At 47.0% G+C, this 57,334-nt stretch carries 59 protein-coding genes and 1 tRNA gene (1 of these 60 running past the window's edge); 29 read left to right on the top strand and 31 right to left on the bottom strand.

Annotated features, from left to right (window positions below):
* On the top strand, positions 1-649 hold the end of the coding sequence (gene glpK, locus GZ78_RS23870) for a glycerol kinase GlpK (RefSeq protein ID WP_034841904.1). 833 nt of this gene lie to the left of the window's left edge; 649 of the gene's 1,482 nt are visible here — the last part of the coding sequence; its start codon lies beyond the left edge, outside the window; its stop codon occupies positions 647-649.
* Here glpK and GZ78_RS23865 read toward each other — a convergent pair.
* Complete coding sequence (locus GZ78_RS23865; RefSeq protein WP_034841902.1) at positions 646-1,125, bottom strand: hypothetical protein; 480 nt, start codon at positions 1,123-1,125, stop codon at positions 646-648. The genes glpK and GZ78_RS23865 overlap by 4 nt on opposite strands.
* 74 nt (positions 1,126-1,199) lie before the next feature.
* Between GZ78_RS23865 and GZ78_RS30825 the strand changes: the two genes are divergently transcribed.
* The 3 genes from GZ78_RS30825 to GZ78_RS23855 all read left to right on the top strand — a co-directional run bounded on the left by GZ78_RS30825 (position 1,200) and on the right by GZ78_RS23855 (position 2,048).
* The gene (locus GZ78_RS30825) at positions 1,200-1,331 is read left to right on the top strand and encodes a YjbQ family protein (RefSeq protein ID WP_330217631.1); all 132 of its coding nucleotides are present in this window, start codon (positions 1,200-1,202) and stop codon (positions 1,329-1,331) included.
* A complete protein-coding gene (locus GZ78_RS30820; RefSeq protein ID WP_407919818.1) occupies positions 1,270-1,632 on the top strand; it encodes a secondary thiamine-phosphate synthase enzyme YjbQ in 363 nt (120 codons plus the stop codon). The genes GZ78_RS30825 and GZ78_RS30820 overlap by 62 nt, the downstream gene beginning before the upstream one ends.
* Before the next feature lie 170 nt (positions 1,633-1,802).
* Positions 1,803-2,048 (top strand): hypothetical protein, encoded by a 246-nt coding sequence (locus tag GZ78_RS23855; RefSeq protein WP_201772787.1) that lies wholly within the window; start codon positions 1,803-1,805, stop codon positions 2,046-2,048.
* Between the two features lie 36 nt (positions 2,049-2,084).
* On the opposite strand, the gene selD is transcribed toward GZ78_RS23855, so the two are convergent.
* The 6 genes from selD to GZ78_RS23825 form a co-directional block, all read right to left on the bottom strand.
* Complete coding sequence (selD, locus tag GZ78_RS23850) at positions 2,085-3,137, bottom strand: selenide, water dikinase SelD (protein WP_034841899.1); 1,053 nt, start codon at positions 3,135-3,137, stop codon at positions 2,085-2,087.
* Positions 3,138-3,270: 133 nt separating this feature from the next.
* A complete protein-coding gene (locus GZ78_RS30815) occupies positions 3,271-5,355 on the bottom strand; it encodes a S8 family serine peptidase (protein WP_051786496.1) in 2,085 nt (694 codons plus the stop codon).
* Positions 5,356-5,728: 373 nt separating this feature from the next.
* Positions 5,729-6,052, bottom strand: coding sequence for a hypothetical protein (locus tag GZ78_RS23840; protein ID WP_034841896.1), 324 nt, complete (start codon positions 6,050-6,052; stop codon positions 5,729-5,731).
* A 222-nt stretch (positions 6,053-6,274) separates the two neighbouring features.
* Positions 6,275-6,760 carry a hypothetical protein gene (locus tag GZ78_RS23835; RefSeq protein WP_034841894.1) on the bottom strand — a complete coding sequence of 162 codons (486 nt, stop codon included), beginning with the start codon at positions 6,758-6,760 and terminating at the stop codon, positions 6,275-6,277.
* A gap of 336 nt (positions 6,761-7,096) precedes the next feature.
* Positions 7,097-7,618, bottom strand: a complete 522-nt coding sequence (locus tag GZ78_RS27850) for a DUF2878 domain-containing protein (protein ID WP_051786495.1) — start codon at positions 7,616-7,618, stop codon at positions 7,097-7,099.
* Between the two features lie 24 nt (positions 7,619-7,642).
* Positions 7,643-9,040 carry an aminotransferase-like domain-containing protein gene (locus GZ78_RS23825; protein ID WP_034841891.1) on the bottom strand — a complete coding sequence of 466 codons (1,398 nt, stop codon included), beginning with the start codon at positions 9,038-9,040 and terminating at the stop codon, positions 7,643-7,645.
* A gap of 131 nt (positions 9,041-9,171) precedes the next feature.
* Here GZ78_RS23825 and GZ78_RS23820 point away from each other — a divergent pair, with 131 nt between their 5' ends.
* Both GZ78_RS23820 and GZ78_RS23815 read left to right on the top strand, forming a co-directional pair.
* A complete protein-coding gene (locus GZ78_RS23820; protein ID WP_034841889.1) occupies positions 9,172-9,909 on the top strand; it encodes an alanyl-tRNA editing protein in 738 nt (245 codons plus the stop codon).
* Positions 9,909-10,712, top strand: a complete 804-nt coding sequence (locus GZ78_RS23815; protein ID WP_034841886.1) for a PhzF family phenazine biosynthesis protein — start codon at positions 9,909-9,911, stop codon at positions 10,710-10,712. The genes GZ78_RS23820 and GZ78_RS23815 overlap by 1 nt, the downstream gene beginning before the upstream one ends.
* Before the next feature lie 170 nt (positions 10,713-10,882).
* On the opposite strand, the gene GZ78_RS23810 is transcribed toward GZ78_RS23815, so the two are convergent.
* Positions 10,883-12,550 (bottom strand): hypothetical protein, encoded by a 1,668-nt coding sequence (locus GZ78_RS23810; protein ID WP_152558917.1) that lies wholly within the window; start codon positions 12,548-12,550, stop codon positions 10,883-10,885.
* A gap of 681 nt (positions 12,551-13,231) precedes the next feature.
* Between GZ78_RS23810 and GZ78_RS23805 the strand changes: the two genes are divergently transcribed.
* Entirely contained in the window at positions 13,232-13,846 is a 615-nt protein-coding gene (locus GZ78_RS23805) for a LysE family translocator (RefSeq protein WP_034841882.1), read from the top strand.
* A 147-nt stretch (positions 13,847-13,993) separates the two neighbouring features.
* Here GZ78_RS23805 and GZ78_RS23800 read toward each other — a convergent pair whose 3' ends face one another.
* Positions 13,994-15,223 carry a GGDEF/EAL domain-containing response regulator gene (locus GZ78_RS23800; RefSeq protein WP_034841880.1) on the bottom strand — a complete coding sequence of 410 codons (1,230 nt, stop codon included), beginning with the start codon at positions 15,221-15,223 and terminating at the stop codon, positions 13,994-13,996.
* Between the two features lie 308 nt (positions 15,224-15,531).
* On the opposite strand from GZ78_RS23800, the gene GZ78_RS23795 reads away from it, so the two are divergent.
* Positions 15,532-16,470 (top strand): universal stress protein, encoded by a 939-nt coding sequence (locus GZ78_RS23795; RefSeq protein WP_152558916.1) that lies wholly within the window; start codon positions 15,532-15,534, stop codon positions 16,468-16,470.
* A 39-nt stretch (positions 16,471-16,509) separates the two neighbouring features.
* Here GZ78_RS23795 and GZ78_RS23790 read toward each other — a convergent pair whose 3' ends face one another.
* Positions 16,510-16,959, bottom strand: a complete 450-nt coding sequence (locus GZ78_RS23790; RefSeq protein ID WP_236631676.1) for a c-type cytochrome — start codon at positions 16,957-16,959, stop codon at positions 16,510-16,512.
* Positions 16,960-17,388: 429 nt separating this feature from the next.
* On the opposite strand from GZ78_RS23790, the gene GZ78_RS23785 reads away from it, so the two are divergent.
* Positions 17,389-17,465, top strand: a tRNA-Arg gene (locus GZ78_RS23785).
* A 51-nt stretch (positions 17,466-17,516) separates the two neighbouring features.
* Here GZ78_RS23785 and GZ78_RS23780 read toward each other — a convergent pair.
* Positions 17,517-17,780 (bottom strand): hypothetical protein, encoded by a 264-nt coding sequence (locus GZ78_RS23780; protein ID WP_034841875.1) that lies wholly within the window; start codon positions 17,778-17,780, stop codon positions 17,517-17,519.
* 165 nt (positions 17,781-17,945) lie between these two features.
* Here GZ78_RS23780 and GZ78_RS23775 point away from each other — a divergent pair, with 165 nt between their 5' ends.
* From GZ78_RS23775 to GZ78_RS23755, 5 genes are all read left to right on the top strand, one after another.
* The gene (locus tag GZ78_RS23775; RefSeq protein ID WP_051786494.1) at positions 17,946-18,521 is read left to right on the top strand and encodes a restriction endonuclease subunit S; all 576 of its coding nucleotides are present in this window, start codon (positions 17,946-17,948) and stop codon (positions 18,519-18,521) included.
* Between the two features lie 107 nt (positions 18,522-18,628).
* Entirely contained in the window at positions 18,629-18,922 is a 294-nt protein-coding gene (locus tag GZ78_RS23770; RefSeq protein ID WP_034841874.1) for a type II toxin-antitoxin system RelE/ParE family toxin, read from the top strand.
* A gap of 4 nt (positions 18,923-18,926) precedes the next feature.
* Positions 18,927-19,235 (top strand): HigA family addiction module antitoxin, encoded by a 309-nt coding sequence (locus GZ78_RS23765; RefSeq protein WP_034841873.1) that lies wholly within the window; start codon positions 18,927-18,929, stop codon positions 19,233-19,235.
* A 351-nt stretch (positions 19,236-19,586) separates the two neighbouring features.
* Entirely contained in the window at positions 19,587-20,498 is a 912-nt protein-coding gene (locus GZ78_RS23760; protein WP_152558915.1) for a hypothetical protein, read from the top strand.
* Positions 20,499-20,566: 68 nt separating this feature from the next.
* Positions 20,567-21,724 (top strand): hypothetical protein, encoded by a 1,158-nt coding sequence (locus tag GZ78_RS23755; protein WP_034841870.1) that lies wholly within the window; start codon positions 20,567-20,569, stop codon positions 21,722-21,724.
* 78 nt (positions 21,725-21,802) lie between these two features.
* Here the strand turns inward: GZ78_RS23755 and GZ78_RS23750 are convergent, their stop codons facing one another.
* Both GZ78_RS23750 and GZ78_RS23745 read right to left on the bottom strand, forming a co-directional pair.
* Positions 21,803-22,051 carry a hypothetical protein gene (locus GZ78_RS23750; protein ID WP_051786493.1) on the bottom strand — a complete coding sequence of 83 codons (249 nt, stop codon included), beginning with the start codon at positions 22,049-22,051 and terminating at the stop codon, positions 21,803-21,805.
* A 156-nt stretch (positions 22,052-22,207) separates the two neighbouring features.
* Positions 22,208-22,504, bottom strand: coding sequence for a hypothetical protein (locus tag GZ78_RS23745; protein ID WP_034841868.1), 297 nt, complete (start codon positions 22,502-22,504; stop codon positions 22,208-22,210).
* Positions 22,505-22,612: 108 nt separating this feature from the next.
* Here GZ78_RS23745 and GZ78_RS23740 point away from each other — a divergent pair, with 108 nt between their 5' ends.
* Positions 22,613-23,950 (top strand): IS1380 family transposase, encoded by a 1,338-nt coding sequence (locus GZ78_RS23740; protein WP_034841865.1) that lies wholly within the window; start codon positions 22,613-22,615, stop codon positions 23,948-23,950.
* A gap of 288 nt (positions 23,951-24,238) precedes the next feature.
* Here the strand turns inward: GZ78_RS23740 and gmtY are convergent, their stop codons facing one another.
* The 5 genes from gmtY to glnK form a co-directional block, all read right to left on the bottom strand.
* On the bottom strand, positions 24,239-25,705 hold the full coding sequence (gmtY, locus tag GZ78_RS23735) for a gamma-mobile-trio recombinase GmtY (protein ID WP_034841863.1): 1,467 nt from the start codon (positions 25,703-25,705) through the stop codon (positions 24,239-24,241).
* Positions 25,706-26,082: 377 nt separating this feature from the next.
* Positions 26,083-26,589, bottom strand: coding sequence for a helix-turn-helix domain-containing protein (locus tag GZ78_RS27845; RefSeq protein ID WP_051786492.1), 507 nt, complete (start codon positions 26,587-26,589; stop codon positions 26,083-26,085).
* Complete coding sequence (locus GZ78_RS23725) at positions 26,582-27,955, bottom strand: HipA domain-containing protein (protein WP_034841860.1); 1,374 nt, start codon at positions 27,953-27,955, stop codon at positions 26,582-26,584. Before GZ78_RS23725 ends, GZ78_RS27845 begins: the two co-directional genes overlap by 8 nt.
* A gap of 350 nt (positions 27,956-28,305) precedes the next feature.
* Positions 28,306-29,556 carry an ammonium transporter gene (locus GZ78_RS23720; RefSeq protein ID WP_034841858.1) on the bottom strand — a complete coding sequence of 417 codons (1,251 nt, stop codon included), beginning with the start codon at positions 29,554-29,556 and terminating at the stop codon, positions 28,306-28,308.
* 234 nt (positions 29,557-29,790) lie between these two features.
* Positions 29,791-30,129: a P-II family nitrogen regulator gene (gene glnK, locus GZ78_RS23715; RefSeq protein ID WP_034841855.1), complete on the bottom strand. Its 339-nt coding sequence runs from the start codon at positions 30,127-30,129 to the stop codon at positions 29,791-29,793.
* A 540-nt stretch (positions 30,130-30,669) separates the two neighbouring features.
* On the opposite strand from glnK, the gene GZ78_RS23710 reads away from it, so the two are divergent.
* From GZ78_RS23710 to GZ78_RS23665, 9 genes are all read left to right on the top strand, one after another.
* Complete coding sequence (locus GZ78_RS23710; RefSeq protein ID WP_034841853.1) at positions 30,670-30,933, top strand: accessory factor UbiK family protein; 264 nt, start codon at positions 30,670-30,672, stop codon at positions 30,931-30,933.
* 237 nt (positions 30,934-31,170) lie between these two features.
* Positions 31,171-31,374, top strand: a complete 204-nt coding sequence (locus tag GZ78_RS23705) for a hypothetical protein (protein ID WP_034841851.1) — start codon at positions 31,171-31,173, stop codon at positions 31,372-31,374.
* Entirely contained in the window at positions 31,375-31,857 is a 483-nt protein-coding gene (locus GZ78_RS23700; protein ID WP_034841850.1) for a cysteine hydrolase family protein, read from the top strand. It begins immediately after the preceding gene.
* 361 nt (positions 31,858-32,218) lie between these two features.
* Positions 32,219-32,620, top strand: coding sequence for a DUF2541 family protein (locus tag GZ78_RS23695; RefSeq protein ID WP_034841849.1), 402 nt, complete (start codon positions 32,219-32,221; stop codon positions 32,618-32,620).
* A gap of 116 nt (positions 32,621-32,736) precedes the next feature.
* A complete protein-coding gene (locus GZ78_RS23690) occupies positions 32,737-33,030 on the top strand; it encodes a hypothetical protein (RefSeq protein WP_034841848.1) in 294 nt (97 codons plus the stop codon).
* Positions 33,031-33,098: 68 nt separating this feature from the next.
* Complete coding sequence (locus GZ78_RS23680) at positions 33,099-33,797, top strand: hypothetical protein (protein WP_201772786.1); 699 nt, start codon at positions 33,099-33,101, stop codon at positions 33,795-33,797.
* A gap of 148 nt (positions 33,798-33,945) precedes the next feature.
* On the top strand, positions 33,946-35,457 hold the full coding sequence (locus GZ78_RS23675) for a YifB family Mg chelatase-like AAA ATPase (protein ID WP_034842112.1): 1,512 nt from the start codon (positions 33,946-33,948) through the stop codon (positions 35,455-35,457).
* Positions 35,458-35,590: 133 nt separating this feature from the next.
* Positions 35,591-36,121: a YbhB/YbcL family Raf kinase inhibitor-like protein gene (locus GZ78_RS23670; RefSeq protein ID WP_034841845.1), complete on the top strand. Its 531-nt coding sequence runs from the start codon at positions 35,591-35,593 to the stop codon at positions 36,119-36,121.
* A gap of 36 nt (positions 36,122-36,157) precedes the next feature.
* Complete coding sequence (locus GZ78_RS23665) at positions 36,158-36,937, top strand: helix-turn-helix transcriptional regulator (protein ID WP_034841842.1); 780 nt, start codon at positions 36,158-36,160, stop codon at positions 36,935-36,937.
* Positions 36,938-37,042: 105 nt separating this feature from the next.
* On the opposite strand, the gene GZ78_RS23660 is transcribed toward GZ78_RS23665, so the two are convergent.
* Genes GZ78_RS23660 through phnW form a run of 3 tightly spaced genes read right to left on the bottom strand, consistent with a single transcriptional unit; the run spans position 37,043 to position 40,316 of the window.
* Positions 37,043-37,753, bottom strand: coding sequence for a redoxin domain-containing protein (locus GZ78_RS23660; protein ID WP_081870014.1), 711 nt, complete (start codon positions 37,751-37,753; stop codon positions 37,043-37,045).
* Positions 37,754-37,810: 57 nt separating this feature from the next.
* Positions 37,811-39,172, bottom strand: coding sequence for an aspartate aminotransferase family protein (locus GZ78_RS23655; protein WP_034841840.1), 1,362 nt, complete (start codon positions 39,170-39,172; stop codon positions 37,811-37,813).
* A gap of 4 nt (positions 39,173-39,176) precedes the next feature.
* On the bottom strand, positions 39,177-40,316 hold the full coding sequence (gene phnW, locus GZ78_RS23650; RefSeq protein WP_201772785.1) for a 2-aminoethylphosphonate--pyruvate transaminase: 1,140 nt from the start codon (positions 40,314-40,316) through the stop codon (positions 39,177-39,179).
* A 378-nt stretch (positions 40,317-40,694) separates the two neighbouring features.
* Here phnW and GZ78_RS23645 point away from each other — a divergent pair, with 378 nt between their 5' ends.
* A complete protein-coding gene (locus GZ78_RS23645; protein WP_081870013.1) occupies positions 40,695-41,987 on the top strand; it encodes a glycerophosphodiester phosphodiesterase family protein in 1,293 nt (430 codons plus the stop codon).
* Between the two features lie 25 nt (positions 41,988-42,012).
* Here the strand turns inward: GZ78_RS23645 and GZ78_RS23640 are convergent, their stop codons facing one another.
* Positions 42,013-43,035 carry a hypothetical protein gene (locus GZ78_RS23640; protein ID WP_152558914.1) on the bottom strand — a complete coding sequence of 341 codons (1,023 nt, stop codon included), beginning with the start codon at positions 43,033-43,035 and terminating at the stop codon, positions 42,013-42,015.
* Positions 43,036-43,229: 194 nt separating this feature from the next.
* On the opposite strand from GZ78_RS23640, the gene rep reads away from it, so the two are divergent.
* Positions 43,230-45,242 (top strand): DNA helicase Rep, encoded by a 2,013-nt coding sequence (rep, locus tag GZ78_RS23635; RefSeq protein ID WP_034841835.1) that lies wholly within the window; start codon positions 43,230-43,232, stop codon positions 45,240-45,242.
* Positions 45,243-45,299: 57 nt separating this feature from the next.
* On the opposite strand, the gene GZ78_RS23630 is transcribed toward rep, so the two are convergent.
* Both GZ78_RS23630 and GZ78_RS23625 read right to left on the bottom strand, forming a co-directional pair.
* Positions 45,300-46,685 (bottom strand): hypothetical protein, encoded by a 1,386-nt coding sequence (locus GZ78_RS23630; protein WP_034841832.1) that lies wholly within the window; start codon positions 46,683-46,685, stop codon positions 45,300-45,302.
* A gap of 159 nt (positions 46,686-46,844) precedes the next feature.
* A complete protein-coding gene (locus GZ78_RS23625) occupies positions 46,845-47,462 on the bottom strand; it encodes a LysE/ArgO family amino acid transporter (protein ID WP_034841829.1) in 618 nt (205 codons plus the stop codon).
* Between the two features lie 271 nt (positions 47,463-47,733).
* Here GZ78_RS23625 and GZ78_RS23620 point away from each other — a divergent pair, with 271 nt between their 5' ends.
* On the top strand, positions 47,734-48,612 hold the full coding sequence (locus tag GZ78_RS23620) for a LysR family transcriptional regulator ArgP (protein ID WP_034841827.1): 879 nt from the start codon (positions 47,734-47,736) through the stop codon (positions 48,610-48,612).
* A gap of 437 nt (positions 48,613-49,049) precedes the next feature.
* Here GZ78_RS23620 and GZ78_RS23615 read toward each other — a convergent pair whose 3' ends face one another.
* From GZ78_RS23615 to GZ78_RS23585, 7 genes are all read right to left on the bottom strand, one after another.
* Positions 49,050-49,622, bottom strand: coding sequence for a 5-formyltetrahydrofolate cyclo-ligase (locus GZ78_RS23615; protein WP_034842102.1), 573 nt, complete (start codon positions 49,620-49,622; stop codon positions 49,050-49,052).
* Between the two features lie 174 nt (positions 49,623-49,796).
* Positions 49,797-50,423 carry a single-stranded DNA-binding protein gene (gene ssb, locus GZ78_RS23610; RefSeq protein ID WP_034841824.1) on the bottom strand — a complete coding sequence of 209 codons (627 nt, stop codon included), beginning with the start codon at positions 50,421-50,423 and terminating at the stop codon, positions 49,797-49,799.
* A 105-nt stretch (positions 50,424-50,528) separates the two neighbouring features.
* Positions 50,529-51,869 (bottom strand): MFS transporter, encoded by a 1,341-nt coding sequence (locus tag GZ78_RS23605; protein WP_034841821.1) that lies wholly within the window; start codon positions 51,867-51,869, stop codon positions 50,529-50,531.
* Between the two features lie 109 nt (positions 51,870-51,978).
* Positions 51,979-53,307 (bottom strand): hypothetical protein, encoded by a 1,329-nt coding sequence (locus GZ78_RS23600; RefSeq protein WP_034841819.1) that lies wholly within the window; start codon positions 53,305-53,307, stop codon positions 51,979-51,981.
* A complete protein-coding gene (locus tag GZ78_RS23595) occupies positions 53,289-53,603 on the bottom strand; it encodes a hypothetical protein (RefSeq protein ID WP_034841817.1) in 315 nt (104 codons plus the stop codon). The genes GZ78_RS23600 and GZ78_RS23595 overlap by 19 nt, the downstream gene beginning before the upstream one ends.
* Before the next feature lie 388 nt (positions 53,604-53,991).
* The gene (locus GZ78_RS23590; protein WP_034841814.1) at positions 53,992-55,173 is read right to left on the bottom strand and encodes a hypothetical protein; all 1,182 of its coding nucleotides are present in this window, start codon (positions 55,171-55,173) and stop codon (positions 53,992-53,994) included.
* Positions 55,174-55,194: 21 nt separating this feature from the next.
* Positions 55,195-55,404, bottom strand: coding sequence for a hypothetical protein (locus tag GZ78_RS23585; RefSeq protein ID WP_034841813.1), 210 nt, complete (start codon positions 55,402-55,404; stop codon positions 55,195-55,197).
* A 478-nt stretch (positions 55,405-55,882) separates the two neighbouring features.
* On the opposite strand from GZ78_RS23585, the gene GZ78_RS23575 reads away from it, so the two are divergent.
* Together GZ78_RS23575 and GZ78_RS23570 are read left to right on the top strand one after the other, a co-directional pair.
* Positions 55,883-56,836, top strand: a complete 954-nt coding sequence (locus GZ78_RS23575; RefSeq protein WP_034841809.1) for a hypothetical protein — start codon at positions 55,883-55,885, stop codon at positions 56,834-56,836.
* A 226-nt stretch (positions 56,837-57,062) separates the two neighbouring features.
* The coding region (locus GZ78_RS23570; RefSeq protein ID WP_152558926.1) for a hypothetical protein at positions 57,063-57,334 on the top strand (272 nt) is incomplete at its 3' end.

Raw genomic sequence — 57,334 nt, 5'->3', positions numbered from 1 at the left:
TCATGGATTGCTGACGACCATAGCCTATAGCCTTAATGGTCAGGTGACCTATGCGCTTGAAGGTTCTGTTTTTATGGGAGGGGCTTCTGTTCAGTGGCTGCGGGATGAGCTCGGTTTGGTTCGTGATGCTGCGGATACTGCCTATTTTGCCAGCAAGGTAGAAGACACTAACGGAGTGTATGTCGTACCCGCTTTTGTAGGCCTGGGTGCTCCTTACTGGGATCCCTATGCGAGAGGCGCTATTTTTGGCCTGACTCGCGGGGCTAACCGTAATCATATTGTCAGGGCTACACTGGAAGCCATTGCTTATCAGTCCCGAGATTTGATTGACGCGATGGAACAGGATTCCGGCATTAAACTCAGTCAGTTGAAAGTGGATGGTGGGGCTGTAGCCAATGATTTTCTGATGCAGTTTCAGTCAGACATTCTGGATGTCACCGTGGCAAGGCCAGAGTTGATTGAGTCTACTGCAGCCGGTGCAGCGTATCTGGCAGGGCTGGCTGTGGGCTTCTGGAAAGATACGGATGAGTTGTCAACGCTGGTTCAGGTCGATAAAGAGTTTGAGCCTGAAATGGCTGAAGACAGGCGCTCAGAGCTCTACGCAGGGTGGAAAAAAGCCGTAGAAAGAAGTCAGCACTGGAGCGATTAACGGTTTATCTGTTCGTTTTCTTGATGTATTGGGTTGTCTGGTTCTTCATCGTTGCATGTGTGAGAGGTGAAGAACCGGGCAGCCAGCGGCATGCTGAGTCGGAAAGCTTCATCTTCAAAGCTTCGGTCAAGGTAATGCTTTTCGAATTCTTTTTTTTCAATAGAACCTTCTTCCAGCTGACGGACATGAACCAGTTCGTGAGCCATGGTCACTCGTATTTCACTGGGCTCCAGCCCTTCTGCCAGTGCTATCAGATATTTTTTAGGCCCTATCTTTTTGGCAAACCCCTTTAAACCTGGTTTATCCATTCTTTTCGTCAAGTGGAGGATAGTGACCCCACTGATTCCCAATTCCTCCATATAAAAGGCCTGCATGTCCAGAAAGTCACAACCAAAGTTATTTAAAGGTGAGGCATAGGAAGAAACCGTCAGTAAAGAAAAAGTTGCTAAGAGAGCGAGGTGAAATCTCTGAATCATGAAACAGGCCTGTTAAGCTGGCTAAAGGGCTTCAATGGCTCAATGCAGTTCGGCAAAACAGGAGAAGACTTTATATGGGCTGGTTTCAGAAACAGATCCAATTGTCGGAAAAAGAGAGTGGGTTTCATCTGATTACGGATGAAATTGAGTCTCGGTTGCCAGAGCTTTCAAAGTATCAGGTGGGTCTGGGAGCCTGTCGGACTTAAGACAATTTCGGCCTCCCTAACCCTGAATGAGAATGCAGATCCGGATGTACGTCACGATATGGAAGAATTTTCCCTTCAAGCTATTCCGGATAATGCCGACTACTATCGCCATGTTCTTGAGGGACCAGATGATATGCCGGCCCATGTAAAGTCCAGCCTCTGGGGAGCCAGTGTCATGATCCCCATTACTGAGGGGCAACTCAATCTGGGAACCTGGCAGGGAATCTGGTTGGGGGAGCACAGAGAGCGAGGAGGAGGGCGTCGCTCGATTGTGACTTTACAAGGTAGCTTATATAGGTAATTATAATTTTATAAAGTTTTTTAATAACAAGAAGATCAATGGAGGACTCTCACCGACTGGCGTTTTACTTACGCTGGACTATAACTATAAAAAATCGGAACTAAAGTCATAATTAAATAGGGTTGGGGCATGGTTAATGCTCCACGACCAGTATCCAAGAGGAAATAGCTATGGCACGGAGAACGCCGAAAAAAGCTGCTGCTGGTTTTGATGGTGTTGATATCAGTTTTCTGGGGAGTCGAGACGAACCAGCTGATCAGCGCACAGTAGAATCTCGTAAGAAACTCAGAGAAAGCATGAATGCTCAGATTGAAGCGTTCCTGAATTCTGGAGGAGAGATTGAAGAAGTACCATCAAACATTACTGCAGATCCGCCCAAAAAGCCTTCGAGCGAATACGGTAACCGACCCATCTGATGTACTTTGTAAGCCCGACTCTGTCGGGCTTTTTTATTAATCTTCGACTCTCACCAAAGGCCCCTCTGAATATTCTTCCAACTCTCCAACAGGCTCCAGTGACAGGCTAAATTGTCGGGTGATGGCTAGAAACTCTTCTTCACTCTGTCTGTCTACAGCAACCAATAGTCCGCCACTGGTCTGAGGGTCACAAATAATCTGTTTTTGCTCTTCAGTAATAGGTGCAGCCTTGTGGCCATAACTGTCAAAATTACGCAGTGTACCGCCTGGAATACAGCCCTGCTGCTGATAGTCATGGACATGTGGAAGCAGAGGCAAGCGACTCATCTTGATTTTTGCAGCGACTTTGCTGCCCTCGCAGACTTCGATCAGGTGCCCCAGCAGGCCAAAGCCTGTGACATCCGTTATGGCACTGATACCCGGCAATTGAGCCAGTGTGGCACCGATCTTGTTGAGTGTGCACATGGCATCACGGGCAATGAGGCTGTGCTCCTCTTTTAAAAGCTTTTTTTTCTGAGCGGTAGTTAGAATGCCAACACCCAGTGGTTTGGTGAGATAAAGTTTACTTCCGGCTCTGGCTTGATCATTACGCTTGAGTTGTTCCAGTGGCACTTTGCCAGTGACTGCCAGCCCGAAAATAGGCTCAGGTGCATCAATGCTGTGTCCTCCTGCCAGCGGTATGCCTGCATCGGCGCAGGCCTGACGACCGCCATCCACCACTTTTGCGGCAATTTCAGGGGGGAGAATATTCACTGGCCAGCCCAGAATGGCAATAGCCATCATGGGCGTACCCCCCATGGCGTAGATGTCACTGATCGCATTGGTGGCAGCGATCCGTCCAAAATCAAAAGGGTCGTCAACAATAGGCATAAAGAAGTCGGTGGTACTGATGACACCTTCACCATTGCCCAAGTCAAAAACAGCCGCGTCGTCCTTACTGGAGTTACCAACAATGAGCCCGGGGAAATCCGGTAACTGAAGATTTGTTTTCAGAATGCCATCGAGAATCTGGGGGGAAATCTTGCAGCCGCAACCTGCGCCATGACTGTATTCAGTCAGCTTGATAGGGTCAGTATCTACAGAATTCATTGGAGTGCTCAAGAGGGATAAACAGGAAAGCTATGCACTCTAGCAGTCTGTTGGACTCAAGACAATTTCATGCTTGAAAGCTCAAGGCATTCAGGAAAGGACAGGAGCCCAATGGGCTCCTGCTTGCGTCTGATTAGAACCGGATGCTCCAGCTATTCAGGGTACCAGTGTCCCTTCTGTAGTGATCACTGACCTTCAGGCTCCAGGAACCCCGGGATTCAACGCCAGACATATTGACCTGATAACTGGTGACCAGATTGTCTGCGCTGTCGTTACTGACCTCTTTCAGTACGCTGGTCTGGCCATTAGGTGCAACCAGCTGAATCTTCAGGTCACCACGGTAAGTGTGAGTGATATTGACGCTAACCGTCACGGTACCGGAATCACCACTGCGAGTACTGTTCACTGAGCTGGTGACACCTGTAGTTTTGTTATCTGGAATGGCGACAGGAGTGGTGTTAGAGAATTCGTCAGAGTTGCCACCACCACTGGATGCTGTGTAATCTGCAACCAGAGATACTCCGGAGAAGGCGCTGTAACCTCTCAACATAACGTGCCACGTACCGGTGCTGGGAGAGCTGAATGAGCAGCTTTCAGTGTTCCCTGAACGATAAGGACGGCAGTCGAAGCTGCTGGTAGTGGGCTTGCTGCCGTGGCGAACATAGAGATCGGCATCGCCTGTCCCACCAGACATATTGAATGACAGGTTACTGGCTCCGGCTGGCACCTCAAAGGTGTATTCCAGCTGCTGACCAGAGCTACCATTGAGTCCGGATTTAGCTACGCCTTTCTCCAGGTCGTTGTCTGAGGGAGGGGGAGTTGTACCACCACCGTTCACTGCCTGAAGCGCGGCATGAGCATCAACAATACCTGCTCCACAACTGCTGGTAGAGCATTGGCGAGTGCTCACCGAAGGGAAAGCTCTGGCTGTATTCTCAATAGTGGTTTCAACTTGATCAGGTGTCAGGTCGGACTTAACTGAATACATCAGTGCTGCTACTCCAGCAACATGAGGTGCAGCCATACTGGTTCCCTGATAAAACGCATAGCTGTCATTACCTGGAGTCTGAGATCCTCCGTTGAGAGTAGAAAGCACTCCGTTGGCAGGGTTTTGGGTTTCACCCCCTGGAGCGGCTACATCAACAACGCTACCGAAGTTAGAGTAGAATGCCCGACCACCGTCGCGTTTATTAGAGGCGACAGTAATAACACCGTCACAGCTGGCAGGTGAGAAACCCGATGCATCCTGATTGCTGTTACCCGCTGCTACAACAATAGTGGCTCCAGCAGCTCTGACACTATTGATCGCATCTTTATAGGTTTGGCTACAGGGTGAGCCGCCACCCAAACTCAGATTAAGCACTTTGGCGGGGGTAGGGTTGGCAGGTACCCCTGAAACTGAAAGGCCTGCAGCCCAGCGCATACCGTCGACGATGTCAGATGTATACCCGCCACAGCGACCCAAAACTCTAATAGGCTGAATTTTGGTATTCCAGCTGACACCGGCAATGCCTGTGTTGTTATTACTGGCAGCAGAAATGGTGCCGGCAACATGGGTTCCATGCCAGCTACTTTCAGTCGTTGAAGGTGGGTAGCCGTTACCGCAGGCACCTGCTGGCGTCCAGTCACCGGGGTCAGACGCATCGCTATCACGGCCATTCCCGTCCTGTGACACATTGGTGTTCGTGATGAAATCGTAGCCTGAAACGATGTTAGGGGTCAGGTCTGCATGGGCTCGAATACCGGTATCAATTACCGCAACGGTAATGTTTGGGGACCCCGTTGTGATGTCCCAGGCGGCAGGCAGGTTAATACCGCCAGCAGACTCAAAGTAGTGCCACTGCTCGTTGTAACGAGTGTCATTTGGAGTGGCCATGGGATACATCATGTAATCAGGCTCTGCGTAAAGGACGTTGGACTGTTGTGCTATTTCTGCAGCGAGTTCCTGCATATCCTCCAGTGATTTCAACTCTCCGAGATCAACGACACTGGCTCCATTTGTCAGGGGTCGAACATTAAGAAGTTGATTGCCAGTGATATTGGCAATGACCGGGTCAGAAGATATGGCCATTGCATTCATGGGAGAAGCGTATTTAATAATCAAACGGTCTGTGTTGTTTGATACGTTGCTCAACTCATTTGCCATGGCAACAGTGGTTACTGTCGATAGCAGTATTGAGCCTGCAAGCTTTGATAAGGTGTGCTTTGTGGTTTTCATTATTTTTATAGATGTCCATATTTAATACTCTCTGGTTTCGAAAGGGTTTTCCAGATTTGAAGAGTATTGTTTATCCATAAGATACTGGGATTCAGCATTTATCGATCGCTCTCTCAACCCAAAGTTGAGTTGAGAGAGACAATAGATTAAATCAGTTAATCCTGTTTGAATTCAAACAGATTTTTATTGCTGATTTGTTTTTTGTGGGGTTGTTGGCGAAATATTGATAGGAAGAAGTGGTATGTATGTTAATAATCACTCTTATTAATAAGTGCGTAGTCGTTTATTAAGTGGTATTTATAGTGTTACTTTTTTTGTGTGTATAGGTAAAAGTATGGCTTTTATATGATCTGATAGGTTCTGCTTATTGTTGTTATTTTATGGGTGGCATGACTGGTTGAATCTGGTTAAAACCGTCTGGTTCTATAAATTGAATCGAAGGACTGTTTTTCAGGTTTTCAATGTCCAGAGGTGAATCAGATAAGAAGATTATGCCGCAGGGGTTATAAGGCCGAATCAGAGTGAGTTGTGCTTTTGAAGAGAGAGTGTCCATTTTTTTTAGAAGCGATTCTGCATCACAACTGGTTACCTGATCAGGGTGGAATGCAGCAATCCAACGGTTTGTTAACGAATTGATTTCTGCACTTGAGAGAGTAGGCAGCGAAAGAGTGAAAAATAATAGGAATAGGCGGGGCATGATTTTTCCTTCATGTGAGCAGTGAAATAGCATTTGTTACAGCTTGGATAGAATAACCCCTCGGGAAAAGCCTTTATCTATCGATTACAGAGTAATAAAAGACCTTGAATGAATGGCCTGTAAAGACAGCGAAGGAGCCTACCTTAATACCTGCACAAGTACAGATTAGGCTCCGGTTATTAAGCACCTTTCAGGCGTTTCATAGACCGATAACAAGATATTTCAGTCCTCCAGCTCAGAGGAAAGTAGTTGTTTGTAAGCAAAGACTATCTTGATTGAAGGCCTTTTCAAGAATTTTTGAACCCAGAAACTGAACCACTGTTGTGCGTCCATGGCGTCTTCTTCATAGTTGAATACAATGGGCAGGTATTCAATAGCGTGAACTTTTTCTTCATCATCAATAACCGAAAATAGCAACCCGGGAGGATTGGCTATACCATCATTGCTGAGCCAGGGCTGACAGAAAAAACTAATTTCAAGATCCATTGACCAGAGCTTAAAATTCTTACTGACAATCAGTTTAAAGCGGGCCTTGTTTTTGTTTTTACCCTGTTTGGGAATAAAATCAAGGGGCTCCACCCGAGCTGGCATTTTTCGAACATTCAGGCCTTCTATTGGCTGAGTGCCTGATTCGTACCAGGACTTGATATCAGCTGCCTTTTGATTCAAGAAGTCACTGGCATTAACAGGGGATGCTGAGGCGGTCATCAAATACGCTCCTTTGTTATTGTTTGTGCGCTATGGCATCTAGCGCTCATCACCTGACAATGCTGTCAGGCTACACAGAAATGAGTGCATCATGCAATATTTTATGTATGTAAAATGATAGTTTTATGTAAACGTTACTAAGAATGACCTTATTTAGTGCATAATTTTTTGTTAAGTGCCAGGTGATAGAGATTCCTTGTCATGGAGGATGTTTAGTTAGGTTATTATTTTTGCTTAAGTCATTTTTAATAGGTTTTGTTTTCTTATTTCTACTTAATGAATGAGTTAATGTATCAGGCCTATCGAATAGATAAGCCTGATATTGATGGGTAATCATCACGGGTTCTGGCGTCGATATCTTTCCAGCCATACATCTGAAAAAATCATAATAATATTGATTAAAACCGTTGCGGATAGTGAAAGAATAATGACTGACTGCCAGTTTGGGAGATAGGAAGAAACATACGTGAACTGTATCAGCAAGCTGTAGTGCACTGCGGTCAAAAGAATTAAAAAGAGATTCCCTATACGTCTGTTTTTACTGATCCAGCTTAAGCTGTGGCGAATGGTTAACCCCAGCATTATCCAGACGGAAGCCAGCCAGGACGGGAGAATACGACTATCTCCGGTAAAGTGAAGAATACTCAAGTTACTCATGACACTATCCAGGGCGCTACCCAGAATGAGGGTAATCACCAGAATCTCTCGTTCTTTTTTCCAGGAGCCAGAGGTGGAAAAATGTATCATCAAAATAACTGCTGTGGCGGCAATAGCCCATATTGACTGCGTTGCCATACAAATCAGCCAGCCCGTTAAAGCCAGGGCACTGTTTAACCAGGAAGCATTCAATTGTTTCATCTAAAAAACCATTTAAAAGACCATTTAAAAGACGATGGGTCTCAAAATCGGATTGGGCTCAGAGGCCAACATGTCACTGATTGTTTCCAGCCCCTGTCTGAGTCGCTCTCTTGATGATGGGCTGCTGATACAGATTCTTACTGCCTGAGGAACAGCCGAGCTGCCAACCGCAAAGACTTCAGAGTGCAGAACTTTAACATTTTTACTTTCAAGCTGTTGCACAAAAGTTTCTGCACGCCAGGGTTCTGGTAACTTGAGCCAGGCATGAAAACTGTATGGCTGTGACTGTATATCAAGGTGCCCAATAGTGTCTTCCAGAATGAGTTGGCGATGAAGGATCTCTTCACGTTGCCAGGCGGTCAGTTGCCAGGCTTCCCCTGAATCAATCCATTCAGTGGCTACTTCAGACATTAATGGGGGCGCGCTCCAGCAATTATTGCGCATGGCTACCCTGATCTTTTGGTGCAGGTCTTCAGGGCTGACAATGAATCCTACTCGCAGCCCACCTGCCAGAGATTTAGAAAAACTTGAGGTATAGACCACTCTTTCTGGTGCAAGACTGTAGAGAGAAGGCAGGCGGTTTTCAGGCGGAATAAACTGAGCATCGTCTTCCAGAATAACCAGGTTATGCCTACGGGCTACGTCCAGAATTTCCTGTCGTCTACCCAATGGCATCGCGGTGGCGGTAGGGTTTTGCAGGTTAGGCATCACATAAAGAAGACGGGGCTTGAATTGATTGCAGCACTCCTCAAGTGCCTCTGGGGTCAGGCCATGCTGATCCATCGACAGTCCCATATGTCGAAGTTGCCATTGTCTGGCTGCATTGATAAAGCCCGGATACGTAAGATGTTCTGAAGCGATAATATCACCGGGTCTAAGGAGTCCCTGGAGTGTCAGCATGTTAGCATTCTGTCCCCCTGAGGTGATCAGAATATGATCTGGGTCGGCTTCCATTCCGTGATAGCGCATCCAGCGCGACATGGCTTCTCTGTGTCGGGCAATACCTGTTTCCGGGTGGTAGTCCAGCAGGCTTGAAAGATGCTGCCATTCTTCGGCGATTGAACTCAAACTTTTGGCCAGAACCTGCTCTCGGCGAGCAGGAACGGGTAGGCTCAGACTGAGATCAATTAGGTCAGTTTCCTGAGGCTCAGGGACTGAGAAGTCTCTCTTCTCCCATACTTTGCCAAGAATAAAAGTACCACTGCCTACTCTTGCGGTGACCAGACGACGTCGCTCGGCTTCAGCGTATCCCCGGGTGATAGTGCCGATAGTGACACCCAACTGGTCGGCCAGAGCCCGATGAGTGGGCAGGCGGTCGCCGCTGTTAAGTTCACCTTCCGTAATGGCTACTTCTATCGCGTCAGCCAGAGCTTTGTATTTGGGGCCGGAAAACCGGTCCAGATTAGGGTGCCAGTCATTCATGTTTTTATCTGTTTGTCATGATTGTCATGATTGTCATGGTGACAATATAAGAATTGCACCATTTTAGTCAGCATCTAAACTGCAATCAAATTGAAAATTAAAATAAAAACTAAATTGTATGGTGACAATTTATGTCGAATGCTCTCATGTCTTATACGCTTGATCCTTATTTGAAACAGCTCCAGACCACTGTGCTTGAGGCATCTGAGAATCACCTGGTACTGGCCGATACGATTTTCTATCCCACAGGTGGAGGGCAGCCGGGAGATACAGGCACGCTGTTGACGGCAAGTGGAGAAGTTTTAAAAGTCAACGATACCCGTCGCTGCAGAGAGACAGGAAGAGTGCTCCATATTCTGGAAGAGCCCACTGTTTCATTGAATGAAGGTGCTGCTGTGACCCTGAAACTGGATTGGGACAGAAGGTATGCCCATATGCGTATGCATACCTGTATGCATCTCTTGTGCGCTGTTATTCCAGAAGGTGTGACAGGTGGAGGCTTGACTGATCGCAAGGCCAGGTTGGATTTCTGTCTTAAGGAGGGATTGCCAGATAAGCAGCAGCTGACAGATGAGTTGAACGCCTTGATTCAGAAAGATCTGCCCGTCTCTGTAGAAATACTCGATGAAAGTATTCTGGATGAGCAGCCTGAGTTGGTGAAAACAATGTCTGTCCAGCCACCTAGAGGAACCGGTCAGCTCAGAATGATCCGGGTTCACGATACGGATTTTCAGCCATGTGGTGGAACTCATGTCGCCAGAACCGGGGAAATAGGGTTAGTCAGGGTCGCCAAAGTGGAAAGCAAGGGCAGGAACAACAAGCGAGTCCAAATCGTTTTTGATCACACAACAAAAGAACGGAGTGAGTGATGAAAGTACTTCCGATTTATCAGGTGGATGCTTTTACCAATGAATTGTTTGGTGGCAATCCTGCAGCTATTTGTCCGGTAAAAGAGATGCTTTCAGACGAGCTGATGCAGCGTATTGCTCTGGAGAATAATCTTTCAGAAACTGCTTTTATTTCAGGGGCAGATGGACATTACCACATTCGCTGGTTTACACCCGGGACAGAAGTCAGTCTGTGCGGGCATGCGACACTGGCAGCCAGTTATGTGATTCGGCATGAGCTTGGAGATCAGTCAGCAGAACTGTCTTTTGAAAGTTTGTCCGGTGTTTTAAAAGTCAGGTTCATAGAAGACTCGATAGAGTTGGACTTTCCGGCGGCTTCCTACACGCGTGAGCCTATTCCCGAGGAAGTTGCTAAACAACTTCCCTTCGAAGCTTTGGATTCGAGATTTAACAGAGATGATTTGTTAATTGTCGCTCCTGATGAAGAAACGGTTGCCAGTCTGGAACTGGACTTTACCGGACTGAAAAATAGTAGAGTGCGTGGTGTAGTGATTTCTGCCCGCTCAGAAAGAATGGATGTGGATTTTGTATCCCGCTGGTTCGGTGGGCCAGAGGTCGGGATTAAAGAAGATCCGGTCACTGGATCAGCTCATACTCTGCTTACACCTTATTGGTCTGAACTTTTAGGTAAAAAAACGCTCAAAGCTGAACAGATTTCCCAGAGATTGGGGCAGCTTGAATGTGAATGGACTGAAGATAGGGTTTTGCTCCGTGGAAGTGCGGTTCTCTATTTAAAAGGCCAGATAACCGTATCAGGAGGTTGAAATGAGTGGCGAGTTGAGTGTTATCTTGTGGCCGCTGCTAGCGTTTGCTTTTTCCAGTACGGTTACCCCGGGACCCAATAATGTCATGATCATGACGTCGGTCATGAATTATGGCACTCAATCGCCAAATTCCTTAGTGCCACAAGGTTCTGCGTGATCATCGCAGCAATTTATGAATTATCCGGGCTAGGAGTATATTGAGACTCATGAGACGAACGATGCCTTGAGCCGCTTTGCGAATGCCGTGAATAAGACCTGTCGGTATCATAGGCTGAACGATAAAAAGAACGAGGTGACCGACTTCGATCACGACCAGCCCCAGAACGGGAAGAACGATAAGATGAACGATGAAAAGAATGAGGTGACCGACTTCGATCACGACCAGCTCCAGAACGGGAAGAGCGATAAGAAGAGCGAGGTGAACGACTTCGATCACGACCAGCCTCAGAACGGGAAAAATGGGGCACTTGATCATCAGAAGGGCGTATACCGTGCCTCGCCTCTTTTTCTCTTATTACCGAATGTGCACGATGCTCGGATTGCCTCCATTTCTGACCCTTGTAGTTACCCCCCCTGGTCGGGTCATGTCGAGTGGCTCTGGAATAACTGGCTTTACTTTGCCTCTTAAGCTTTAAAGACACTTCTGGGGTACCACTAAATAAAGTCGATATCAACTTTTCAACATGCCCCTTCAAAGAAGAAATCTTGCCTTTAAATTTCTCGTCCGAGCTGAGAGATACAGCCTTTTCGCAATCCCCCTGCGCATCTACGAGCACTTTTATATAATCACTTTTATGACTAGCGTCGTATCCTTCCCTGCTGATCAACCGGTGTATTGCATTAAAGCTTAAAAAGCTTTTTCGATACAACACACTACCGATATTTTCGGTATTTTCTTCAATTTCCAGTGCATCCAGAACAGTCAATGCTTCATGCTCGGAATTTTCATTAATTTTACGTGCCGCCAATGCTAGATTGCCAAGTAAGCTATTTACGTCAGATGACGCTGAAGAAAGCAGATTCAAACTTGCAGTAAGGAGTCGATCCTTGTCTCTATCCCCTAATTTGCCGTCGCGCATTAACGTATTACAATAAGATAAAGCCGTTGAACAATCCTTTTGCTCCAACTTCTCTGCAACTTTGCACAGCCCTAAACATACATTTAGCTGTCGAATTTTAGTCAAATCACCTGGCGGAAGATCCAGAAGACCTTTAAAACCTTCCCAGGCTTCATCCAATTGACCAAGAGCCAATTGTGAATAGGCCACACTACAGCGATAACCAAAATTATTATTGCCTCCAACCAACGCCAGAACTTTCTGATGATCCTCATTACTACCCATTGCCTGCCACACACGCACTCTAATCAAAGTCCAAAGATGCGTGGTATTATAGTTTCGACGTTCTGGCGATTTGTTTATCTCGAACTCAGCAGCCGTCAACAGTCTTTCCAACTCATCTTTATCCTTGGTAGATCTAACGTTCTGGAAAATATTATTGAGTTTACAACCCAGTGTATTCGATGCCGTATCATGATCTCGGCTTACAACACCCAATCGTTCGTGAACCGGCTTTCTCTTAGTCACTACAGAATCTGACGACATCCGACCAGTATGCAAAGATTTCTCTCTTGCTATGGAAATTTGCTCAGCCAGAATTTTCTTAACCCCACTTTCCTCAGCCTCACTTTCCTCAAGCTCACCTTCTTCAAGTTCACTTTCCTCAGCCTCTGCTGCCTGGATTTCTACTGGCTTAATTTTTGCCGACTTTTGTCCTGAAACAGTCTTGTCATCCAGAGGCAAATCTTCATCAAGCAGAGGCAAATCTTCATCAAGCAATGCATCGTCAAAATCCGTATCACCAGCCTCAATACCTGATAGAGGTCCCAACAAGAGATCTGCCTCCATCTTTAACAATTCAGAAGAGGTAGTGGTTCGTTCACTCAGGTTTGGCGACACAGCATCAGGAAAACCCCTTGCAGCCGGGGTGAACTTCTGCCCAGCAACTAAGGTGATACCTGATCCCCCTTCCTCTACACTCCCTGCAGGAGTTAAATCAACTAGCACTTTAAGAGAACTAGCGCCTCCTGATGTCACAGTATTATTCATCAACAAACTGACTCCCTATCTAATCTCAGGACTTCTGTCCCAGTTAAATGATTCATACGTGCTTTGATCGCAAGCTAAGCATTTGGTTCCCTTTCCTCCACAATTTTTACCTGTTCAACCACTTACCCTGCCTCCTTCCATCTCGCCTACTTTTCAACAGAGCTTTCAGGTGCAATCAAGGGTCAAGGGTCTTGCAACAGTTCAGGTCGTTGACTCCGATTTTATGAGCTAAAACCTACCCAAGCGCAGTCTGATTTCCACATTGCTGGCCGCCACCATACTGGCAGGATGCTCGCCTCAACCACGAACGCCTGTTGAGCAGCCTCTTCCCGTTGTAGCGTTTGAGGGCCAACTCACCTTGGACCCACACCATCAAATTAGAAGGCCAGATAACCGTATCAGGAGGTTGAAATGAGTGGTGAGTTGAGTGTTATCTTGTGGCCGCTGCTAGCGTTTGCTTTTTCCAGCACGGTTACCCCGGGCCCCAATAATGTCATGATCATGACGTCGGGCATGAATTATGGTACCCGTCAGAGCCTGCCTCATTTTTTAGGTATTTGTTTGGGGTTCCCTCTGATGGTGCTATGTGTGGGCCTTGGGTTGGGAGCTGTCTTTGACCTTTTTCCAGCTCTGCACGATATTATCAAAGTGCTTGGTATTGCTTACCTTCTGTATCTTGCCTGGTTGATTGCCAAGTCTGCACCTGCTGATTTAAAGGGCAGCCAGACAAAGCCACTGACTTTTATGCAGTCTGCCTTGTTTCAATGGGTTAATCCCAAGGCCTGGATTATGGCGACAGGTGCTGTTGCTGCTTATACAACGGTTTCTGGTGATGTATTTCTGCAGGTACTTGTCATTGCTCTGGCATTTCTGCTGACATCGGTTCCCTGTGTGGGTGCCTGGCTGTTTTTTGGTGTTCGTTTGAAAAAGGTTTTGCAGCAGCCGTCCTATCAAAGGGTGTTCAATATCACTATGGCTCTCTTACTGGTGCTGTCTATTATTCCGGTCATTAATGAAATGATTTGAAGTCATTGTTCCGAACCCTGTCTATTTACAGGTTCCGGAAACTCTCTTTTGAGTTAAAGTTATGATGCTTTTTATTAAGAGGGGCATTTCGCAAATGGATTGGAGCCAGTCCGGACGTCTGGCGTCAACAAAAAACATTCAGAGGGCTTAAAGGGTAGGCTTGGATGGTGTAATGGGCAGTTGGCTGATCCAGTTTCTCTCCCACTCTTTCAATTCTTCGACTGGCATGGGTCTGGCAATGAAATAGCCCTGAGCCATATCGCAGTTTAAGTGGTTCAATAGCTGCCATTCTTCGATACTCTCAACTCCTTCTGCAACTGTGTTCATTTTCAGAGTGTGTGCCAGTCCTATATTGGCTTCAATAATGGCTTTTCGAGTATTATCGCTGCAGGCTCCCTGTACAAACGAGCGATCTATCTTGAGTTCTGAGAAAGGAATGCGATTCAGCTGCTGCATGCTGGAATAGCCAGTACCAAAGTCATCAATCGACAGTGAGAACCCCTTCATTTTGAGTCTGGCCAGAGATTCCAGGGCTTTGGCTGCATTCTGGATCAAACTGCTTTCGGTAATCTCAAGAGTCAGGAGTTCTGGAGCTAACCCATTGGCCCTTATCTTTTCAAACAGTTGATCAGGCAGTGAAGTGTCGGAAAGCACAATGACTGAAAGGTTAACGGCCACGGAAATAGCTCGACCTTCATTCTGCCAGTGTTTGATTTGCTCTATGGCTTGATCGAACAGTTTGTAGGTCAACTTTGTGATCAGCCCGGTGCTTTCCATTAAAGGAATAAAGTGAGCAGGGCTGATTAATCCTTGAGGATGGTTCCAGCGACAAAGCGCTTCAGTTGCGATCAGACGGCCACTATGAACCATGACTTTGGGTTGGTGGTAGAGCTCAAACTCATTGTTATCAATGGCTTCTTCCAGCTCTGTCTCATTGAAATGGATAGTTTGTACTTCTTGTCTGGACGCTACATCAGGCTCGTCACCAAAGTACAGTTCCATCAGTTCTCTGAGACGTTCCAGTGAAATAGGTTTGGGTAGTGTTCCCAGTACTTTCAGGCCATGTTCAACTGCAAGGTCTTCCACTGTGCGGATAATGGAAGGCTCCAGAGCACTGGCCAGAATAATCGCTTTGGCAAGGTTGCGGTCGGCCAGATGCCCGAGAAACTGGATACCATCCATACCTGGCATATCCAGGTCACAGATAACGATGTCAGCCAACGAGCTTTTTTCGAGTTTCTCTAATGCCTGATAACCGTCGGCAGCGACCATCAACTGACTGACCCCCAGTCCCCTGACGGTTTGTTCGGCAACCATCCTTTGAAAGTCATGGTCTTCTACAATCAGAATGCTGAGGTCACTGAATGATCCATTCATGCTGGAGTCCGTTATTAGCTTTTTAAGAGTGGCTTATGAATTGCCAGTCCGTCCCTGAGGCCCATTTCTGAGGGGGCTATTACAAGGGTAGACCGGTGAGAATGGGCTCTTCTGATAAAAGTCATACTCTACTGCCCTTCATCAGTCTAATTTTGCTCAAAACCTCAGGCAAAAAGTTCAGAGGCTGCAATACTTCCTCCAGTTAGAGCGTGAGTCTGAAGCATTTCAGAACACATGATCTGGTTTCTCTCTTGTTTCTTCGGACTCCAAATTCTGTTCAAGGCACTGATCCGTTGAGGGGGTTGAATATGCATGCTTTCAAGACTGTTATGATCGCTATCACCAGAAGTCATACCAGTGAACTCGAGTTAAGACAGGCTTTCAGACTCGTGGCTGATAATAACGCCAGACTGGTCATGGCCTTCTTTGATCAAAGTCTGGAAGTGATGCGCAAACTCCAGTTTATTCCACTGGAAGGCAAGCTGGAGGCCGCCATGAGAAGACAGTTGGAGCTGGATGCTGAGAAAGTGAAACAGCTTGCGTGGGAAGAAGGTATTGAGGCAGAAGTTCATATTGTTGCAGGTAAGCCCAGGCAGTTAATCTCTGGCTTGATTGATGAGTTTGGCGTGGATCTGGTCATCAAACTGGCCGACCCTTGTGGAGCGCTAGCCCGTAATCAGTTGACGGGTAATGATCTGGCGCTGCTCAGGAAGTGTCCGGTACCGGTATTGATGATGGCCTGCCGGGATCAGCTCCCTGATTTTACTGGCAGGATTCTGGTAGCGGTAGATGTCGGTGATCCGGACAGTGATGCGGTTGCCCTGAACAGAAGTCTGCTGCTCCATGGCCATTATCTCAGCAGTCAGGAAGAAGCAGAGTTGCATGTAGTGACTGTGTGGAATTTGCCAGTGAATAACCCAGCATTACGAATGCTGGGTGATGAAGAAATCTATGAATTGCAGGAAAGCACTCATCAACGTTATCAAAAGAGGTTAGAAAAGGCGCTGTCAGAAGCGGGTATTGATCCAGATTCCAAAACAGTCAACGTTCATTTGTTGAAGGGAAATGCAGCCCGGGAGATACAGAAACTGGCCAATGAGATTAATGTGGATTTAGTCGTGATGGGGACTCTGAGTCGACATGCTCAGGGAATGCTGATGGGGAATACGGCCGAGAATATTCTGAATAATATCTATTGTTCCATTCTGGCAGTGAAGCCGGATGGGTTTGTCAGTCCACTGGCCTGAGAGCCAGCGGACTTAGCAGCCTTGAACGCATAAAGCGTATCAGGGCTTGAGGCCACTCATGAATTCAATGGCGTTGCTCATTTCTTCATCAGAGCAATCCATACAAGTTCCCTTGGGAGGCATGCTGCCTATACCGCCAATAGCATTACCCAACAGCTTGCTGAAATCGCCCGCTGCAGACAGTTTGGTTTCCCAGGCAGCCTTGTCATCTTTCTTGGGAGCACCAAGAAGACCTGAGGTGTGGCAGGCGGTACAGAACTGGTTGAAGATCTGTTCACCGGAACGAGGACCGCTGGTGGTGCTGACAGTAGCGCCAACATTAGCGGCACACTCTTCGCCTTCTTTGCACACAGAGCCAATAGGAGCAATTCGCTCGGCTACTTCTTTACGGGAAATTTCATCCAGCTCAACAGGCTTGGCGAAAGCCAGGATGGAAAATAGACCCCCGATCAAGGCAATTAACGTACGTATTTGAGTTACCCGAGACACTCACTTATCCCCTATATCGACAAAGGCCTGCGGCACCATGTATTACACCAGTGGCACATCATTCAAGTCACCTGGCACTATGGCTACGGCAGACTCCTCAACGCTTATGCTGTTTATGGTTATATCTTGTGAACCTGAATAAACCATTATGATGGTTTTATTAACTATGTACTCAGGACACCAGTAACCGAATTGTTCTTAAGCATCGCGGATTATAGAACAATTGAGGGAGGTAAAACAGCGCTTTCCTTGCAGAGTCTTTACGATAGAGCAGGGGATTTATAGACAGTTGACTGACCGGGCGAAAGCTGTTCAGCTGGAATTACCAGTGGCTAAAACCGCTTTTGCGGCAAAAAGCCATAGACAGGCAGGAGGCTGATCAGTAATATTGGCCTCCGCTGAAAGCCTCTGTATAAGTACGGCTTTCCAGCACCCGTAGCTCAGCTGGATAGAGCGCTGCCCTCCGGAGGCAGAGGTCATAGGTTCGAATCCTATCGGGTGCGCCATACAAAAAATGCTCAGTTTTTTGAACTGGGCATTTTTTTTATTCTGCGTTTCTATTTGTACATTCCCTGACTGTCCAAAGCCGCTTGGGGAACAGCAACAACCTGCTGACTGTCTTCATAGATCACAGTTCCGGGAGAGTCTGACCTCATCTCTGAAACTTCCAGTCCGCAGGTTTCAAGGACAGGCACGAGCTCTCTGACTTTGTTGATGATTTCTACCTGAGCATTCTTAAACCAGCAAACTCCCAACAAGTTTTTACTGTCTTCAAAAATGTTCGGTGTTAGAAGGGATTTTTGAAACCAGGATAAATTCAAGTTAAACGTTTCTTTTAGTGATGAGGGAAGACGATCTTCTTTACTCAGCTTAAACGCAGCACCGAAAATGCCCTGATCAATACCCAGGGTAAACGCATGAACGTTATTTGATGCTGTGATTCAGGTATTGAGTGGATTGGGAAGATTCCGGCGCATTGGGAAGTAGTGGCCAACCGTAGTCTATTCAAAGAGCGAGTGAAGCCAGGACGGGAAGGACTGCCATTGCTGATGGTTTCTATTCACTCTGGTGTTTCAGATGATGAGGTTTCTGATGAAGAAAACATTAGAGGCCGGGTGAAGATTGAAGATAAATCCAAATACAATCGAGTTCAGCCGAGTGATATTGTGTTCAATATGATGAGAGCGTGGCAAGGGGCTATCGGTGCGGTTCGTGTCGAAGGGATGGTCAGTCCAGCTTATATTATTGCTTCACCCATTGGTGCGATTAACTCCAAATTCTATGAGTATCAATATCGTACTCCAATCTTCATTCAGCAGATGGATCGGTTTTCCAAAGGGATTACTGATTTCAGAAAGCGGTTATATTGGGATGAATATAAGCAGCTGCTAACGTTACTGCCACCGCTCGATGAACAGGAGGCTATCGTTACTCATATTGAGTCAGAGTCTTCCAAAATAGACAAAGCCATCACCCTCCAGCAACAGCAAATCGACAAGCTGAAAGAATACCGGGCAACACTGATCAACAGCGTTGTCACCGGTAAAATCAAGGTAGTGTGATTTTTAAAACACAGGGCGTTTGCGTCCATTCTGAATGAAGCTTGACGCATAATGTCATTGTGCATAAACTTATTCGTGCACAATGGTATTATGCATATCGGGTAAGTATGGCCGTTCAATTCAGAGACAAGTGGCTGGAGTCCTTCTATGAAGAGGATAAGCCAAATAGACGGATACCAAAAAGGCTTGAATCAGCGCTGTTCAGAAAAATACAAATTCTGGATGGAGCTAATAACGAATCAGATTTAAGAATACCTCCCGGAAACCGGTTTGAGCATTTAACGAATAACCTCAGTGAATGGTGTTCAATCCGGGTCAACAAACAATACCGTCTGGTATTCAAGTGGATAGATGGTGTGGCTGTAGATACACACCTTGACCCACATAAATACAGAGGATAAAACCATGAGAGCCACCAAAAGAAGACCTGTATCCGTAGGCGAAATGCTGAGAATCGAATTTATGGAACCGATGGCACTGAAGGTGGTTGATCTGGCTCAGGCTATGGGGGTTCACCGAAACACGGTCAGCAACATTCTGCATGATAGAACAGTATTGACCGCACCATTGGCGATCAAGCTGGCTGCAGCCTTAGGTAATACGCCTGAGTTCTGGCTTAACATTCAGCATGCCTGCGATCTTTGGGATACCCGAAACCGGTATAACGAGGTATCCAAAACGGTAAGGCCTGTTGTTGCATTGAAAACGGGTTAATCTATCAGGCGGCATCGGGCTGGTATGGGGTAACATCCTGCTCACTCTGCTTAAGATTTCAGAGGTCATGATCATTTTGCATAGCCAGCCAGACACCAGCGGAAGAATTTTTCAACACCTTTTCCAGTCACAGCGTCATTTCTGCAGTAATAGCGCCCATTCTAAAGCATGCCAGTCATGGAACGGGAGAACTATGGTGTTCTAACCAGGCATGATTTAGTATCAGTGGCACTGTTAAATCAGTTGCATAGTCTGATTCACAGAGGCTGTTTGGAAAATATTGGATCGGCTAATAATCCAGATCGAAGTATCGAGTTTCCCAAGCCGCCTCTCAAAAGAAGTAGAAACAGGATGTTGAAACGACTTTTTGCCACACGTAAAAGCCCTTGGATTCCTGGTCGTTATGAGCGGGAAAGCTATGAAATAGACTTCTCTGGTAGTCTTCTCAAGATAGAGCTGCCACCTCATCATAATTATGAAGGGTTCCCTGCCGAGCCGGTCAAAACTCACATCAATCTATACGACAGCCGAAGCTTTACCAGTATAGAGCAGCTGGGCGATATGCGGTTCAAGGAACTCCATGAACAGGCGGGGCTTTGGACCCAGGGAGTCACCAAGCGACGGTGGGAATTATTCGGCCCTCTCTGGCGAGAGCGCCCGGTAGGTAGTGTCGGATTTTCCATGGTGGTTTGTCGCTCTGATGCCCTGCCCGAGTCCATGAGCTGCTTTAACCCCAACCACTTCGAGCAGGTTCTGATTCGAAACCTGTACTTTCGGTATCCTATGAGGCCAACAAAAGGCTACTTTAGTGCACCCATTAACTGGCGTGCTAAAGAAGTGAATGGCAGCACTTGGATTTACCATGAGGTGCATATGGACTTTGCCCAGTACAAAAAGAAAGGCATAGAACTCCTGGCCAGTCAGCCCGCCAGCTTCGACAGTCATTTATTTATCCCGCTGGATCAACGTTTTTTCCTCCGGGTTAATTTCTGGTATCACGGCTATACCCCGGTTGAGTCTAGTCTGCAGCATATGAATGAATTGCGGGACTCGGTCATAGACAGTATTCAGCTTTCCCTCAGCCCTTCTGCTCAGGCAGCTTTGAACGATGCCAGGAAGCGTTGGCCCGATGACAGGGCCAGCCAATACCGCCCTCCGGAGCCTTGGAATTACCCGGAGTGGCGGCAGGGTGAATATGAAGTTGAGCCCGATACCGTGATTACCAAACCGGGGAGTCAGCCTCCGGAGTTGCATCCTGAATAGGCGTACTCACGTATTCATCGTTAACAAGGCCATAAGAACCACACGAATAACACGACAAGGGATTTGTTATGACCAGTATCAGCCAGCTAAACCGAACCTGGCAGCTGATTATCCGTAAAGATGGAAGCTCCAACGTCAGTCGCAATGTTTATGTGATCAAGCAGCACTACTCGTTGTGGGAAAATTTGAAACAGACTCATACCGGTAACTATTACAAGACCATTATTGTGCGCACGGCCTATCAACTCTGTTCAATGGCGGGAGCGCGCAATGGCGAGAGTAAATCTCTGGATCTGGAAGGCGGTAGCCTGCACTACACCATTGACGCCAAGGGTGATGTGGGCATCTACCTGCTGGAGATCAATGACAGTATTTCACCTTCAGGCAATCAGAATACCGGAGTCTATCGGGTTGAATACGATCAGGAAGATAAAAAGTGGAAAACAAATAATGAATACAGGCAACATCTGGAGCTGGATCATGGCTGGAACAATATTCATTATGCAGCAGTGAGCGGCCAGTTCGAGACCAAGGAAGATGCCGGTGAAATGCTCATAGAACACATCCGTAATGCCTATAAGCTGGTAGAAAGAGATATTAACCAGCTCAATAACCATTTCTCACTGTTCTGGCAGAAAGATCAGCATTCATCGGACAAGCACGCCAGTATTCTGCTGGCGCTGCTGCAGCAGGCCATGGCCAGAGACGCTCGGGTTAACTGGCTGGTGCATGGCGAGGGGGCGGGCACTTTTGTGAGTGCTATGAAAAAGCTGGAGGCCAATCCACAGTACCAGCGCATGATGGCCCATGAAGAAAGCCAGCAGTACCAGAATGTGTATTTTTCCAATCCCAGGGGGAAAGGCACCCGTAAAAAGCAGCTGGAGGCATTGTGTGAAAAAGTCGGTTTTAATCTGGTGGAAATTAATCAGAACCCCTACGACCTGAAGAATCGCGATAATCAGCTTGCCGTCTTTAAGGAGGCTCAGCTCATAGCTGCCAAAGGCATTCTGAGTGGCGGTTTGGTGGCGGGTCTGGTGAGCCAGACTTCGCTTGAGAAAAGTGTCGGTACGGCCCTGGGAACCGGCGATCCGTCAACAGCAGTGGCTTTTGCAGCGGCAGGTGTTGTGATTGCCAATGATGTGCGCAGTAAACTGGGTGGCTATGGTCGCAACTTATGGAAGGGGATGGGCAGCACCTTTGGCTCCGGCAATCAGAGCTGGGCATAGAGTCTGAAGGTGCGCGGCGGATAAGGGGGCATTCTGCTCCCCCTTGTTGTGGATGTCAGAATCTTTGACTGTTCTGTTTTAACATTCTACCAGTGTCAGTTTGTCTCCGACTTTCTTTTCAACTAATACGGGTTTATCCAATGCTTCCAGTTGATGCTGTAAGTCGTCTCGCAATTCAATCAGGTTTTCACCAAGAGCTGTATTGGGTTCGGCTGACCAGTATTCAATATCATCATGATCGCTGTAGTAAACTTCATATACCTGATAAGAATCTTCTTTGGATGTTGGGCAGTGTTTTTTTAAAACTCGGTAGTTCCAATATGACATTCTCTATCTCCAAGCTTTGTGCTTGCTGTAATGTAGTCGGGTTGATGTGTTGGTTTGGTCAGGGCCATGAATTGACTACCAGGCAGATCAGAGAAACAGCAATTGCAGCAGACAAAGCGCCAATGATATTTTGAATTCACTTTTGTCAGACTCTCGTCACTCGGCCTTTTTATTGTTTATTTCCAGCTCTTGCCCTTTTTGTGCCTGACTTTCCAAAGCCGCTTGGGGAACAGCAACAACCTGCTGACTGTCTTCATAGATCACAGTTCCGGGAGAGTCTGACCTCATCTCTGAAACTTCCAGTCCGCAGGTTTCAAGGACAGGCACGAGCTCTCTGACTTTGTTGATGATTTCTACCTGAGCATTCTTAAACCAGCAAACTCCCAACAAGTTTTTACTGTCTTCAAAAATGTTCGGTGTTAGAAGGGATTTTTGAAACCAGGATAAATTCAACCTGAATCCGTGAGTTTACCATCACTAAATCCACTAAAAACTCAGTCGTACCAGTACCTGTAGGCTAATATTTGCTCATCCCTATTTTCACCTTATAAGTGCATTTTTGTGGAACTTAAATTTGAGCAATCTGACACTGAGTTTTATACGCCGGCAGCCGGTCTCTGTTTTGTCGGTCATGCCCTGAACCAGAAAACATCTCTAAGGAAATCGCTGCGCTCTATCAAGAAACGTCACGGCATTCCTAATATTGATCTGGTGCGGGCTTTTGTCGGCTTATTGGCTTTGGGTAAAACTGATTTTGATGCTATTGATAACTATCGCCATGATGACTGGTTCAAGCGCAGTATGGACATTAAACAAATGCCTTCCGCCAGTCGCTTGCGCCAGCGGTTTAATGAAGATGCCACTCAGTTGATCCCCTTAATTGAAGAAGCCCTCCCCGAGCTATTGGTCGAATTGGATGCACCGATCTCTCCACTTTCAAAAGAACTCGATCACCTTCAGCACATTCCGCTGGATATAGACGTTACTCCGCAGGATAACAGCAAAACTCAAAAAGAAGGTGTGCAATGGACCTACAAGCACTTTCATGGCTTTGCCCCCATTATGTCTTATGTGGGAACCGAGGGATGGTGTCTAGGCGCTGAACTACGTCCTGGTTCACAACACTCACAAAACGACTTCGTACCCTTCTTGAATACCGTATTACACAGACTTCGTCGTGTTACTCAGGCTCCGGTATTGCTGCGACTCGACAGTGGCCATGATGCAGAAGACACTCGCCGAGAGATTGCCGATCACAACCATGTGGATCACATCATCAAACTCAATCCACGTAAGCAGTATGCCGTAACAGCCTGGCTGCAAGCCTTTGAGACAGCCAGTGTTCAGTGGACAGAGCTTCGCCCCGGAAAAACGTATGCGACACACTCAGTTATCCATGAGACCGACTACGGCAGACAGCGACTAATCATCCGTATTATCAAGCGTACTACTGACTCGGTGGGTCAGTATTTTTTAACACCAGACTACGAGCTGGATGGTTGGTGGACGACATTGGATGAAACTGAATACGATAATGATAATGTTATATTACTCTATGAAGACCATGCGACCAGCGAACAGTTTCATAGTGAATTCAAGACTGACATGGATCTGGAAAGACTGCCTTCAGGTAAGTTTGATACGAATGATCTTGTCATGTGTCTTGGTGCACTGACCTACAATATTTTGCGCTACATGGGGCAAACCTGTTTGCTGGGTCCTGATTCTCCGGTTCGCCACAAAGCTCAGCGCCGAAGAATCAAGACGGTTATGCAGGAGCTGGTTTACCAATCTGCGCGATTCCTGAAAAAGAGTCGCCAATTTATTCTTCGTTTTGGCCGACATAGCCCCGGGCTGTCGGCCTTTATGCAACTCTTTCCTGAAAAACAGCTCTGTTAGCTGATTATTTATTTCTCTCGACTGAATGAAAAAGTATGGCTGACACTGGCAGGATTTCGCTCGCCTTCAGAGCAGAAATCTTTCGGTATTCATTGGAAAAGAGCCGTGCTATTAAATCTGTTCAGCTATTTTGTGGTGAATTGCACGCACCGAAAGCGTAAAACTTTCTGTCATTGAGTTAAATGAGATGGAAAATCTTCTCTGCAATCAAGAAATCACGGATTCAGGTACTGGTAAACCATCTAAATTCCAGATCTTGTGTTCGGGAGCCATATGCCAAAACCATGTTTACCTCCGAAACTTGGGATTATGACCAGAAAAAAGACCATTAGGGTCTATGTCTTCAAACCCTGTCCTGACCAATTCTTTCCAGCTCAAATATGCCGGTCTCGCTGGAGTTGAGCTCTCAGCGGACTCCAGTAGCTGCGTTGCTTTATTACACGCTTCAGTAACATCAAAAGCCCCTGGTTGTGTGTAAATGGATTGAGATTCCAGTGAGGAGTGGTGCAGAGCGATCTTTCTTAACAATGGATCGATACCGGCTTTCCTTAACCTTCGTCCATAAGCATGTCTGTGGCTATGCGGAGTAAGCCCATCTAGCTTAGAGGCAGTCAAACCAATACGGAAATGTGCATTTTTATAGTTCTGGTTGAAAGCATTCAGGGTATAAGGCTGGCCTTCACAGCCTGGGCTAAAGGAAACAAAAGCGTATGGATGATGCCGGTTAATGGGCAGAATAGCTCTCAGGTACTGATGCCAAAGGTGATAAAACAGCTCTCCCAAATAGCTTGGAAACCAATATAAATTAATGTAATTGTCCTGATGCTCGACGACTTTTGTTTTCCAACCTACTCTGGCTGTCCCTGTTAATTTATTTCTTGGCTGTAAGGCATATTTTTCTCGCAGATAAGCGGCTCTATTAGTCTGCTTATTTTTGCATTTCCAGTCATCTGGAGCTCTGCCCACCTCTGGGTGATATAGCCTGACAATAGCGTTATTCTCATGGTGAGGGTCTACAAAGACATCCTGTATCCATAGGTGCAAAGCATCGCTTTCTCTAACACCACAGCCGTGCATCAGTAGAACTATCAGCTGGTCTCTAAGGCCTACGCGGTAGTCTTTGCATCCTCCCAGTCCTTCCTCAAAAAAACGTTTGAAGGTATTTTCGGGAAACGAAATGGCATCACTGTCTACTTTGATAACATCAAGCTTACCCTGAACCCTGCGAACCTGCTTTATCGTTGTTGGTAGACTTGCAGGCTTGATATGCCCTAAAAATTGCTGAGTGTTTTTCTTATGCCACGCAGCGTAATTCAGCCTTTCTTCATAGGAGCTGGCTTCAATCAGTGGATTCAGGCTGATGGAACCTTTGCTTTTCACAAGCCAGTCAGTAAATCCATTCAGTGCTGTAAGGATTTGATTTACATTCTTTGTTGACTTGGGAAGCCAATATAATCCAGATGGATCAAGACCATTATTTCCAATCGTTCCGGTACAAAGTCTTTGAGCGAAGTGAAGAAACAGAATTGAGGGAGATGAGAAAAGGTCTTTGTTCGCTTCCATATATTCAAGCAGCAGGAAGGTCGCATAAACCATCCGGTTCATCCACGAAATACTTCTTCGATGATGTTGGGCTAGCAGGTAATCCAGTAAGGGTCGGAACACCTTGTCTTCCATGAGCAGGATTGGAAGCTGAACCTGATATCCGGAGTTATCTGTGGTGACTTTGGCGTAAACTCTGACGAGGGCAACCATGACAATACGACGCTGAGAGCAGAATCAAAGACATGGTAGTTATAGTATGTTTTTCACTATGAACATAAGAAAAAAGAGGTCTATTAATGACCTCTTTTTAGATGGAAAGTTATGGTTTTAGTACATTATTTTCCGCTATCAATATATATCGTGACAAAAGCAGCCCTTAGAAAATAAGGGCTGCAGGCGTATTACGACATCATTTGTCATAAAAAATACGTCCATTTCTCGACAAACTCTTTGGCATACGACCTTATTCTGACAATTCCCCCCCCCACACAAGACTGCTGAAAGCCCAGTATCTTTACGATTGGGGGGACGATCGCTTTTATACGAAAGAAGAAGGCCCGTGCACCTGGCCTTGCATCACTCCACCCTCAATCGTCAGAATGTCTTTTCTTGACCAGCCGATCGACAACCTTATCTCTCATTGGCTTAGACCTTGGCACAATGGCAAACTCAAGGCCAAAAGGCCTGATCAGTTCCACTAGAGCTTTCATGGTCGGCTTCGTTCTATCACCTTCCACCTGCGACAAGGTTTTCCTATTAATACCAGTTAGCTCTACGAACTGATCCTGATTGACACCCAACACGTCCCGACGCAATAGCTTTATAAGCGTCCCCTGGGTAATTTCACCCTCAAAAGCCAGTACCAGTAGGTTCATGAGAATCTCGGCTTTATCCTCCTCATACTCCACTTGCTTCTTTCGTGAAAGAACGGATTTATCTTTATCGCTGATAGCCTGAGCCATACTTTCCCAGACCAGCCGAGTTTTTGCTTTGTTTTCTGTTTTGTTAACTTTCACAGCCTGGACATTTGCCGCAGCCACCAGCTGATTCTTTCTGCGCTTTTCTTCCAGCCTTTCTGCTCTGCTTTTAGCCATCTATCAACTCCCAGCGCTTAAGACGTTCCTCTATTGTTGTAATGCCAATGCTTGGAAAGGTAATGATGCGTTCTGGGACATCACAACCTCGCAACTTATCTTCCAGGCCTATCAGTTTCTGAGCTGTACTCTCCAGCCGCTGGATTATCCCATCTGCTGAAACCGGACCATATTCCATCTGACTCAACTCATCTTCCAGCTTTAACGCTATTTCATCCCAGTCGATCATCCAGCCGTTTTCCAACGGCTGACCCCAAACCATCTTGCGCCTAATCCCTTCTGGATCAGCTTTCATGGGCGCTATATCGTACAATGGTGCCAATTTAATGGGCTCACCTGGGATCTTCAAGATAGAGGTGTTTCGTCCATGGTTATCAGCATTACCCAAACAGAGATTCAACAGATCTCTCTCTACCCATACTTCAGCCAGCTCCTGCATTGTCATACCATTCTCTTGCCCACAGAGTATTGGTGCCAAAGCCTTAATAACATCAATATGTTTTAAATCAGCGCCGGCCTCTGCGTTCATCACAGAATAGACAGACTCCATCCCGTACTTGACCAGCTTTCCGTTTTCGATTCCTACATCAAACCGGGGTAACCAGAGTGAGTATTTCCCATTCCGATCAAAAAACATCATGTCTTCTACCTGAATGGTATCCATTCCGATTTGATCCAAGAAACGATAATAGCCAGCTTCTGCCTTTAATATCGCCTTATCATCACCAGTCTGCTCCCCTCTTGGAAACTTGACCAGATAGTGCCGACTCAGATTCAAAACATCATCTTGGTACGGGTCAATCCATACCTCATTTTTGTCTGTCACGCGAACGAGATATTTTGGCGCTTCACCACCAGCACCGGTAGCACCACCACCAACTGCCCCCATGCTGGACGCATGATTAAGAAAGTCTGAATGCCGAGTCAGAACATCCTCTATTGACCAAGTCATGGTCTTTAACCGGTTCCCGCTATCGTCGTATGGGACTGACTCTTTGATCCGCAAGTTGCCTATTGGCGCAATAGTACCTTTCAGGAGTAACTCATAGTCCTGCTTATAAGGTGGTTGTCGAGACCCAAGACCTAAATTCTCAACCCAGAATCTCCGACCTGCACCAGAAGGAATAATATCGTCTAACCATGACCACCAGCGCTCACAGTGATAGCCAGCAAACGGAAGAACAGGAAGCATTGAAGAACAAGCTGCAGAACCCACCTGTTCAAAATACGTAGCAGCGTGCTGAATCTCATAATCCAGTTCAATCCTTCCGGTATGACCTAACGCCGGGTCATCAATGATCAGTTTCGCTGCATCTGCCCAGATTTCATCAATCCAGACTTGAATAGTCAGCTGTTTGCTACGCATGTTGGACCCAATAATGATTGTGTATATTTATACTCAATGTTAGCAACAAATAACATCTTTGCGTATATTTATACACAATCATCATATGACCCTTAAACTTCGTGTATATTTATACGCAATCCTTACCCTTTCACTCTCTTTCATACTACGGACAAACCCAACTCTTTCAAAACCTCCAAAATGAACTATATGTAAGCGGTAATTTCCCCACACCTTGATTCAGGATTGCTTTTGATTCCAGGGCAACAACTGAACGTTTGAAGGTGGTTCTTCACTTCATTTGTGTAAATATTGGATCTATCAAAAAAGGGCGCCGAAGCGCCCTTTCTATCCACCCGTTTTACTTTTTATTATTGTTTACCAGTAAATTCGGGATAAGCTTCCATACCACATTCGGTCAGGTCAGCCCCTTCATACTCTTCTTCTTCTGTGATGCGCAGGCCAATAATCAGCTTGATAGCACCCCAGACGATCAGAGAAGCAAAGAATACCCAGGCAAAGATGGTGACAATACCCAGTAACTGAGCACTGAATTCTGCACCGTCGTTGGTCAGAGGCACTGCCAGCAGACCCCAGATACCTACAACACCGTGAACAGAGATAGCACCTACTGGATCGTCAATGCGTACCTTGTCCAGCGCCAGGATAGCGAAGACCACCAGAGCACCACCCACACCACCAATCAGAGTGGCTGATACTGCACTTGGCGTCAGAGGTTCAGCGGTGATGGATACCAGACCGGCCAGAGCACCGTTCAGAGCCATGGTCAGGTCAGCCTTGCCGAACAGGATGCGGGCTACAATCAGGGCAGCAATCACACCACCAGCAGCACCCGCATTCGTGTTTACAAAGATCTGAGCGACAGCGTTCGCATTTTCTACGTCAGACAGTTTCAGCTGCGAACCACCATTGAATCCGAACCAGCCGAGCCACAGGATAAAGGTACCCAGAGTAGCGAGCGGCAGGTTGGCACCGGGGATCGCATTAACCGCACCACCTTTACCGTACTTACCTTTACGGGCACCCAGCAGCAGAACACCGGCCAGAGCCGCAGCAGCACCTGCCATGTGAACCACACCGGAACCTGCAAAGTCCTGGAAGTTCGCTTCGTTCAGGAAACCACCGCCCCACTTCCAGAAACCCTGTACGGGGTAGATGAAGCCCGTCATGAAGACAGCGAACAACAGGAAAGACCAGAGCTTCATACGCTCTGCAACAGCACCCGAGACGATAGACATTGCAGTAGCAACAAAGACTACCTGGAAGAAGAAGTCAGAACGTGCAGAGTAGTAAGGTGCATCATCACCACCTGCTGTGACGGCTTCAACCGAGTTTTCTGTACCAATCAAAGAGCCAAGGACAGGCAGAATGCCGCCTTCGTTAGCCCCTGGATACATAATGGCGTAACCGCAGAGCAGATACATGGTGCAGGCAATCGCGAACAAAGCGATGTTTTTGGTCAGAATTTCGACGGTATTTTTAGAACGGACCAGGCCAGCTTCGAGCATGGCAAAACCAGCAGCCATCCACATTACCAGCGCACCGGACATCAGAAAGTAGAAAGTGTCGAGTGCGTACGACACTTGAGCCAGATTTTCCACAGGGCTCCTCCCAAGAAAGTTCAAGCGGATTAGTAGTCTTTCGCTAAGGACATTTTTGTCCTGGAAACAGCCTGCTCTGAGTCAGATACTGCTTCCGTATTAGCTATTTTTATTTTTTGAATGCCGCACTCAGTTTTTTTGGGGTACCTGAGCTAAACGACAAGTTTTATTTATTGTTGTGCATGTACCCTGAGAACCATGGACTTCCTGACTATGGTCTCTTACCTATCCGTCTTAGATAGCGTCTTCGCCGGTTTCTCCGGTTCTGATCCGAATAGCCTGCTCCAGTGTGGTAACGAAGATCTTTCCGTCACCAATCTTTCCTGTATTGGCAGCTTTAGAAATCGACTCTATCACTTGATCCAGCAAGTCATCGGAAATGCCGACTTCTAACTTCACCTTAGGCAGAAAATCAACCACGTATTCAGCGCCACGGTAGAGTTCTGTATGGCCCTTTTGACGACCGAACCCTTTCACTTCGGTCACAGTGATACCCTGGACACCAATCTCGGACAGAGCTTCTCGCACGTCGTCCAGTTTGAATGGCTTAATGATGGCTGATACCAACTTCATAAAAGCTCTCCTGAGTGTTGCCTGTTGGCCTGCAGGGAATGTCCGGACATTATCATTGTGATCGGCTCCCCAGCCTTAAGTAATCAGTTGACATGGAGCCTGTCGGACTTGAGCTTTCGAGCTTGAAATTCAGTAGAGCGAGTCAGTTTTTTCGTTGGATTTGTGAGAATAGTTAACCTATTTAATCAAATTCAACGGAAAAACTGGCCGCTCTTTCTGGATTTCAGGCCGAAATTGTCTCGAGTTCGGCAGGCTCCTATTTCTCAACTGACTTTGATGGCTTACATGCAGGCACTGTGCCAATTTCCGAAAAACGCTTGCCAGTAAGGCTCATGTCGTTTGAAAACCGGAAACCCGTTCACGCATCCCATTCTCCGCACCAACAAAGCGCACTCATTTCGCTTCATGCACTCAAATCATGCACTTTTTTAGTGCAATGGTTCATCATCTGTTTGTGGTATCATAATCGCCTGATTTCAATCACAGCGGCTACACGAGCTAAAGGCTTTGCGGCTGTTTAAGTAATGGCAGGAATAATCGATGATCGATAAAGCCTCTCTTATCGGTAGTATTGCCGGCAAAGCAGGTCAGGTTTTAGGTGGGCAAAAGAGTCAGACCCGGGAAGATATTGAACACAATATCAAGGCTCTGGTCGGCAGTGCTCTGGCCAAATTTGAACTGGTCACTCGTGATGAGTTTGATACCCAGGTAGCTGTATTGAAACATACCCGGGAAAGACTGGAAGCTCTTGAAAAGAAAGTAGCCGAGCTAGAGAAAACTGAAAAATCTGACACCTGCTGCTGACTACACAGTCCGCTCTTTTTAAGGGCGGCGGCTCTTTTTAAGGGCGACGGCTCTTACTGTACGTTACTCTCCCCAAACACTTTTCAGACATACCCCTTCTGAATACCCCTCAAACAAAGGCTATTTTGGCTAACCGTTTTTCTCTCAACATGAATGAACATTCAAGCCTGTCGCTGCCATAAGTACTACGAAAGGTGTGACTTCAGCGCGAGTATTGCTCATCCAATGGTTTAGAAAATGACATTTCGATGGTTGGCCGCTTTAGTGCTGGTTTTAATATCAGGTCACTGCTCTGCTGATCTGAAAACTTCAATTGCTACTATTGACGCTCTGTTAGCTCAGGGAAAAACAGTCTCCATATTGCTCATTGATATGCAGACCGGATTTGCCAAACGTTTCTGGACGCCTGAAGCCTATCGTGTGATTAATGCTCAAGCGTAAATGCTGGATCACTTTTCTGAAAAAGAAGGCATTCATTTTATTGACGTGAACTCCATTGAAGAGGGGCAAACTCTCAGTTTTCTCCAGCAAAAACTGCTCCGTAACAACTACTACCGTCTTTTAGTTAAACGAGAAGACAGTGCCTTTGACCAGAGAGAAACCTTGCCTGTCGATAAACCTGACGCTTCTGCCAAAGAAATCAACACCTCTTTAAAAGACTGTCTGCACAGCATTAAAGCAAAAGACGTCGTCGCTACTGGCTACTTTGATGAAGGCTGCTTAATGCAGACGACAGAAGACGCACTCAAAGCCAGATTCAATGTATATGTCGATCGTAACCTGAACATTATTGAAGATATGCTCGATAAGAGCGCACCCTCCGAGTCTGAGCGTCGGGGTATAGGCATTGCCTGGGACAGCCTTAAAGAGCAATATCCAGATACCCTCACAGCCACTCCACCCGAACATCCAGCCCCTTTGTGATGGTTCCTCATAGCTATTCAGAAAAGTGCTCATCAGACTTCTAATGTCGTCCAACAAAAAGTAGGGAAAAATATATTCCAACATGAGTATGTGATGTTTCCCGGTGGTTCCAATCAAACACTTTTACTTTCTGCTGACAGTTTTCGCTTGAAAATAATACCAATAAGATCAATGACTTACATACGACTCGTGATTAATTCCCTCGGTAGTTTTCCCTATAGAGCTACTCACTCCTTGTCTATAGCATTGCGCTGCAAATTAAGATAATCGCCTCAAAAAGGCACAATTGCTTTTGCCAGACCCCTTTCAACAGAACCTGGCATCAAGGACAAATAGTGAGAATATTGGGAGAACCATCACTATGAAGCGCTCGCTTTCAATTATTACTTTGCTCGTCACCATGATCATGTCCGGCTTCACCCAGACAGCACTTGCCAGTGGTTGGGAACTGCTGGGCGAGAGAAAAGTCAGTCGTCGTGCAGAAGTAGACACTATTCGCGTTGGCCTGAGAGACGGCGTTTTCAAGCGTATCCAGTTCAAAGTCAAAGGCGCTGATGTTGACTTCAACAAAGTGGTTGTTCACTACAAGAATGGCCAGAACCGTGAAGTGGCTATTCGAAGCAAAGTCAGAAAAGGCGGAAGCTCCCGTGTCATTGACCTGCCTGGCAAGGCAAGAGCCATTGAGAAAGTAAGATTTTACTACGACACCGAAGGTACCGGTCGCGTGCAGGCCAGCGTACTGCTCTGGGGTAAAGCAGCCTGATCAACAGGCTGCTTTAAAGAACGGCACGGCTCTTAACCGGGCTGTTCTTTACACAGCAATAAGAATGAACTGAGTTCCAAAGCCCGAAGGGCTATTTGATACCGAGTCGATAAAGAATGAAGAAGTTTCTCTGCACTGCTCTGCTGTCATATGTGGCCATTGCTCCTATGGCAAATCTGGCTCATGCCTTGCCTGGAAACGACAGAAGAGAAGATCGGCGGGATGATCGCCAGGATAACCGTGAAGATCGCAGAGACGATCGTCAGGATAACCGCGGAGACCGCAGGGATGACCGTCAGGATAACCGCGAAGACCGCAGAGATGATCGCCAGGATAACCGTGGGGATCGTAGAGATGATCGACAGGATAACCGTGAAGACCGAAGGGATGACAGAAGGGATAACTGGTAATGCAGCCCCACTGTAAACCTTCCGGATCTGGTGCCCTTTAGCACCAGACCCAATTGGAGAGAACCCGTATGACAAAACGACTATTCACGTTTTTATTTTTACTCACTGCCTTTTCACCCGTCTCAACCATCGTACACGCTGGCTGGCAGGATAATGGTCGGGACGAAGTCCGTGAAGATCGTCGCGACGACCGCCAGGACAATCGTGAAGACCGACGCGATGATCGTCAGGACAACCGTGAAGACCGTCATGATGATCGTCAGGACAACCGCGAAGACCGCCGCGATGATCGTCAGGACAACCGTGAAGATCGCCGCGATGATCGCTGGGGCGGCCCAAAAGTAATAAAAAACAATCGGGTGGTTGTCGCTCCCAGGAAAAGAGTCATCAGGAATAATATTGTCGTCGTCAGAACCTTTGGTAATTCATACTATGGCTACGGTCGCTACCATGACGATAACGACGCCTTCAAGTGGATGGCCTTCACTGCCATCACCCTGAAAATTCTCGACAACATCAATGAAGCTGCACAACGTGCTCACGAAGAAGCCCAAATCAAAGCAACTACGGCTCCGGTAGGTGAAAAGATCATCTGGGAAGAAGATGATGCTTCAGGCTATGTTGTCACCACCAAAGAAGGCAAAAGTGCTTCAAGCGGCCTGGTTTGCCGTGAATTTCAGCAGTCCATTACCGTGGGCGGAAAGACTGAAGACGCATGGGGACAAGCCTGCCTTCAGGAAGATGGCTCCTGGAAAATCGTTAACTGATTTCAAAGTCGGTCAGCATTCTGCTGGCCGACAACGCCTGCAACACTTTTCTAAATCACTGCTATCCTCAACCCTTCAGCTTTTACTGGTATTCCATACAGGGTTACCAATCAGAATAAGAACCCAAGTACAAAAAGAAGGTAGTTTTATGTCGCGGCTAGCGGTCGTTCAAACCCGAGCCAAAACCGGGCTGAATGCGCCCGCTGTATCAGTTGAAGTTCACCTTTCGGCAGGCTTGCCGGCATTGAATATGGTGGGTCTTCCAGAAGCGGCTGTGCGCGAGAGTAAGGACAGGGTAAGAAGCGCAATCCTGAACAGTGGTTTTGAATTTCCGGTTTCCCGGATAACTGTCAATCTGGCACCCGCTGACCTTCCAAAGGAAGGTGGTCGCTTTGACCTCCCCATCGCTCTGGGCATTCTTGCCGCATCCGGTCAGCTTAAGCCTGAGTCTTTAGCAGGTTACGAATTTCTGGGAGAGCTGGCTTTATCAGGAGAGCTAAGACCCATCACCGGCTCATTGCCAGCCTCCATTGCCTGCAGCCAGGCGGCTCATACACTGATTCTTCCGGAAATGAATGCCGAAACAGCGGCCTTGTGCCCCGATGCAAAAGTGCTGGGAGCCAGAGATCTGCTCAGAGTTTGCTCACACCTCACCCAAAACGAAACACTGTCAGAAGTGGTTTGCAGTAAAAATGAGAGCCCTGCCACCTACCCGGATCTATTAGATGTGAAGGGACAACAACAGGCAAAGCGGGGCTTGATGACTGCTGCAGCGGGCGGCCATCACCTGATTTTTTATGGACCTCCCGGAACCGGTAAAACCATGCTGGCCAGTCGCCTGCCTGGCATTCTTCCCGAGATGGATGATCATGAAGCATTGGAAGTAGCCGCTATACACACGCTGTCATCCTACAGTCAGTCCCCTTCATGGAAGCAGCGTCCTTTTCGGAACCCTCATCACACAGCTTCTGCCGTAGCGCTTGTCGGGGGTGGCAGCCAACCGCGACCCGGGGAGATTTCTTATGCTCATAACGGTGTTCTGTTTCTGGATGAGTTACCCGAATTTCAAAAGGTCGCTTTGGAAGTGTTGAGAGAACCTCTGGAAACTGGAGAAGTGGTTATTTCCCGTTCGAAAGGCCAGGCTAGCTTCCCGGCAGGTTTTCAACTCATTGCCGCCATGAATCCCTGCCCCTGTGGTTATCTGGGTGACCCCCAAAAAGCCTGTCAGTGTTCAGCTGAACAGGTCAGACGTTATAAAAGAAAGCTGTCAGGCCCTTTATTGGACCGTATTGATTTGCAGATAGAAGTCGCCAGTCAGAAGACCGAAAGGCTGTTTAAGAGTGAGCCGGAAGACGCCCAATTTTCATCAAAAAATATCCGCAATCAGGTCATCAAGGCAAGGCATCGCCAGCAACAAAGACAAGGGAAACCCAACGCAAGGCTATCGCCCAGTGAAATGAATGAATTCTGCCCACTGGATAAACAGGCACAGGCCTTCATGACCCGACTTTGTGACAAGCTCGGTTATTCTGCCAGAGCCGTACACCGAATACTGAGAGTAGCCAGAACTCTGGCCGATCTGGATGAAGAACAGGACATACAGCAAAAACACCTTGCTGAAGCCGTTCATTATAGGAAGCTGGATCGAGAGCCGGGATAAGCCCTCCTCAAAAATAACACAGAAAAACTCAATATAAGCAAAAAAGAAAACCATATTGAGTATTTCTGTCCACTTTTCAATTCCCTTTCTTTCTACGATAAATCTATCCCTGTTATCGAGAAGAAACACCTTGATGAAACTCACTCACGCTTTACCCGCTCTTGCTGTTGCCATGACTCTCAATGCCCAGGCTTTTGAAGTCACCAGTCAGGATATTCAGGAAGGCCACCCCATGGCCAAAACGTTTGAATTCTCAGGAATGGGGTGCGATGGAGCCAATGTTTCACCTCAGTTAACCTGGAAGCAGGCGCCTGCTGGAACCAAGAGCTTTGCCATCACCGCTTATGATCCGGATGCGCCCACCGGCAGTGGATGGTGGCACTGGGTTGTTCTGAATGTTCCAGCCACAACTAATGCCCTGCCAAGAGGTGCATCAGGTAACATCAAAGCAGCACTGGAAACACAAACAGATTATGGAAAAGCGGGTTTTGGTGGTGCATGCCCTCCTGAAGGACATGGTATGCACCGTTATCAGTTTACGGTCTGGGCTCTGCCTAAAGCCCAGATTGATTTACCTGCAGATACCCCCCCTGCCGTTGTAGGATATACCCTGAACAGCCTGGCGATCGACAAAGCCACTTTGACGGCAACCTATACACGTTAAATTCAAGAAGCTCCTGAAAGGTATCACGAGGTGTAAATGGAAGACCTGATTCGTATTCATCATTACCGGGGCACTCAACCCCAACGATTGCGAAATGTATCCATTTACACCCCCAGTATTTTCTCTGTAATGACGGGGCACAAGGTGCTGAAATGGCATCAGGACAACCTGAGTTTTCATCAAAAAAACTGGCTTATCACTTCGTCGAACGAATCACTCACTTTCGTAAATGAGCCGACTCGAAACCCTTTTCATTCAATGCAGATCGCTTTTCTTGAGCCTCCCGATGAACACTTGATCAATGCCACTGCGCCTTCCAGAAAGGCTCTGGGTAAAACACCAGACTTTTCCCCAAGCCCTTCATTACTGATGCTATGGCAGCAACTCCAGAGCATAACGGCTACGCCATACAGCAAGGCTGTGCAAAGGCATATCTTGCAGGCCTTTTATCAACAATTATGGGAAGAAGGTGGCTTGCCACTTCTATTTCCAGACACCGGTATGACAACCCGAGAGCGCCTTGCACGACACCTTTCCAATAATCCGGCAGGACCCCACTCACTGGAAAGTTGTAGCCGTTCTCTAGGAGTCAGTAAAGCCACTCTGGCACGTCACCTAACCAGAGAAGCCACTTCTTTTCGAGATATATTGGCCGAAGTACGTATGACCTACAGCCTGAATTTAATGCAACAGCGCACATACTCTCAGTTGGATCTGGCTTTGCAATGTGGATATCAGTCTGAAAGCCGTTTCAGTCAAAGGTTTCGACAACAGTTTGGTATTACTCCAAGGCAGTATATGAAAACTCTGATTTGATTCGTGCTCATTAAGCAACACCTCTGACAAACCAGAAACCACTGGACTGACGAAAATGCCAGTGCCTGTAGCCAGTTTCATCTTTCGATGAGCCAAATTTTCCGCTTATGGCTGTTTATTCTTTAATTGCTTTCTCACACCCTGATGATCAGGTTTCATACCTGTATCCCCGGGTTGCCAGCCTTCTGGTGTCACCAGACCTTCATTTTCTTCTACAAACTTCACGGCAGCCGCTTTTCGCAAAATCTCATCGACATCCCGACCAATACTGTTGCTCTGGACGTCTGAGATTCTGACTTTACCCTCTATTCCAATATAAAAAGTGGCTCTGAATGCCAACCCGTCTTCATTTTGTATTCCGTACTGTTTCAGTATCTTGCCCTGTGGGTCCGAAAGCATAATAAAGTCAGCATTACCAATCCCAATGGGAGTGTCTTTACTGCCCTCTCCTGCTTTGTCAGGCTTCAGCCGCCAAGCTTGGTGAGAGGCTTCTTTGTCTTTAGCCATAGAAGCCTCGTCAGTCGATAGAACCAGGACTTCGTAACCCAGCTCCTGAAACTGATCCAGTTTATTCTTGATGGCAATCAACTCGGTAGGGCAGATGAAAGTGCAGTTTTTTGGGTAGCTGAGCAACAGCACCCGATTTTTTCCGAGCAAAGAGGATAACTTGAAGTTGTCGACAATCCTGCCTTCCGGCTTATCCTGGTCAGGCAGCACTGCTGAGGTTTCGAAATCAGGGGCCATGGTTTCTGGCAGAGGAACGGCATTGGCCAGTGCAGGGATCATGGCTGCCAGCAAGAGGGGAGCGTATTTCATTACCACCTCACAGAGCGAAGATATTTTCACACCTTGTAAGGTTTAGCAGATAAACAGTCATGCAGCGCTTATTTCCGAAATAGCCAGCTCAACGATATCCAGTGCCCTCATCAGCTCATTGCGGTCAATAGTCAGCGGTGGACTTAACTGCAAAACATTACCCTGAGAGACCTTGAAACTTAAACCTAATTCAAGACAGCGGTAGAGTATTTTTTCGGCCTCCCGGGTAGCTCTTTCTTTAGACTGACGACATGTGACCAACTCTACCCCCCAGAGTAAGCCAATTCCTCTTATGTCACCCATCAGTTCGTATCTGGACTTCATATTTTCCAGTCGATTGCGGACATACGGTTCATCAGCCCTGACTTTATCCAACAGATGATCCTGCTCAATCGCCTCGATAGTCGCCAGCGCAGCAGCACAACCCACCGGACTCTTCTCATGGGTGTAGTGCCCCAGAGAAATATGTTGTGCAACATTGAATTCATCGCGGGTAATCATGGCTGCCATTGGAATTATACCTCCGCCCAGGCCTTTGCCTATGCAAAGAATATCCGGGGTAATGCCAAATCTCTGATAAGTAAACCATTCTCCGCTGCGCCCCATACCATTGGGAATTTCATCCATGATCAGTAATACATTGTGTGTGTCACAGATTTCCCGAACACGCTGCCAATACGCCTGACTGGGAATCTGCACATCGGTATTGCGAACCGTTTCGGCAATAAAAGCCCCTACACCCCCTTCTTTTTCAATCACATATTCCAGATAGTCTGCATAATGAACATCGCTACCATCTTCTCTTGGCCAGATGCCACGATAGCTGACCGCAGGTGGAATACGTTCAACACCCGGCATAAGCGGCCCCATACTTTCACGAAAACAGGCTTCGCCTCCTACTCCGATAGCATCCAGTGAAGCACCATGAAAAGAGTCCCACAGGGAAATGATTTTATGATTGCCTGTGACGACCCTGGCCAGCTTCAGAGCCATGCCAATGACAGCGGTTCCACCGGGTGCAAACAGCACACGGTTGAGATCACCACCACAGATATTCCCCAGCTTTCTGGCACAGTCAATCGCCACCTGATGAGTAAAGCGTCTAGGTGAAAATGGCAGTGTATCCAGCTGCTTCTTAATACTCTCCACAACCTGTGGATGGCCATATCCGAGCTGATGAACATTATTACCATGGAAGTCCATGTATCGGTGGCCACGGGCATCTTCAATATAAATACCGTCGGCTTTTTCAAGGACATCCAGACAGGGTGTAGACATGGACTGATGCAGAAAGTAACGTGCATCTTCTTCCAGCATTGCTTCAGTCCGGGGATGAGCCAACTGATTTTGCCAACGCGTTCGCTCTTCCGTGGTATTGATGTCACCTTCTGAATGAAGGAAGCCTGTTACACCGTCCATGACATCAGCACTCCTGCCAGTACATACTTTCAGAAACCGCTTTAATTAATCGACCGATGTCTTCCGGATACACTTCCCCGATATTGCCGATTCTGAAACAGTCTGCTTCAGACACTTTACCGGGATAGATGACGAAACCTTTTGCCTTCAGCTGCTCATAAAAACGACGGAATTCATAATCCGGATGTTCTGGTGAGCGGAAGGAGGTGATAAACGGAGAGTGCAGTTTATTGTCTAACAGGCACTTGAACCCCAGTTCATTCATACCCTGCACCAGCAAGCTCTGATTGGCGCAATAACGCTTATGACGGGCAGCAATGCCTCCTTCTTCACTCAACTCCGCCAGTGCTTGATGGAAAGCCCTTACCGTGTGTGTGGGGGATGTAAAACGCCATTTACCATGATTCTTGTCCATACACTGCCATTGATCATACAGATCCAGAGTCAGTGATCGGGCCTGGCCTTTGCATTGGGACAAAACATTGCGACGGGCTATGACAAAACCAAAACCAGGAACCCCCTGAATGCATTTGTTGGCGGAACTAATCAGAAAATCTATACCCAGCCCGGCAAGGTCAATAGGAACACCGCCAAAACTGCTCATGGCATCAATAATCAGAATGCAGTCGTGTTTTTTGACCACAGGTGCCACTGCTTCAATTGGATTGAGCATTCCGGTTGTGGTTTCGCAGTGCACAATGGCGACATGGGTAATAGCTTTATCTTCAAGCAATATCTGCTCGACTTCTTCCGGAGTCGGAGGGTTAACCTCGTCACACTTCAGAACACTTAAAGGTATCTGCAAGTACTCTGCAATCAGGGCAATTCGGGCACCATAGGCACCATTATTGATCACAAGTAATTTCCCTTCGTCAGAGATCACCGACCCAATGGTTGCCTCGACCGATGCAGTACCACTTCCCTGCATGAGCACAGCGGTATAGTCCTCTGTATCCGAAGCCAGTTTGATCAGTTGGCTGCGGATCTCTTCAACCACTCCCAGATTGTAATCATCATCCCAGGTGCACCAGTCACGTAACATAGCTTCACGGACACTGGCTGACGTAGAAAGAGGCCCCGGAGTTAATAACAGATAAGGGTTTTCCAGGTTTTTTTCTTTCGCTATTAGCTCACTTGTTTTCATACACTACCTGCATGTATCGAGACTGAAAAGTCATCTGTAAAACATTTTGGTATAGACCAATTTTTTGAAAACTATGGAGCCAACACGTTTTTTTTTGCGAACACCTCATGATGAAACAATCGATGAAACAATCAATAAAACAAGTCCTGTATCGACATTGCGAATAATTCACATGACCGTCAAAAATCATATCGAAAGCACAATCCGCGATGGACCAGCGCTCAACATTAATCTCTGAGTTCTTACTGAAAAATGCCGTGGAGAAAACCCTCACGCTTCCACCTTCGCCCCCCTCTTGAATTGTTCATTTTATCTTCACAAAAAAGCAACAACGTCTTCCTAAGATCAGATATCCCATAAAAACAAAAGGAATTGAGTATGCACCGATTCATTGCCCTGCTCTTTCTGGCACTGCCTACACTGAGCAATGCCAACAGTGACCACGTTTCTTTCAACTACCTCTGGGGCAACCAAAAGCCATCCATTCAACTGGGGCCAAGACCTTACTACCTGGTTGATGATATGGACGCGGGTTCGTTAAAAGAGACGCTTAAAGCCTGCACCCAAATTAGAAAGTTCAGGAAGTCTGACTTCTCCATCGGTCACAGGGGCGCTCCTATGCAGTTCCCTGAACATACCCGAGAGTCCTATGAAGCGGCAGCCAGAATGGGCGCTGGAATTCTGGAGTGTGATGTAACCTTTACTCAAGACAAGGAGCTGGTGTGTCGTCACTCTCAATGCGACCTTCATACCACCACTAATATTCTGGAAACGGAACTAGCTCAACAGTGCTCGGAGCCTTTCAAGGCTGCCACTTTCGACGAAGAAGGTAATCTGCTTGAGCCGGCTTCAGCCAAATGCTGCACCAGTGATATTACTTTGGAACAGTTCAAAACCCTGAAAGGGAAAATGGATGCCTTTAATCCAAAGGCCAAAACCGTTGCCGAATACCTGGACGGCACGGCCAACTGGAGAACCGACCTCTACGCCAGCCGTGGCACTCTGATGACCCACAGGGAAAGTATTCAGTTGTTCAAAAAGCTGGGTGTAAAAATGACACCCGAACTCAAATCCCCCAGTATGTCTATGCCCTTCGACGGCTTCAGCCAGCAAGACTATGCCCAGAAGCTGATCAACGAATACCGTGAAGAAGGCGTTTCCCCACGGAAAGTATGGCCTCAGTCGTTTAATAAGCAGGACGTAGAGTACTGGATTGACAATAACCCACGTTTTGGCCGTCAAGCGGTCTTCCTGGATGGTCGCTACGATAACCCGGCCTTTAACCATCGTAAGCCGGAAACCTGGTCTCCTTCCATGGAAGAACTGGCCGCGCGTGGTGTACAGATCATTGCTCCACCGATGTGGATGTTGCTGGATGTTGAAGACGGACAGATCGTTCCTTCTCTTTACGCCTTGTCCGCCAAAGAAGCCGGACTGGATATCATCACCTGGACCGTTGAGCGTTCTGGCCCACTGACTAACGGTGGTGGCTGGTACTATCAAACTCTGAATGGCCAGAATCCTCCTGAGGGTTACAGTCAGAGTGTTATCAACAATGACGGCGACATGATGACAGTCATTGATGTTCTGGCCATGGATGTGGGTGTTCTGGGGATTTTCTCCGACTGGCCTGCAACCACCAGCTACTATGCCAACTGCATGGGTATATAACTCATATGGGAGCCTGGTAGTTTTGCTACCAGGCACTCACTGCTTCAGGAAACATCAGCTGAAAAACTGCCACATTTTTTACCGGAAGCATTTCATTTACATAAAAGTGCCCCGTCTTATTCGCCACGGCCTTGAACGGATCTGAAAACATTGTCGAAGGCATGAGTTCCAGTTCAGGAATAGCCTTAACAACCCGTTGCTGATTGGAACCGTATTGGATACTGCCCTGATTGATAGGCTTTGATTCTGAGCTACTTCCCCAGTTACAACACCAACAACACAGAGACCAAAAACAGGATCCACAGCCTGAATCCATACCCATATCCGGATCAGGGTCTTCATCAGGCCCACGATCTCTGTTCTCGGGTTTCCTGTGATCAGAGAGAAGAGCTAATAACCTATCCAGATCATCATTGGGTCTTTTTATGTAGTAGGTCAGATCCGTTCCCCCTACGCTGACTACCACCCGGATTGTCTTTCGATTCCAATCCGATAACGTGACCTTTATTGAATCTAAATTCATCATAAGAGGATATAGGGTTAAGGTTATTGTATGGAGAACATCGCCATGACTATTCATACTGCTTACATCTAATTGGTTTGAAAGCGTGTAACTCGACATAGCATTGTTAAAGTCTGCTGAAGACACTGAACCAGAAGCAGGCTGATCATTTGCCATAACAGAAGCAGGCTGATCATTTGCCATAACAGAAGCAGGCTGATCATTTGCCATAACAAATGCAGCCACAATCAATGCCAGATAGAGATCAGTAGATAATAGAGAGAAGGCGCTGAAGTTTGAGGAAGCGAGCCCCTGATACAATGTCAGCAAGCTCGTTGAAAATATCCCCTGAAGAACAATAGGAGCGGTTTCTGTTGTTCCTGCCGGAGACATTTCAGGAGGAATGGAGATGGAAAGGCCTCCATTTTCCTGGAAACTGAAACTGAACACTTCGTTGCCAAACGGATTATTGACTTGATAGGGCGCACTGCTTACTTCCCCCTGTTGAGTCTCAATAGCCAAACTGGATTTTGGAAATAACGCCATTATGGTTGTCATCAAAACCAAACAACGCAATAACCTGCTGGCAACGATCTGGCTCACCTGAAGCATAATGATCCTTTATTATTAATTAAATGTGTATTCAGTATTGATCAGTCATTCGTTTCTGCAAGTAGGCGAAGCCAGAAAGAGATTCCTGATATACTGGCTCTCTCAGCTCAAGACATTGAAACCACCCCGTGCACAAACTCAACGACCGACAAGCCGAAGCCGTAAAGTATATTGATACCCCCTTGCTGGTTCTGGCAGGTGCCGGCAGTGGCAAAACCAGCGTTATCACAACCAAAATTGCCTATCTGATTCAGGAATGTGGTATTAATGCCCGCAATATCATTGCTGTGACTTTTACCAACAAAGCCGCACGAGAAATGAAAGAGCGTGTCGGAAAACTGGTCAAGGGCAGAGCCTCTCACGGTTTGACCGTTTCGACTTTCCATAATCTGGGCCTTAATCTGATCCGCAAGGAATATAAGACACTGGGTTATAAGCCGGGCTTTTCCATTTTTGATGCCCAGGACGCTCACGCTCTGATTGGTGAGCTGATGCAGAGAGAAATGGGGTCAGATGAAGAGAGCGTTGATACGGTCCAGCATATTATTTCCAGCTGGAAGAATGATCTGATTCCACCGCGTCAGGCACTGGAAAATGCTCGCCAACCTAATGAACAGTTGGCGGCCCGGGTTTACGAGCACTATAACCGTACTTTAAAAGCCTATAATGCCGTCGATTTTGATGACCTTATTTTACAGCCGGTTATGCTGTTTCGAGAACACCCGGAAGTGCTCGAGCGATGGCAGAACAAAACCCACTATGTCCTGGTCGACGAATATCAGGATACCAATGGAGCCCAGTATGAGTTGATCAGCCGGCTGGTGGGTGACCGGGGCAAGCTAACGGTTGTAGGTGACGATGATCAGTCTATTTACGCCTGGCGTGGTGCTCGCCCTGAAAACCTGGCATTACTGAAAAAAGATTACCCTTCCCTAAGGGTGATCAAGCTCGAACAGAATTACCGCTCAACCAGCCGAATCCTGAAAGCAGCCAATACTCTCATTGCCAATAACCCTCACGTGTTTGAAAAAACGCTTTGGAGTGAATTGGGTATGGGTGACATTATCCGGGTTATTCGTTGTCGTAATGATGAAATGGAATGCGAACGCATCGCTACCGAAATTCTGACCCAAAAGTTGAAGAACGACACCCACTGGAAAGATTATGCGGTGCTTTATCGTGGCAATTTCCAGTCTCGCTTGCTGGAAATGAAACTGCAACACCACCAGATTCCTTACCATATCAATGGTGGCACATCATTTTTCTCCCGTGCGGAAGTCAAGGACATCATGGCTTACCTCAGATTGCTGGTAAACCAGGATGATGACAATGCATTTCTACGTGTCGTCAATGTCCCTCGCAGGGAGATAGGCCCTTCAACTCTGGAAAAACTGGGCAATTACGCAGGTACTCACAATCTGAGTCTGTACGCTGCCTCACAGGAAATGGGGCTTCAGGAAGATTTATCTTCCAAGTATGTGGAAAAATTACGCAGCTTTACCGAGTGGATGGATTCTGTGTCCCGCCGCTGCCAGACAGGTGATGATCCCATTGCTGCGATCAGAGAAATGATTAGCGACTGCGGCTACGAAAACTGGCTGATGCAAACCACTGCTACGCCTGCAGGTGCTGAGAAAAGAATGGGCAATGTCTCCTTCCTCATCGACTCTCTTCAAAAGACTCTGGAAAGAGGAGATGAAGATGGAACAGTAGAAGATGCCATTGCCCGACTGATTCTCAGGGACATGATGGAACGGCAGGCAGAGGAAGAAGACAACGACAAAGTACAGCTACTAACCCTTCATGCTTCCAAAGGGCTGGAGTATCCTTATGTTTTCATGATGGGGATGGAGGAAGATCTTCTGCCTCACCGTACCAGTATTGAAGAAGATAATATTGAAGAAGAGCGCCGCCTGACTTATGTCGGTATTACTCGTGCCAGAAAGACACTAACGATGACACTGGCAGGACAGCGAAAACAATACGGTGAAATCATTGATACCAGCCCCAGTCGTTTCCTGGAAGAACTGCCCCAGGAAGACCTGGAGTACATCGGGTTCGGACAGAAAGCCAGCCAGGAGCAGAATGCCCTGACCGGCAATGCGGCTCTGGCCATGTTACGCAACCGCTTGAGCGAGTAAATTAGAAGAGGCTGACTGATAACTCAGCCTCTTTTTTACACCCGCTTAAACTCAGGATTAAGAGTTATCCTCTTTAGCTTTTCTTTGCTTTGGCTTAAAACCATTTTTCTTCAGCAACTTGATACCTGCTGTAGCCAGAAACTGTCTGTAATGCAGCGGCTTCATCCAGACAATACGCTTCAGATCTTCTTCGCTTAATGTTTCGTTTAGAGCGTCTCTCAAACGTAAAACCTGTCCTACCGGGAACTCTCCCACCATAAAGAGAGGCACATTAGCGCCCTTCTGATTCTTGCCGATACCTTCTTCACCCAGACCTTCTACCACCCTTTTGATAGCTGGAATAAACGTAGCCTTTGCACACTCGTTTAACGTTGTTTGTCCATCAATCCAATCACTTTCTGTGACGCCTTCAGGCACAGTATTTTGCTGCAAAACCCAAAAGCCCAGATAACCTGCTTCGTTCTTTTTGGTTTTCAGGCGGACAAACAAATGATCATACGCTCTCCTGGGTAAGGCTTTATTCAAACGAGCCTGCTCCACTTCGCTATACCCAAGATTTGGGTAAAACAAGTAGTCATCTTTAGGCACCTGCTCATAAACATCGACCGTGGGCATAGCATTCATAGCTTTCAGAGCGGGGATATGCTTTAGATCCAGTCTGTCAAAATCACTGGCTGTGCAAGAGTCTGGTAGCTGGTTAAGGAAACCCTCCTGGATTTTGATTCCGAACTGAAAATCGCCACCTTCACTGTTATAGGTAACCCTGTCATCCTGCAGTATGCCGTCCCGAATCTTGTGGCCTATGGCATAAGTTGACAGCTGAATAAAGTCCAAATCTCTCAGTTCACTTTCTTCACCCGCTTTCTGCTTGGCCAGCTTGCCTATGAGTCGGGTATCAGAATCTATTTGTACCAGTTTATCTATAGGCGTTATGAAATGACGGAGATTCAGCACTTTCTTCATGTTCTTGCGGATATACTGCCCTTTGGTCATGGCCTTGCCATCAACCTGGAGCGTTTTTTCCTGATTCTCGTTAAATCCGGCTATACCGACAAAGACAGCATTAAGCCGGATTCTGTCGTCATCTTTCAGATCAGGCCAATGAAAACGGGTAGACTTTCTAAGGTTATCCAGAGCATTGGCAAACAGAATGGTCTCTGAATCACGGCCTGCCAGAGATCCCGGATGACCCGTACCGGAGACCGAAGCTTCAAAGAAGTCTTCCTCACCGGGTGACTGGCTATAACTGACATGGACGGGAGAAGCCACAGAACTGGCTAGCACTTTCCCCGGATTATCCGCCGAGGCCAGCACCATATTTACCTCGGCATTACTTTCATAGACAACCAATACCAGGTTATCGGAGATCGTTTTGGCAAAAGCCAGTGAGGATAACAAACTGAGTGAAAGCAGAATTATCCTGCTTATGACCCTGAACTTCATCGGATCAACCTCTTCTTAATATAAAGCCTTGAGTATTAGCACTGTCGCACCAAACTTAATCAGACAGCGCTTACCTGGAACCATTAGTTAAAAAAGTACATGATCTTCAAAATAGCTAATGAAAGGCCAGCAAGACTCATATTTGTTTAGACATAAACGTTATAAAATTTTTACAAAGTCCATTTGTAGCAGACTGAAAGCCATACTCCACATGATCAGACAAATCACCAGATCGATGATTTTCCATGCCATTGGGCGAGATAACAGGGGGGCCAGCTTCACCGCACCTAGCCCAAGACCATAGAACCAGATCACTGAAGCGGTCGCCGCCCCTAGTACAAAATAACCACGCTGATCACCGTATTGAGCACCAATACTGCCCAACAAAATAACCGTATCCAGATAAACGTGAGGATTAAGTACAGTGACTGCCAGCGTCGTAAGAATCACCGTTCGGACCGATTTTTGAGTGTGCCCTTCGGCCTTCAAACGTTCAGTTTTAAAACTGCGACGTAATGACATCAGGCCAAATACACTCAGATAGATCACTCCAGCCCATCGGGCTATCTCAAGCAGTGTTTCATTACTCTGGATAACAGTACCCAACCCGAGCACTCCAGCCAGTATCAGCAAGACATCACAAATAGCACAGATGCTGGCCACCAGAATCGGCGACTCCCGACGTAACCCCTGTGCCAGCAGAAAAGCATTCTGGCTGCCAATCGCTATGATTAAACCGCCGCTCAGTAACAACCCATTCAGAAAAATCTCCAGCATTATCTACCTTTCTCTTTTTATATTCAGACGTAATCTATTGGCCGTATCTGGCTTACTTTTCTTACGTGTTCTATTACAGCCAGATGTTATACCCCATACCGTTCGTACTGAGCCGCATGACCCGTATCCTTCGACTTGCTCAGGATAAACGGAGTATGTATGAGCGCTGACTAATGACATTGGAGGACTGATTAAACAATAATGCTCCGCATTAATAAAAATCATATAGCTAACACAGCATTAGAAAAATTAATGAACGGGCTTAAGCAAAATGTTCGACTACAAACTACTGGACGCCCTTGCAGCGGTGATCACCCATGGGTCTTTTGAGAAAGCAGCACAGGTGCTTGCCATCACCCAGTCAGCGGTGTCCCAAAGGATCAAACTCCTTGAGCAAAGAATGGGCCGGCCTTTGCTGATCAGGAGCTCCCCGGTCAAGCCTTCCCCTGCAGGTCGCCAGCTGTTACGCCATGCCCAGCAGGTGCAGTCTCTGGAAAGCCAGCTGATGGAAACACTTTCAGGAGAAAAGACCGTAAACTGGCAAACCGTTCGGCTTGCTGTCAATGCAGATTCCCTCGCCACCTGGTTGCCCGCTGTTTTGAAAGGGTTATTTGAGCACGAAATTCTCACCGAACTGACAGTGAACGATCAGGATGTCACCACAGAGTATCTGAAGAAAGGAGAAGTCATGGGCTGTCTGGCCTCATCTGCCAGAGTCGTTCAGGGTTGCCACTGTGAGTTTCTGGGCAATATGGAATATATCGCCGTAGCCACTCCTAAGTTTTACCAGACCTTTCACAAAGAACCTTTTTCCAAGGTACCCACTGTTCACTTTGGTCGTCAGGATGAACTACAGAATCGATTTCTGAAAAAGTACTTTCAACTTGAACCTGGCCAATTCCCAGCCCACATTCTGCCTTCTGTTGAAGCGATTCTGGAAGCCGCCAGAAGTGGTATAGCCTACGGTATTGTCCCCAGAATGCAGGCTTCTCCTTATCTTCTTGATAATGAGCTGGTTGAAATGACGCCCGGAAAATCACTCAGTGTGCCTCTCTACTGGCACTATTGGCAGCTGGAAACAACGGTTCTGAAAAGAGTCAGTACTTTAATGACAAGAGAAGCACGAAAACAATTGCAATGCTTTCAGTAGCGAGTGACTGAGGTGTAGAACCCGTAATGAGACATACGACTCAATACCAACATACGAATGCAGCCCTCACCTGACAGGTGCTTGCAGTCAACCCCTCTTTATGCGAAATTCATCAACGCTTAACAAAAAAGTAACAAATGCCCATATCGTTTGTAATAACAACGGCATTTAATGGCACCCCAATGACTGACTGCAGTTGATCAGGAGGTTGACCAGGCATTACTTTCAATCATAAGGCCTGTACTACTTCCGAATGTTCAAGACAGCCATGAATAATAATTAAAATAATGTGGAGTACCTAAAAAATGGTTGGCCCCAAACCTGATGCCATCAGCCTTCTGTTAGCCACCTTTGTCTTAGCTGTTTTGACAACCGTAGCGACTGCAGCACTGATCTGAAGACTGATTTTGGTAGGCCAGGGAATGGCTTACTGAAAGCTAACCGTAAAATGTTTTCTCTGTCGCAACCCCCTTCATCGGTACATCCCAGTCTGCCACCGGAATCTCTTCTACCCTCTGACATTCGTGCGCCAACCCTATGAGCATCGGCTTTGTGGCCTGTTTCAGAAAGGCAAAAGTTCTATCGTAGTAGCCTCCTCCCATCCCCAGGCGATGACCTTTTTCATCAAAACCGGTCAGCGGCATAAGCACCAAATCCAGAGCTTCAGCCTTGACGATCTTCTCCCTGTCCAACTCAGGCTCCGCTATACCATAACGATTATTCACCAGTCGGGTATTAGGTCTGTAGAGCTGAAAATACATCTTGTTATGGTCTTCTTGATCCAGTACTGGCAGATAACAAAACTTGTCCTGCTCCCAGATCGCTTCGGCAATATATCGGGGGTCAATTTCACCATCACTGGCCAGATACAGGGCTATATGCTGACTCTGCCGAAAAGCCTCACCACCACATACGACAACGGATACATTTTTAGCCGCATCTAGTTGCTGCTCGGCCGACAGAGACTGACGATTACTACGTAACTGCTTGCGCAGGCTGGCTCGATCCATCTGAGATGACACCCGGTATTGTTCTACTCAAACAATATTGTCTCTCGCTGAAAGGGAATAAACAATGAGTGAACGGACGATCACTTTCAGAGTATTGGTGTTAACTGGCCTGAATTAAAAAAAAGGCCGCTGATTTCAGCGGCCTTTCCAACATATTCAATTCCAAGATAAAACTTAGAACGGAATATCGTCGTCAAAATCATCAAAGCCACCCGCTGGTGCAGCCTGAGGCTGCTGCGGCGGTTGCTGTTGCTGTTGCTGTTGTGGTGCTGCAGCAGAACGTGGTTGTTGCTGAGGCGCACTGTACTGCTGTTGTGGTGCTGCAGCTGGAGCAGCCTGCTGCTGTTGCATGGGTTGCTGAGGCGCACTGTACTGCTGCTGTGGAGCAGACTGTTGTGCCGCTCTCGGCTGGAACTCACCACCACCGGCAGGTGCGCCCATACCATCTTGACGGCCGTCCAGCATTTGCATTTGACCACTGAAACCGTCTACTACGATCTCTGTGCTGTAGCGATCCTGCCCCTGCTGATCCTGCCACTTCCGAGTCTGTAACTTACCTTCAATGTATACCTTGGAACCCTTGCGCAGGTATTGCTGGGCAATTTCAGCTAACTTTCCAAAAATAGCAACACGGTGCCATTCCGTCTTTTCCTGACGCTGCTGCGTGTTCTTATCCATCCAAGTTTCACTGGTCGCCACACTCAAGTTGGCAATGGCGCTGCCATTTGGGGTAAAGCGGACATCCGGATCATTACCCAGATTGCCGACCAAAATGACTTTGTTAACACCACGTGTTGCCATCAGTTTCTCCAGTATTTTTTACCATGAACCCGTTTTCACTTCCTTTTATATCCTGAGGCGATGAAAAAGGGTGCCAGCCACTCTGGGCTGTTAAATTCATTTATGTCAGCACTCGCCATACTGACGCAGTGCGGTCATATCCACTACTTTCCTATCCACCTTAAGATAGGCGGTTCTTTCACTATCCAGGACAGTGACTTCCTCAACCCCTGGAATAATGGCCAGTTCCCTGCCAATTGTACGGGCGTCTAGGCTCATGGAAGTATCAAGAGCCATCACCATACTGCTGACATAGGGGGGTTGTTTCATGGTAACAGACAATAACCACCATAGTGCAGTAGGGATTGCACAAACCACCATGACACCGGTCGCACCCCAGTACTGAAGAGCCAATCCACCAAGGCTTCCACCCAATGCCGCGCCAAGGAACTGGCTGGTTGAGTAAACGCCCATGGAGGTGCCCCGGGTACCTGCCGGCGACAACTTACTGACCAGAGAAGGCAGTGTAGCCTCCAGGAAATTGAATGCAGCAAAAAAGAGAAATATACCCAAAAGAACACTCTCTACTTGCCACATACCTGCAATAGCGGCCAGCAGCACAGTCACAGCTCCGACAAAACACTGCTTCAGACGGCGCTTGGCTTCACTGAAAATAATAACCGGTACAATCATGACAAAAGAGATTGAGAGAGCCGTCAGATAGATCCAACCATGCTTTTCCCGAGCGATACCCATAGTATCTTCCAGCATTTGTGGCAGGAAAACGAACAAAGACATCAGGATAAAATGAAGCGTAAAAATACCGGCCATCAGTCTCAGTATTTCAGGGTTACGAACTACATTACCCACATCTTTGATACTGACTTTGGTGTTCAGGTCCGTTCGGGTAACCACCGGAGTCGGCACCATAAATAGAAGAATAAGAATACCCAGACCTGCCATGACCGCATTGCTGCCAAACAGACCACCCAGCCCCCACCAGCCGGCAAAGAGAGGGCCCAATAACATGGCAATGCAGAAGGAGAAACCGATACTGATACCAAATACCGCCATGGCTCGAGTGCGATATTGTTCACGGGTTAAATCAGCCAGTAGAGCCGTGATAGCTCCGGCTACTGCACCAGCTCCCTGAAGAATCCGACCAAAAATCACACCGTAGATCGAGTCGGCCTGAGCGGCTACCAGACTGCCCAGCATAAAAATCATCATACCGGCAATAATCACCGGTTTGCGTCCGAACCGGTCTGACATCCAGCCAAAGGGGATTTGCAGTGCAGCCTGGGTCAGCCCATAAGCACCAATAGCAAAACCAGCCAAAGCCGGTGTAGCCCCTTGCAGGTCTTCAGAGTAAAGGACCAGAACAGGCAGTACCATAAACAGGCCAAACATCCTGAAGACAAACACCAGAGACAGTGAGACCGTTGATTTCAGTTCCTGCGGAGACATTCCTGACTTCTTATATAAAATTGCAAGCGGGCTATTTTATATAAGAAGTCAGGAAACCGATAGGATGTGAGGTGATATTCCTCTCAACCAAAAAAGCATCGACCTCTCATTAGCCACCCTGATGAATAACCCCTTCTGCTACAGCTAATGTTTTCATGCAATTGCTCTGAACCAACAAAAACCAGCTGCTGAAGGCCGCCAGCCTTGGGTGAGGGTCTTGGGTGCTGCACATAAAGCCCGTTTTTTTCAGCAAACTTAAACGCTTTTCCAAAAAGGTTTTCATTTGTCCTTCGGGAATGGGCTGAGGGTACACCCATGAAGGTATTTCTCTTTTTTGAACATGCTCCACCCACCCCGGGTATTCACCCGTCTCGCACCAATAACACAACTCCCGTGCTGCCTGACCGGCTACATCACAGTCCTTTAAAACAGCACGCAAGCGGTTACGAGCCTCACTGCCTTCAGGCATGTCAAACGCTTCTCCATACAATATGGTGTATAGCGTTAACAATTCATTCTCTACTTCTTCTGCCGATCTGGAAAAACCTGCCGGATCACGGCTATTAAATTCACGGGTCAGAATACGAGCTAATAACATCTCCAGTGCCAGCATATTATTACCCAGCTCATTCATGGAAACAGCACTGATTGCTTCTTCATCTTCCATATCAAACCCCAATTCTGTTGTAACAGGAGATAATTCGGAATGCTTTCGAATTTCTGCAAAATCCCTGAGTACTACTGGAAAAGGGGAGATATTCGGGTACTCGGTGGAAGGCCCTGTCCAGCTGTCAAAAGAACCTTGTGAGCAAAAACCGGTTAATTGATTCAAGGTGACATAGGGCCTTAGATCACTGATAAACCTAGAATGAAATGCAGGCAATGCATTCGGTACAGAAAAGCCATTTCTGAACAAAACACCAATATCATGGGCCGCAACTCTTAATGCTTTCAGGGCATTTTCTTTGCTTAAACCTTTCTCTCCTGAGGTCTCATGAGCATAACGGTGATACAACTCACCGGGTTTTGCTTGAAAGAGATAAGCCTCACAGGAGTCAGAGTGTTCATCCAATGAGACTCTTGTTTGTAGAAGGGCATGCTCTTCTTCTGACAGCGCTACTTCAGCCAGAAACTTCGATGCATCTGGCAGCACAAAATTACCTACAGGTTCGGGTAACTGACTGTGTAAATCCATACCTTCCCTGCCCTGGGTTTCCCTGAATAATACCTGCTGCTCACGCAGAAACTGAAGCACCCCCGCTTCACGGGTCAGCTCTTCCAGTGGTTCATCTGCTCCATCTGAACCCCGCTTCCTCAGCTTGATACGAGGGACTTTCTCTTCCAGTCCAGAAGTCTCGCCCTGATGATAAAGACTTCTTCCATACAGTCCTGTTACGCCATCCTTCTCTTTAAAACAATCTACATAATCCTCCGGCATAGGCTTAAACTGCCGGGAGTCATGGTAAAGATGCTGATCAAGACAACGCTGATAGGCTTGGGGACGGCCACTCTAAAACCCACGGTTTGCAATAAGGCTGTCCAGGGATAACTGGCATCAATGCCTTGTCCCAGGGGATAGAGCTGGGTAGAAAGAAACTGCTCCTGGAACCAGGCCTTATGCTCGCCATGCATATAGTTTTTCAGCACTGCAGATAGATGCTCAGGGGGTAACACTGCCAGAATCTCAAACACCACATCAGGATTAAGACCTCTGGAGGGAAGCTGATTCAACATATCTGAAAGATTTCGGTCATCTAGGAGGCTGACCGAGAATAGACAGCCCGGCCTAAAATCCAGAAAGAACGGCCATCTTTTCCACTGAATTTGCTTAAATAGGTCAACTATTCGCACAAATTCAGTGAAAAAGCTGACTCGTTCTACTGAATTTTATGCTCGGACGCTATTCTCGGTCAGCCTCCTAGCCCGGAAATTTCATAAAGTGTTGAGCTTCTCGCTCTGCTATTTTTTCGGCTGACACATTTTCTCGTCATATTCATGCTTATTGCATGGATCTGACGAGAAAATGCTGTCACGGCGGAGAAAGAGCTAGCGAGAAGCCGACGAGCGATGTTCGTTTCTTTTCGTTCACATCAGCAAACGAATATCTCAGTATTTCCGCAGTCTATAGTCTGACTGGAGCGGCTTTATGAATTTTCCGGGCTAGAGGTTCAAACTGCTTCATCCAGCTCAATAAAGGCTTCATATCATAAGCGGCTTTAGACGTCTGCCAGATTTTTATTGAGTAATTGAGATATTTTTTCTGCAAGGTTTCCACAGGGATGGAACCCCCTCCCTGAAGCCCCAGTATCAAGAGAGGAAGACAGTCACTGTCAAATAGAGATTCTTCTGCCAACAGAAACTTCAGACAGGCTGTAATCTGCTCAGGCTCCGAGTATTGAAAAAAGAATCTGTAGAGACGTATATTTTGCAGTTGTTTGATTTTGCTGTTGGCACAGAGCCTGTCGGATCGTCTCTGCAATTCAAGGGGCGTCTTTCCTTCAGTGTTCGGCTGTGATGCATAGCCTCCAAGATCATGATCCCTGATCAACTTCAACAATAGATCCGCACCTTCCTCAATTCTATCAATACAGAAGTAGTGCAAGAGAGTATTACCCGTCTCTGTCTCTATCGCTGCAAGTGATGTCAGTGCACCTGGGCATGCCGATTGAATGGCTTCTACGACTTGCGGATAACCCCGGGTAAAAGCAAACCAGAGCAAAAGAGGCTGCATATCCAAGGGAACCTGAACCATAAATTCTGCCAGCAAGGTAGGTTGTTGAACCAGAAGCTGAAAAATATTATCCAGATCTTTCTGATGATGGTTCAACCAATGACCTATGCCTTCAATTTGACTGCCATGGACTTGTGGGTACAGATCTTTTTGGTGCCAGTCTTTTAATTTTGGAAAAATGAAATGACTCCAAAAATACTTCCCGGCAAATTCTGTTTTACAGTAGAGATCACCCTGCCTCATTTTCGAAAAAAGCACGTCTGACGGGGTTCTCTGGAAAGAAGGCACAGTAGCCTCATCCACCCCCTCATAACGCCTCATTTCAGCCTGCCACTCGTTAAACAACGCTTCGGGTTTGAGATTCAGAAGATGAAGACCAAACACAGCCGACCTCATCAGAGGTTTCAATTCATCCCCCCACAGAGCTTTGAAAAGATCCAAAGGCAGATAAGTAGCAGATTTAACAGGGCAAAGCTCCGGATCCAGAGGCGTATTTATGACCTTTAAACGAGTCAGGAGACGAATCAGTGGCTCAGTCTCCTCCTGCAACCCCGAAAGCACTTCAAAAAACACAGACTGAACACTTTGTAACCTTCAGGTCAGAAAAGCCTGATGATCTTCAAATAAATCACTGACCTGTGCTGGAGGGCAGGACAACCAGTCTTTCAATTGTCGAATATCACTAAGATATTGATTTCCTGCTTCTCCATACCAGATATCCAGTTGCTCCGATTCTGACACCCAGATTCTCAAGTGTTCCAGCAGCAAATCATAGCCATTCTGATCAAGGTTTCCTGCCTTCATGGCATCTATTAATTGAAGAATTCCGGGGGAAGCAGAGTTTTAGAAACAGAAAAGTCACCCACTGCCCGAGCAGCTGGGGAGGCGGTCATGCTCATTGGTGATAAGAGCCTCGGGGGAAAAGAAGCCGGGATAGAGGGATCAACCCAACCTACAGGTTTCCCTATATCAACAGACTTGGCACCTTCACATCCTTGCATATCAATCACTCCAAAACAGCCCGAAACCTCTATTCCAGTTCAAGTAATAAAAAGTTCCAGAATACTGAAAATCCTGGATAACCATTACAAGATGATAATGGTTTGACGGTAATTAGACCCAGACACTGCTCAAAAGTTTCTTTTGCCACCAGCACTTTCCCGTCAGTCAGCTATTTTTATTCGTTCCAGAGAAGTCACGATAAAGAGCACTGCCAACCCCCACCAGCCACAGGCAGGTTCACCCGTACCCAGAGCGATAAAAAAACAGAGGATTGATAAATATGACACACCCTGCGAGACACTTCGGTCATTTCAAGCTGTTCATGGTGATCGCACTTGCACTCATGCTGGTGACTGCCAAGTCGGTAGAAGCCAATAACCCCAAATTGTATACCTCTGTTGGCCTTGCCATAGTAATTGTGATTGGAGGAAGTACACTCTGGTACAACCACAGCTCGCCTTCGGAAAATTCAGATTTTTCAGATGATGATGATACCCAGGAACACTCTCTGCAATTACCGGTCATTATTTATAAAGAAGAAGCAGAGCTAAATAGCCACCACCATCCTGGCGATATCAGACTCGCCCCCTTTGTCAATACCAAAAGCAATTTACTTGAACTCAAAGGTACCCGGTCTCAACTGAGAGCCAAAACTGAAGCGGCCATTTGTGCTCCCATCCTGAAGGTCAAAAGCGTTAACCCAACCCTGTTAAAAGACATTCACGATCAGTGCTATAACTGGTTCATAAAAAACAGAATGGTCTTTCCTCATGAGTTTATTGGTATTGATCTTAACAAGGCGGTCAATGTTGTATTACCGGAGTTGGTATACAGTAGCCACCACCTGACGTTTCAGCCTTATCAGGCATCACTTAAATCAGATAAGGCCAGTAAATCGGCTTCTACCGAGATGAATTATTACCAGATCAACATGACTGGTTTCAAAACCAGCGAGTTTTTCAAAACCTGTTATCACTACCCAAAAGCGTCCGGTATGATACCGCCCATGATGGATTCTGGCGGCAAGCTGGTTTTCCAACTGCCAAAACAGGGCGTTACTCACCTGCATCATGATGGACACGCCGAGTATTTTATCGCGACCGATATCTCAGATAATCAAACAAAAGCTTATTTTTGGAAGCTGGGGGAGCCCTGGCCTAAGCCACCAAAACCCATCTGGCTAAAAGAAGCTACAGGTGAACTTAAGCCTGTTCATGTGCTCGCTCACGAATAAAAGCTCACCCAAAAATGCAGATGATTACTCTCATCTGCATTTTTTCTCCTGGTCACTCACTGAGTTTTAATTTTATCTCCATGAGGGCTGTTGGGCTTGCCACTGACCTATTGTGAAAAAGCCGGATTTAGCCCCCGGGAGTAATTCTTCTCTATACAGGTACATATCAAACCGGTGGATGCTTTATAATCCCTCGTTTGCTCCTCAACAGCATCGGGTGATACGGGTGGATAAAATAACGGTACAGGGTGCGAGAACCCACAACCTGAAGAACATTGATCTGGATATGCCCCGGGACAGCCTGATTGTCATTACGGGACTGTCTGGATCAGGAAAGTCATCCCTGGCCTTCGACACCCTGTACGCTGAGGGCCAGCGACGCTATGTGGAATCTCTTTCTGCCTATGCGAGACAATTTCTATCCATGATGGAAAAGCCGGATGTCGATCACATAGAAGGTTTATCACCCGCTATATCAATAGAGCAGAAATCCACCAG

It is taken from the genome of Endozoicomonas numazuensis (assembly GCF_000722635.1).
Classification (GTDB): Bacteria; Pseudomonadota; Gammaproteobacteria; order Pseudomonadales; family Endozoicomonadaceae; genus Endozoicomonas_A; species Endozoicomonas_A numazuensis.
The sequence above is the reverse complement of the archived record's forward strand: the minus strand, read 5'-3'. Positions and strand labels throughout refer to the sequence as shown.

Coding starts and splice junctions, on each gene's coding strand:
- GZ78_RS23865 (WP_034841902.1), bottom strand. CDS start 1,125: ATGATTCAGAGATTTCACCTCGCTCTCTTAGCAACTTTTTCTTTACTG.
- GZ78_RS30825 (WP_330217631.1), top strand. CDS start 1,200: ATGGGCTGGTTTCAGAAACAGATCCAATTGTCGGAAAAAGAGAGTGGG.
- GZ78_RS23855 (WP_201772787.1), top strand. CDS start 1,803: ATGGCACGGAGAACGCCGAAAAAAGCTGCTGCTGGTTTTGATGGTGTT.
- selD (WP_034841899.1), bottom strand. CDS start 3,137: ATGAATTCTGTAGATACTGACCCTATCAAGCTGACTGAATACAGTCAT.
- GZ78_RS30815 (WP_051786496.1), bottom strand. CDS start 5,355: ATGAAAACCACAAAGCACACCTTATCAAAGCTTGCAGGCTCAATACTG.
- GZ78_RS23840 (WP_034841896.1), bottom strand. CDS start 6,052: ATGCCCCGCCTATTCCTATTATTTTTCACTCTTTCGCTGCCTACTCTC.
- GZ78_RS23835 (WP_034841894.1), bottom strand. CDS start 6,760: ATGACCGCCTCAGCATCCCCTGTTAATGCCAGTGACTTCTTGAATCAA.
- GZ78_RS27850 (WP_051786495.1), bottom strand. CDS start 7,618: ATGAAACAATTGAATGCTTCCTGGTTAAACAGTGCCCTGGCTTTAACG.
- GZ78_RS23825 (WP_034841891.1), bottom strand. CDS start 9,040: ATGAATGACTGGCACCCTAATCTGGACCGGTTTTCCGGCCCCAAATAC.
- GZ78_RS23820 (WP_034841889.1), top strand. CDS start 9,172: ATGTCGAATGCTCTCATGTCTTATACGCTTGATCCTTATTTGAAACAG.
- GZ78_RS23815 (WP_034841886.1), top strand. CDS start 9,909: ATGAAAGTACTTCCGATTTATCAGGTGGATGCTTTTACCAATGAATTG.
- GZ78_RS23805 (WP_034841882.1), top strand. CDS start 13,232: ATGAGTGGTGAGTTGAGTGTTATCTTGTGGCCGCTGCTAGCGTTTGCT.
- GZ78_RS23800 (WP_034841880.1), bottom strand. CDS start 15,223: ATGAATGGATCATTCAGTGACCTCAGCATTCTGATTGTAGAAGACCAT.
- GZ78_RS23795 (WP_152558916.1), top strand. CDS start 15,532: ATGCATGCTTTCAAGACTGTTATGATCGCTATCACCAGAAGTCATACC.
- GZ78_RS23770 (WP_034841874.1), top strand. CDS start 18,629: ATGGCCGTTCAATTCAGAGACAAGTGGCTGGAGTCCTTCTATGAAGAG.
- GZ78_RS23765 (WP_034841873.1), top strand. CDS start 18,927: ATGAGAGCCACCAAAAGAAGACCTGTATCCGTAGGCGAAATGCTGAGA.
- GZ78_RS23760 (WP_152558915.1), top strand. CDS start 19,587: ATGTTGAAACGACTTTTTGCCACACGTAAAAGCCCTTGGATTCCTGGT.
- GZ78_RS23755 (WP_034841870.1), top strand. CDS start 20,567: ATGACCAGTATCAGCCAGCTAAACCGAACCTGGCAGCTGATTATCCGT.
- GZ78_RS23750 (WP_051786493.1), bottom strand. CDS start 22,051: ATGTCATATTGGAACTACCGAGTTTTAAAAAAACACTGCCCAACATCC.
- gmtY (WP_034841863.1), bottom strand. CDS start 25,705: ATGGTTGCCCTCGTCAGAGTTTACGCCAAAGTCACCACAGATAACTCC.
- GZ78_RS27845 (WP_051786492.1), bottom strand. CDS start 26,589: ATGGCTAAAAGCAGAGCAGAAAGGCTGGAAGAAAAGCGCAGAAAGAAT.
- GZ78_RS23725 (WP_034841860.1), bottom strand. CDS start 27,955: ATGCGTAGCAAACAGCTGACTATTCAAGTCTGGATTGATGAAATCTGG.
- glnK (WP_034841855.1), bottom strand. CDS start 30,129: ATGAAGTTGGTATCAGCCATCATTAAGCCATTCAAACTGGACGACGTG.
- GZ78_RS23710 (WP_034841853.1), top strand. CDS start 30,670: ATGATCGATAAAGCCTCTCTTATCGGTAGTATTGCCGGCAAAGCAGGT.
- GZ78_RS23705 (WP_034841851.1), top strand. CDS start 31,171: ATGACATTTCGATGGTTGGCCGCTTTAGTGCTGGTTTTAATATCAGGT.
- GZ78_RS23700 (WP_034841850.1), top strand. CDS start 31,375: ATGCTGGATCACTTTTCTGAAAAAGAAGGCATTCATTTTATTGACGTG.
- GZ78_RS23695 (WP_034841849.1), top strand. CDS start 32,219: ATGAAGCGCTCGCTTTCAATTATTACTTTGCTCGTCACCATGATCATG.
- GZ78_RS23690 (WP_034841848.1), top strand. CDS start 32,737: ATGAAGAAGTTTCTCTGCACTGCTCTGCTGTCATATGTGGCCATTGCT.
- GZ78_RS23680 (WP_201772786.1), top strand. CDS start 33,099: ATGACAAAACGACTATTCACGTTTTTATTTTTACTCACTGCCTTTTCA.
- GZ78_RS23675 (WP_034842112.1), top strand. CDS start 33,946: ATGTCGCGGCTAGCGGTCGTTCAAACCCGAGCCAAAACCGGGCTGAAT.
- GZ78_RS23670 (WP_034841845.1), top strand. CDS start 35,591: ATGAAACTCACTCACGCTTTACCCGCTCTTGCTGTTGCCATGACTCTC.
- GZ78_RS23665 (WP_034841842.1), top strand. CDS start 36,158: ATGGAAGACCTGATTCGTATTCATCATTACCGGGGCACTCAACCCCAA.
- GZ78_RS23660 (WP_081870014.1), bottom strand. CDS start 37,753: ATGAAATACGCTCCCCTCTTGCTGGCAGCCATGATCCCTGCACTGGCC.
- GZ78_RS23655 (WP_034841840.1), bottom strand. CDS start 39,172: ATGGACGGTGTAACAGGCTTCCTTCATTCAGAAGGTGACATCAATACC.
- phnW (WP_201772785.1), bottom strand. CDS start 40,316: ATGAAAACAAGTGAGCTAATAGCGAAAGAAAAAAACCTGGAAAACCCT.
- GZ78_RS23645 (WP_081870013.1), top strand. CDS start 40,695: ATGCACCGATTCATTGCCCTGCTCTTTCTGGCACTGCCTACACTGAGC.
- GZ78_RS23640 (WP_152558914.1), bottom strand. CDS start 43,035: ATGGCGTTATTTCCAAAATCCAGTTTGGCTATTGAGACTCAACAGGGG.
- GZ78_RS23630 (WP_034841832.1), bottom strand. CDS start 46,685: ATGAAGTTCAGGGTCATAAGCAGGATAATTCTGCTTTCACTCAGTTTG.
- GZ78_RS23625 (WP_034841829.1), bottom strand. CDS start 47,462: ATGCTGGAGATTTTTCTGAATGGGTTGTTACTGAGCGGCGGTTTAATC.
- GZ78_RS23620 (WP_034841827.1), top strand. CDS start 47,734: ATGTTCGACTACAAACTACTGGACGCCCTTGCAGCGGTGATCACCCAT.
- GZ78_RS23615 (WP_034842102.1), bottom strand. CDS start 49,622: ATGGATCGAGCCAGCCTGCGCAAGCAGTTACGTAGTAATCGTCAGTCT.
- ssb (WP_034841824.1), bottom strand. CDS start 50,423: ATGGCAACACGTGGTGTTAACAAAGTCATTTTGGTCGGCAATCTGGGT.
- GZ78_RS23605 (WP_034841821.1), bottom strand. CDS start 51,869: ATGTCTCCGCAGGAACTGAAATCAACGGTCTCACTGTCTCTGGTGTTT.
- GZ78_RS23600 (WP_034841819.1), bottom strand. CDS start 53,307: ATGCCGGAGGATTATGTAGATTGTTTTAAAGAGAAGGATGGCGTAACA.
- GZ78_RS23595 (WP_034841817.1), bottom strand. CDS start 53,603: ATGTTGAATCAGCTTCCCTCCAGAGGTCTTAATCCTGATGTGGTGTTT.
- GZ78_RS23585 (WP_034841813.1), bottom strand. CDS start 55,404: ATGAAGGCAGGAAACCTTGATCAGAATGGCTATGATTTGCTGCTGGAA.
- GZ78_RS23575 (WP_034841809.1), top strand. CDS start 55,883: ATGACACACCCTGCGAGACACTTCGGTCATTTCAAGCTGTTCATGGTG.